54 protein-coding genes (2 of these 54 cut by a window edge) are annotated in these 56,177 nt (G+C 64.6%); 30 read left to right on the top strand and 24 right to left on the bottom strand.

The genetic code is table 11. The features are described 5' to 3' along the window. On the top strand, window positions 1–149 hold the final stretch of the coding sequence (locus tag JVX91_RS21830) for an alpha/beta hydrolase (protein ID WP_205336216.1). 673 nt of this gene lie to the left of the window's left edge; only the last 149 of its 822 coding nucleotides appear in the window; the start codon falls outside the window, past its left edge; its stop codon occupies window positions 147–149. A 90-nt stretch (window positions 150–239) separates the two neighbouring features. Here the strand turns inward: JVX91_RS21830 and JVX91_RS21825 are convergent, their stop codons facing one another. From JVX91_RS21825 to JVX91_RS21760, 14 genes are all read right to left on the bottom strand, one after another. Beyond that, the gene (locus JVX91_RS21825; protein WP_205336215.1) at window positions 240–593 is read right to left on the bottom strand and encodes a VOC family protein; all 354 of its coding nucleotides are present in this window, start codon (window positions 591–593) and stop codon (window positions 240–242) included. A gap of 38 nt (window positions 594–631) precedes the next feature. Further along, a complete protein-coding gene (locus JVX91_RS21820) occupies window positions 632–1,141 on the bottom strand; it encodes a hypothetical protein (RefSeq protein WP_240201642.1) in 510 nt (169 codons plus the stop codon). Window positions 1,142–1,276: 135 nt separating this feature from the next. Next, the gene (locus JVX91_RS21815; RefSeq protein WP_205336213.1) at window positions 1,277–1,951 is read right to left on the bottom strand and encodes a methionine ABC transporter permease; all 675 of its coding nucleotides are present in this window, start codon (window positions 1,949–1,951) and stop codon (window positions 1,277–1,279) included. After that, a complete protein-coding gene (locus JVX91_RS21810) occupies window positions 1,914–2,975 on the bottom strand; it encodes a methionine ABC transporter ATP-binding protein (protein ID WP_205336212.1) in 1,062 nt (353 codons plus the stop codon). The genes JVX91_RS21815 and JVX91_RS21810 overlap by 38 nt, the downstream gene beginning before the upstream one ends. A gap of 250 nt (window positions 2,976–3,225) precedes the next feature. After that, window positions 3,226–4,023 carry a MetQ/NlpA family ABC transporter substrate-binding protein gene (locus tag JVX91_RS21805; protein ID WP_205336211.1) on the bottom strand — a complete coding sequence of 266 codons (798 nt, stop codon included), beginning with the start codon at window positions 4,021–4,023 and terminating at the stop codon, window positions 3,226–3,228. Window positions 4,024–4,062: 39 nt separating this feature from the next. Continuing rightward, window positions 4,063–5,460: an LLM class flavin-dependent oxidoreductase gene (locus JVX91_RS21800; protein ID WP_205336210.1), complete on the bottom strand. Its 1,398-nt coding sequence runs from the start codon at window positions 5,458–5,460 to the stop codon at window positions 4,063–4,065. Window positions 5,461–5,845: 385 nt separating this feature from the next. Further along, entirely contained in the window at window positions 5,846–7,063 is a 1,218-nt protein-coding gene (locus tag JVX91_RS21795) for an SfnB family sulfur acquisition oxidoreductase (RefSeq protein WP_205336209.1), read from the bottom strand. 9 nt (window positions 7,064–7,072) lie between these two features. Continuing rightward, window positions 7,073–8,308 carry an SfnB family sulfur acquisition oxidoreductase gene (locus JVX91_RS21790; RefSeq protein WP_205336208.1) on the bottom strand — a complete coding sequence of 412 codons (1,236 nt, stop codon included), beginning with the start codon at window positions 8,306–8,308 and terminating at the stop codon, window positions 7,073–7,075. Between the two features lie 247 nt (window positions 8,309–8,555). Continuing rightward, entirely contained in the window at window positions 8,556–9,326 is a 771-nt protein-coding gene (locus JVX91_RS21785; RefSeq protein ID WP_017518042.1) for a MetQ/NlpA family ABC transporter substrate-binding protein, read from the bottom strand. 126 nt (window positions 9,327–9,452) lie between these two features. After that, window positions 9,453–10,118, bottom strand: a complete 666-nt coding sequence (locus JVX91_RS21780) for a methionine ABC transporter permease (RefSeq protein ID WP_045208070.1) — start codon at window positions 10,116–10,118, stop codon at window positions 9,453–9,455. Continuing rightward, window positions 10,118–11,491, bottom strand: a complete 1,374-nt coding sequence (locus tag JVX91_RS21775; protein WP_205336207.1) for an LLM class flavin-dependent oxidoreductase — start codon at window positions 11,489–11,491, stop codon at window positions 10,118–10,120. The genes JVX91_RS21780 and JVX91_RS21775 overlap by 1 nt, the downstream gene beginning before the upstream one ends. A gap of 10 nt (window positions 11,492–11,501) precedes the next feature. Further along, on the bottom strand, window positions 11,502–12,725 hold the full coding sequence (locus JVX91_RS21770) for an SfnB family sulfur acquisition oxidoreductase (RefSeq protein WP_205336206.1): 1,224 nt from the start codon (window positions 12,723–12,725) through the stop codon (window positions 11,502–11,504). Window positions 12,726–13,212: 487 nt separating this feature from the next. Next, the gene (locus JVX91_RS21765) at window positions 13,213–13,680 is read right to left on the bottom strand and encodes a YbaK/EbsC family protein (protein WP_205336205.1); all 468 of its coding nucleotides are present in this window, start codon (window positions 13,678–13,680) and stop codon (window positions 13,213–13,215) included. Between the two features lie 67 nt (window positions 13,681–13,747). Then, complete coding sequence (locus JVX91_RS21760; RefSeq protein ID WP_205336204.1) at window positions 13,748–14,410, bottom strand: hypothetical protein; 663 nt, start codon at window positions 14,408–14,410, stop codon at window positions 13,748–13,750. A gap of 236 nt (window positions 14,411–14,646) precedes the next feature. On the opposite strand from JVX91_RS21760, the gene JVX91_RS21755 reads away from it, so the two are divergent. Then, window positions 14,647–15,072, top strand: coding sequence for a YciI family protein (locus tag JVX91_RS21755; protein WP_205336203.1), 426 nt, complete (start codon window positions 14,647–14,649; stop codon window positions 15,070–15,072). A gap of 10 nt (window positions 15,073–15,082) precedes the next feature. Continuing rightward, the gene (locus JVX91_RS21750; RefSeq protein ID WP_205336202.1) at window positions 15,083–15,499 is read left to right on the top strand and encodes a VOC family protein; all 417 of its coding nucleotides are present in this window, start codon (window positions 15,083–15,085) and stop codon (window positions 15,497–15,499) included. 270 nt (window positions 15,500–15,769) lie between these two features. Here JVX91_RS21750 and JVX91_RS21745 read toward each other — a convergent pair whose 3' ends face one another. Beyond that, on the bottom strand, window positions 15,770–16,816 hold the full coding sequence (locus JVX91_RS21745; protein ID WP_205336201.1) for an AraC family transcriptional regulator: 1,047 nt from the start codon (window positions 16,814–16,816) through the stop codon (window positions 15,770–15,772). A 122-nt stretch (window positions 16,817–16,938) separates the two neighbouring features. Between JVX91_RS21745 and JVX91_RS21740 the strand changes: the two genes are divergently transcribed. Continuing rightward, entirely contained in the window at window positions 16,939–18,687 is a 1,749-nt protein-coding gene (locus JVX91_RS21740; RefSeq protein ID WP_205336200.1) for an amidohydrolase, read from the top strand. Further along, window positions 18,684–19,601 (top strand): GTP-binding protein, encoded by a 918-nt coding sequence (locus tag JVX91_RS21735; RefSeq protein WP_205336199.1) that lies wholly within the window; start codon window positions 18,684–18,686, stop codon window positions 19,599–19,601. The genes JVX91_RS21740 and JVX91_RS21735 overlap by 4 nt, the downstream gene beginning before the upstream one ends. A 142-nt stretch (window positions 19,602–19,743) precedes the next feature. On the opposite strand, the gene JVX91_RS21730 is transcribed toward JVX91_RS21735, so the two are convergent. Then, window positions 19,744–20,025: a pyrimidine/purine nucleoside phosphorylase gene (locus JVX91_RS21730; protein ID WP_024765480.1), complete on the bottom strand. Its 282-nt coding sequence runs from the start codon at window positions 20,023–20,025 to the stop codon at window positions 19,744–19,746. A 110-nt stretch (window positions 20,026–20,135) separates the two neighbouring features. Beyond that, window positions 20,136–20,687: an exonuclease domain-containing protein gene (locus JVX91_RS21725; protein WP_205336198.1), complete on the bottom strand. Its 552-nt coding sequence runs from the start codon at window positions 20,685–20,687 to the stop codon at window positions 20,136–20,138. Between the two features lie 97 nt (window positions 20,688–20,784). Between JVX91_RS21725 and JVX91_RS21720 the strand changes: the two genes are divergently transcribed. Further along, window positions 20,785–21,669, top strand: a complete 885-nt coding sequence (locus JVX91_RS21720) for an NAD(P)-dependent oxidoreductase (RefSeq protein ID WP_345890297.1) — start codon at window positions 20,785–20,787, stop codon at window positions 21,667–21,669. Window positions 21,670–21,742: 73 nt separating this feature from the next. Here JVX91_RS21720 and JVX91_RS21715 read toward each other — a convergent pair whose 3' ends face one another. Next, window positions 21,743–22,084: a DMT family protein gene (locus JVX91_RS21715; protein WP_017518056.1), complete on the bottom strand. Its 342-nt coding sequence runs from the start codon at window positions 22,082–22,084 to the stop codon at window positions 21,743–21,745. A gap of 69 nt (window positions 22,085–22,153) precedes the next feature. Between JVX91_RS21715 and JVX91_RS21710 the strand changes: the two genes are divergently transcribed. The 3 genes from JVX91_RS21710 to JVX91_RS21700 all read left to right on the top strand — a co-directional run bounded on the left by JVX91_RS21710 (window position 22,154) and on the right by JVX91_RS21700 (window position 25,405). Continuing rightward, complete coding sequence (locus JVX91_RS21710) at window positions 22,154–24,394, top strand: alpha-glucosidase (protein ID WP_205336196.1); 2,241 nt, start codon at window positions 22,154–22,156, stop codon at window positions 24,392–24,394. Window positions 24,395–24,419: 25 nt separating this feature from the next. Next, entirely contained in the window at window positions 24,420–24,674 is a 255-nt protein-coding gene (locus JVX91_RS21705; protein WP_054907940.1) for a YkgJ family cysteine cluster protein, read from the top strand. 125 nt (window positions 24,675–24,799) lie between these two features. After that, window positions 24,800–25,405 (top strand): START domain-containing protein, encoded by a 606-nt coding sequence (locus JVX91_RS21700; protein ID WP_205336195.1) that lies wholly within the window; start codon window positions 24,800–24,802, stop codon window positions 25,403–25,405. Between the two features lie 208 nt (window positions 25,406–25,613). Here the strand turns inward: JVX91_RS21700 and gltA are convergent, their stop codons facing one another. After that, complete coding sequence (gene gltA, locus JVX91_RS21695; RefSeq protein ID WP_045208034.1) at window positions 25,614–26,897, bottom strand: citrate synthase; 1,284 nt, start codon at window positions 26,895–26,897, stop codon at window positions 25,614–25,616. A gap of 354 nt (window positions 26,898–27,251) precedes the next feature. Here gltA and sdhC point away from each other — a divergent pair, with 354 nt between their 5' ends. The 11 genes from sdhC to JVX91_RS21640 all read left to right on the top strand — a co-directional run bounded on the left by sdhC (window position 27,252) and on the right by JVX91_RS21640 (window position 41,278). Next, complete coding sequence (gene sdhC / locus JVX91_RS21690) at window positions 27,252–27,638, top strand: succinate dehydrogenase, cytochrome b556 subunit (RefSeq protein WP_167523168.1); 387 nt, start codon at window positions 27,252–27,254, stop codon at window positions 27,636–27,638. Then, on the top strand, window positions 27,632–28,000 hold the full coding sequence (gene sdhD, locus JVX91_RS21685) for a succinate dehydrogenase, hydrophobic membrane anchor protein (protein ID WP_024765472.1): 369 nt from the start codon (window positions 27,632–27,634) through the stop codon (window positions 27,998–28,000). Before sdhC ends, sdhD begins: the two co-directional genes overlap by 7 nt. A 3-nt stretch (window positions 28,001–28,003) precedes the next feature. Further along, entirely contained in the window at window positions 28,004–29,776 is a 1,773-nt protein-coding gene (gene sdhA / locus JVX91_RS21680; RefSeq protein ID WP_054907941.1) for a succinate dehydrogenase flavoprotein subunit, read from the top strand. 11 nt (window positions 29,777–29,787) lie between these two features. Then, window positions 29,788–30,495, top strand: a complete 708-nt coding sequence (locus JVX91_RS21675; protein ID WP_024765470.1) for a succinate dehydrogenase iron-sulfur subunit — start codon at window positions 29,788–29,790, stop codon at window positions 30,493–30,495. A gap of 249 nt (window positions 30,496–30,744) precedes the next feature. Next, the gene (locus JVX91_RS21670; protein WP_205336194.1) at window positions 30,745–33,576 is read left to right on the top strand and encodes a 2-oxoglutarate dehydrogenase E1 component; all 2,832 of its coding nucleotides are present in this window, start codon (window positions 30,745–30,747) and stop codon (window positions 33,574–33,576) included. A gap of 42 nt (window positions 33,577–33,618) precedes the next feature. Beyond that, a complete protein-coding gene (odhB, locus tag JVX91_RS21665; protein WP_205336193.1) occupies window positions 33,619–34,845 on the top strand; it encodes a 2-oxoglutarate dehydrogenase complex dihydrolipoyllysine-residue succinyltransferase in 1,227 nt (408 codons plus the stop codon). Between the two features lie 81 nt (window positions 34,846–34,926). Then, window positions 34,927–36,363 carry a dihydrolipoyl dehydrogenase gene (gene lpdA / locus JVX91_RS21660; protein ID WP_205336192.1) on the top strand — a complete coding sequence of 479 codons (1,437 nt, stop codon included), beginning with the start codon at window positions 34,927–34,929 and terminating at the stop codon, window positions 36,361–36,363. 160 nt (window positions 36,364–36,523) lie between these two features. Continuing rightward, on the top strand, window positions 36,524–37,690 hold the full coding sequence (gene sucC, locus JVX91_RS21655; RefSeq protein ID WP_205336191.1) for an ADP-forming succinate--CoA ligase subunit beta: 1,167 nt from the start codon (window positions 36,524–36,526) through the stop codon (window positions 37,688–37,690). Further along, window positions 37,690–38,571, top strand: a complete 882-nt coding sequence (gene sucD, locus JVX91_RS21650; protein WP_038803160.1) for a succinate--CoA ligase subunit alpha — start codon at window positions 37,690–37,692, stop codon at window positions 38,569–38,571. Before sucC ends, sucD begins: the two co-directional genes overlap by 1 nt. A gap of 483 nt (window positions 38,572–39,054) precedes the next feature. After that, window positions 39,055–40,368 carry a branched-chain amino acid transport system II carrier protein gene (gene brnQ / locus JVX91_RS21645; RefSeq protein ID WP_205336190.1) on the top strand — a complete coding sequence of 438 codons (1,314 nt, stop codon included), beginning with the start codon at window positions 39,055–39,057 and terminating at the stop codon, window positions 40,366–40,368. Window positions 40,369–40,516: 148 nt separating this feature from the next. Then, window positions 40,517–41,278 (top strand): DUF599 family protein, encoded by a 762-nt coding sequence (locus tag JVX91_RS21640; protein WP_024762429.1) that lies wholly within the window; start codon window positions 40,517–40,519, stop codon window positions 41,276–41,278. Window positions 41,279–41,342: 64 nt separating this feature from the next. Here the strand turns inward: JVX91_RS21640 and JVX91_RS21635 are convergent, their stop codons facing one another. Beyond that, window positions 41,343–41,564: a hypothetical protein gene (locus tag JVX91_RS21635; RefSeq protein WP_205336189.1), complete on the bottom strand. Its 222-nt coding sequence runs from the start codon at window positions 41,562–41,564 to the stop codon at window positions 41,343–41,345. A gap of 160 nt (window positions 41,565–41,724) precedes the next feature. On the opposite strand from JVX91_RS21635, the gene JVX91_RS21630 reads away from it, so the two are divergent. From JVX91_RS21630 to JVX91_RS21610, 5 genes are all read left to right on the top strand, one after another. Continuing rightward, entirely contained in the window at window positions 41,725–42,198 is a 474-nt protein-coding gene (locus JVX91_RS21630; protein WP_205336188.1) for a PaaI family thioesterase, read from the top strand. Then, window positions 42,195–42,641, top strand: coding sequence for a PaaI family thioesterase (locus JVX91_RS21625; protein WP_205336187.1), 447 nt, complete (start codon window positions 42,195–42,197; stop codon window positions 42,639–42,641). Before JVX91_RS21630 ends, JVX91_RS21625 begins: the two co-directional genes overlap by 4 nt. Continuing rightward, window positions 42,642–43,880, top strand: a complete 1,239-nt coding sequence (locus tag JVX91_RS21620; RefSeq protein ID WP_205336186.1) for an MFS transporter — start codon at window positions 42,642–42,644, stop codon at window positions 43,878–43,880. It begins immediately after the preceding gene. A 118-nt stretch (window positions 43,881–43,998) separates the two neighbouring features. Continuing rightward, window positions 43,999–45,903 carry a molecular chaperone HtpG gene (gene htpG / locus JVX91_RS21615; protein ID WP_205336185.1) on the top strand — a complete coding sequence of 635 codons (1,905 nt, stop codon included), beginning with the start codon at window positions 43,999–44,001 and terminating at the stop codon, window positions 45,901–45,903. Window positions 45,904–45,993: 90 nt separating this feature from the next. Further along, window positions 45,994–46,725 (top strand): dienelactone hydrolase family protein, encoded by a 732-nt coding sequence (locus JVX91_RS21610; RefSeq protein ID WP_205336184.1) that lies wholly within the window; start codon window positions 45,994–45,996, stop codon window positions 46,723–46,725. Window positions 46,726–46,790: 65 nt separating this feature from the next. Here the strand turns inward: JVX91_RS21610 and JVX91_RS21605 are convergent, their stop codons facing one another. After that, the gene (locus JVX91_RS21605) at window positions 46,791–48,047 is read right to left on the bottom strand and encodes a sugar MFS transporter (RefSeq protein WP_205336183.1); all 1,257 of its coding nucleotides are present in this window, start codon (window positions 48,045–48,047) and stop codon (window positions 46,791–46,793) included. 138 nt (window positions 48,048–48,185) lie between these two features. Beyond that, window positions 48,186–49,064, bottom strand: a complete 879-nt coding sequence (locus tag JVX91_RS21600; protein WP_205336182.1) for a pirin family protein — start codon at window positions 49,062–49,064, stop codon at window positions 48,186–48,188. A 129-nt stretch (window positions 49,065–49,193) separates the two neighbouring features. On the opposite strand from JVX91_RS21600, the gene JVX91_RS21595 reads away from it, so the two are divergent. From JVX91_RS21595 to JVX91_RS21585, 3 genes are all read left to right on the top strand, one after another. Then, window positions 49,194–49,667: a DUF3859 domain-containing protein gene (locus JVX91_RS21595; protein WP_205336181.1), complete on the top strand. Its 474-nt coding sequence runs from the start codon at window positions 49,194–49,196 to the stop codon at window positions 49,665–49,667. A gap of 306 nt (window positions 49,668–49,973) precedes the next feature. Next, entirely contained in the window at window positions 49,974–51,935 is a 1,962-nt protein-coding gene (locus tag JVX91_RS21590; RefSeq protein WP_240201641.1) for a DUF1302 domain-containing protein, read from the top strand. Between the two features lie 13 nt (window positions 51,936–51,948). Continuing rightward, complete coding sequence (locus tag JVX91_RS21585) at window positions 51,949–53,319, top strand: DUF1329 domain-containing protein (protein WP_205336180.1); 1,371 nt, start codon at window positions 51,949–51,951, stop codon at window positions 53,317–53,319. Between the two features lie 152 nt (window positions 53,320–53,471). On the opposite strand, the gene JVX91_RS21580 is transcribed toward JVX91_RS21585, so the two are convergent. Further along, complete coding sequence (locus JVX91_RS21580; RefSeq protein ID WP_205336179.1) at window positions 53,472–53,909, bottom strand: Lrp/AsnC family transcriptional regulator; 438 nt, start codon at window positions 53,907–53,909, stop codon at window positions 53,472–53,474. A gap of 130 nt (window positions 53,910–54,039) precedes the next feature. On the opposite strand from JVX91_RS21580, the gene JVX91_RS21575 reads away from it, so the two are divergent. Both JVX91_RS21575 and JVX91_RS21570 read left to right on the top strand, forming a co-directional pair. After that, the gene (locus tag JVX91_RS21575) at window positions 54,040–54,933 is read left to right on the top strand and encodes a DMT family transporter (RefSeq protein WP_205336178.1); all 894 of its coding nucleotides are present in this window, start codon (window positions 54,040–54,042) and stop codon (window positions 54,931–54,933) included. Window positions 54,934–55,084: 151 nt separating this feature from the next. Further along, complete coding sequence (locus tag JVX91_RS21570) at window positions 55,085–56,158, top strand: DUF1615 domain-containing protein (RefSeq protein ID WP_205340070.1); 1,074 nt, start codon at window positions 55,085–55,087, stop codon at window positions 56,156–56,158. A 3-nt stretch (window positions 56,159–56,161) separates the two neighbouring features. Here JVX91_RS21570 and JVX91_RS21565 read toward each other — a convergent pair whose 3' ends face one another. Continuing rightward, window positions 56,162–56,177, bottom strand: the 3' portion of a protein-coding gene (locus JVX91_RS21565; RefSeq protein WP_205336177.1) for a hypothetical protein. 281 nt of this gene lie beyond the right edge of the window; the window shows 16 of its 297 coding nt (coding positions 282–297); the start codon falls outside the window, past its right edge — the gene reads right to left on this strand; the stop codon is at window positions 56,162–56,164.

Below are 56,177 nucleotides of genomic sequence, written 5' to 3'. Positions count from 1 at the left end.
AGATCGTGCCCATCGGCGCCGCCGGTCAGCGCTCGGTGGAGCTGGTGCAGAAGGGTGAGCTGAAGGTCTACAAAGGCGGCCCGCACGGCATGTGCACGACCCTGGCGGATCAGGTGAACGAAGACCTGCTGGCGTTCCTGAATCGCTGAGAGCTCGTCCCGGACATCGCGAGCAAGCTCGCTCCTACAGCAAGAGCCCCTTGGCACCTGTAGGAGCGAGCTTGCTCGCGAACCCACTCTTCAATGGACGTGCTGCAGCACGTTCACCAGCGTACCCAGCGGATCTCGCACGTAGAAGCGCCGCACGCCCCAGGGCTCGAGGGTCAGCGCGTAGGGAATCTCATGGCCGGCGGCCAGGGCGCGCTCATGCACCTCGTCGAGATTGTCCACTTCGATGGACAGGTCCGGCACCGGCGCGCCAGAGCCACCTTCGCTGGCCAGGCTTATCTGCGCCAACGCGCTGTTGTCGCTGGCGAGGGTGATCAGCCAGCCGTGGTCCATCACGATCTCCAGATCGAACAGTTCCCGATAGAAACGCGCGACTTCGGCGGGCTTGCCGGTGGCGAGGTTGGCGACGATACGGCGGACGGTCATGGCGGCGCTCCGTGAAGGGACGCCGCCAGCATAGACCTTCAGTGCGCCGGGCGCGCTGGCGGGACGCGGCGACGGTGGATGCGGTAGAACTGGTAGAGCACGCCGACGATCAGCCCCAGCAGGGCGATCATCACCGCCATCTGCACCGGCGGTGAATCCGGGCCCTGGCCGATGGGGTTGGACGGTGGCAGGCGCGACAGGGATTCATTGAGCGTCGGGATCATCATCAGGAAGAAGCTGAAGCTCATCGCCGCCGTTTCGACGTATTCACCCAGACCGCCCAGGGCGCCGACCCGCTGGGCGTAGCTGCCCACCGCGATGGCGACCAGGCAGAGGATGCCGATGGCGTGGCCGGCATTGAAGCCGCCGGTGCTGGACAGGCCGAAGGCGGTGAGCACGCCGAGAATCATCCCGTAGACGTACCACCTGCCGACAGGGCTGCGCGGGTCGATGCGCCCCGCTCGGTAGAAGGCCCAGATGCCGGCGATCAGCGGCACCAGACTGATGGCGGTATGCACGATACCCAGGGTGGAAAGGGGGTTGGCCATGACGAACGCCTCCGCAGTGAGCACAGGGACGCCACGCATCCACGAACTGTGCCTGAGCACGGAGGGGCGGGTGTGTTGTCAGGTTAGACGCAACCCGCGTGGGAGCAGGGCCGAGGAAGGATCAGCCGACGAACGTCACAGGCGCTTGTTGAGCCAGCGCGCCAGGCGATCGCCGCCGAACTGGATCAGCGTCACCAGGGCCACCAGCAGGATGATCACGGTGAGCATCACCTGGGTGTCGAAGCGCTGGTAGCCATAGCGATACGCGAGATCGCCCAGGCCGCCGGCACCGATGGCGCCGGCCATGGCCGAGGAGTTGATCATGGTCACCAGGGTGATGGTGAAGCCGGCAACGATGCCCGGCCGCGCCTCCGGCAGCAGCACGTTCCAGATGATGTGCCGTGGCTGGCAGCCCATCGCCTGCGCCGCCTCGATCAGGCCGTGGTCGACCTCGCGCAGGCTGACCTCGGCGATGCGCGCGAAGAACGGCGTGGCGGCGATGGTCAGCGGCACCACGGCCGCCCATACGCCGTAGCTGGTGCCGACGATCAGGCGGGTGAAGGGGATCAGCGCCACCATCAGGATCAGGAAGGGGATCGAGCGCAGCACGTTGACCACGCTGCCCAGACCCTGGTTGACCAGGCGCGCCTGGAAGATCCCGCCGGACCCAGTGGTGACCAGCACCAGGGCCAGCGGAATGCCCACCAGCAAGACGATGGCCGAGGACGCGCCGATCATCAGCAGGGTGTCGAGCAGACCTTGCAGCAAGCGATCAGGCATGGGTGAGCACCTCCAGGCGATCGGCGACATCGCGGGCACGTTCGAGCAGTTCGGGAGCCGTGGAGGCAGGCGCGGCGACACTCAGCAGCAGCCGGCCGAGGGCGCGGCCCTGGATGCGCTCGATACCGCCATGCAGCAGGCTGACGCGGTTGCCCAGGGCCTGGGCGATGGCCAGCAGGTCGGGTTCCTGTTCGCGCACGCCGGTGTAGTGCAGGTCGAGAATGACTTCGTTGTCCGACGGATGTTCCAGGCGCGCCAGCAGGTCTGGTGGCAGGTGCTGCTGTAGCGAGCCGAGCAGGGTGCGGCTGACTTCGTGCTGCGGGTTGCCGAAGACTTCCCAGACATCGCCCTGTTCGACGATGCGCCCACGTTCGAGCACCACCACGCGGTCGCAGATTTCGCGGATCACCGCCATCTCGTGGGTGATCAGCACGATGGTCAGGCCCAGGCGACGATTGATGTCGCGCAGCAGGGCGAGGATGGCCTGGGTGCTCTCCGGGTCCAGCGCCGAGGTGGCCTCGTCGCAGAGCAGGATTTCCGGCTGGTGCACCAGCGCGCGGGCGATGCCGACGCGCTGTTTCTGGCCGCCGGAGAGTTGTGCCGGGTAGGCATGGCGCTTGTCTTCCAGTCCCACGAGCTGCAGCAGTTCGTCTACCCGCTCGGCGATGCGCGCCTTGGGCACGCCGGCCACGCGCAGCGGCAGGGCGATGTTCTGCGCTACTGTCTTGGCCGACATCAGGTTGAAGTGCTGGAAGATCATGCCGACCCGGCGGCGCAGGCCGACCAGTTGCTGGGCGTCGAAGGCGCCGATGTCCTCGCCGTCGATCAGCACTTGGCCGACGCTGGGTTTTTCCAGGCGGTTGAGGGTGCGGATCAGCGAGCTCTTGCCGGCGCCGCTGCGGCCGATGATGCCGAACACTTCGCCACGGCGGACGGAGAGTTCGATATCGCTGAGCGCCTCCACCGGGCCGTGGTGGCCGGCGTAGGTCTTGCCCAGCCCGCGCAGGGCGATGTGCTGGGTGGCGAGTTCGAGGTTGCGGTTGAAGCTGACCATGGTGGGGGCCTGTTCTTGAGATCGGAGAAGGCTGGCTGCCCTCTCCCTAGCCCTCTCCCTGAAGGGAGAGGGGACTGGTTCGGTGTGGCCGGATAGCACGGAGCAAGCTGGCTGTTCAGGGGGAGCTGCAGTATCCGCTAGCATCGGACGGCCCCCTCTCCCTTCAGGGAGAGGGCTGGGGAGAGGGAAAAAGCTCCGCCTCGGCTTCGCAGAAGAAGACATTTACCCTTACCGATGAACGTCGGCGCGCTTACTGCCAGCCCGGCTGGTAGAGCGAGCCGTGGGCCTTGTCCAGCGCGGCGCGGACCTGCGGCGAATGCTGGTAGAGATCGACGAACTTCTTCAGCCGGCCGTCCGGGTCCTTGTAGTCATCGCGGGTGACGAACTGGATGACGTACTCCTTGTTCTCGATGCCATCGAACAACAGCGCGCTGTTCGGATCGATGGTCCCGGCCAGGCGGATGTAGTGCGGATAGCCCTGGGCCAGGTCGACGTCGTCCAGCGCGCGCACCAGTTGCACGGCCTCTAGCTCGATGATCTGGATGTTTTTCGGGTTGGCCACGATGTCGTCCAGGGTCGCCTTGTAGCCCACGCCATCCTTGAGCTTGAGCAGCCCGGCCTTCTGCAGCAGCTGCAGCCCACGACCGCCATTGATCGGGTCGTTGGCGATGGCGACCTTGGCGCCGTCGGGCAGGTCGGCGATGGCCTTGTACTTGGTCGAGTAGAGACCGACGTTGTTGATGATCCCCGGCGCGAACGCCTTCAGGTGCAGGCCGCCCTCGCGGTTGGCGTTCTCCAGGAAGGGCGTGTGCTGGAAGTAGTTGGCGTCGATGTCGCCGTGGTCGAGGGTGATGTTCGGCGCGTTCCAGTCGGTGAACTCCACCAGTTCGACTTTCAGGCCTTGTGCGGCGGCTTCCTTCACTGCCACTTCCAGCGGTGGAGCGAAGGCGGCAGTGGTGCCCAGGCGCAGGGTGTCGGCGGCCTGGGCGAGGCCGGCGGCGAGGAGGCTCAGCGAGAGGCCGAGGGTGAGCTTGAAGCGTGCATGCATGGCAACGAGTCCTTATAGGTTTTAGAGCCTGATGGCCTTTTAAAGAGAGAAGGCTGGAGTCGCTCCAGTGGCGGTTGCCTGGCGATAGCTCGCCCCGACATGCCGCGCAGGCAGTCGGGCGCGGCCGGCGCCGAAGAGTTTTTCCCGCAGCGGACCCTCGGCGTAGGCCGTCTTGTAGGCGCCACGGTTCTGCAGTTCGGGCACGACCAGCTCGATGAAGTCGGCGTAGCTTTCCGGCTCCACGGTGCGGGTCAGGTTGAAGCCGTCCAGCCCGGCATCGTTGATCCATCCCAGCAGCTCATCGGCGACCTGCAGCGGGTTGCCCACCAGCGTGGTGTAGCGCCCGCCGAGAGCGAGCTGTTCCAGCAACTGGCGCACGGTGGCGTCGGTGCGGGCGACGGTCAGGGCCTTGGTGGCGGACTCGATGGCGTTGGTCTTCTCGTAACGGATCGGCTCGTCCAGCGCATAGCGCGAGAAGTCGATGCCGGTGGTGCTGGCGAAGTGCGCAAGACCGGCTTCGGCGCTGGCGAAGCGGCGGTACTCGGCGAGCTTGTCGCGCGCCTCGGCCTCTGTTGGCGCGACGATCACATTGATACCCATGAACACCTTGATGTCGTCCGCCCGGCGGCCCGCGTCCACCGCAGCGTGGCGGATGCGGTCCACCAGTACGCGCGTGGCTTCGCGGGTCTGTGCCGAGACGAACACGCACTCGGCATGGCGCGCGGCGAAGGTGAGCCCGCGATTCGATGCGCCGGCCTGGAACAGCAGCGGCGTGCGCTGCGGTGACGGCTGGCTGAGGTGGTAGCCCTCGACATCGAAGAACTCGCCGTGGTGCCGCACCTTGTGCACCTTGCCCGGCTGCGCATAGACGCGGCGCTGGCGGTCGGCGATTACCGCGTCGTCTTCCCAACTGCCTTCCCAGAGCTTGTAGAGCACTTCCAGGTACTCGTCGGCGCGGTCGTAGCGGCGGTCGTGGTCGATCTGCCGGTCCTGGCCCATGGCGCGTGCGGTGCTTTCCAGGTAGCCGGTGACGATGTTCCAGCCGATCCGGCCGTCACTTAGGTGATCCAGTGTCGAGAGCCGGCGGGCGAACGGGTAGGGTGCCTCGTAGGTGAGGTTGGCGGTGACGCCGAAGCCCAGGTGTTGCGTAACGCCGGCCATGGCCGAGACCAGCATCAGCGGGTCGTTCACCGGCAGCTGGATGGCTTCTTTCGCGGTGAGCTCGATGCCGTTCTGGTAGACGTCGTAGACGCCGAGGATATCGGCCAGGAACAGGCCGTCGAACAGGCCTTTTTCCAGCAGGCGTGCGAGGTCGGTCCAGTGGCTGAGCTTGTTGAAGTCCGTCGAGCGATCGCGCGGGTGGGTCCACAGGCCGTGGTTGATGTGGCCGACGCAATTCATGCTGAAGGCGTTGAGGAGGAGCTGTTTCTGGCTCATGGAGTTTCCTTGCGCTGGCGGCTCGGCAACTGCGCTGCGGCATGTGTAGGGCGAATGACCCGGAACGGGTTATCCGCCGCGTGGGCGGATAACGTCGTAGGCGTTATGTGCCCTACATGGGGGTGTTCGCTTGATGGGGATGTCGGCGCTGACGCTTCCCCCTCACCCCAGCCCTCTCCCTCAGGGAGAGGGGGCAGTCCGTGCCGGCTGAGACAACGGTTTGTCACTGCGCCGAACGGCATCTCTCCATTAGGGCGAGAGGGCAGTACCTGCCGGCTGACGCCTTGCTTTCTCCCTGCACCGAACGGTCCCTCTCCCGTTTGAGGAGCGGGGCGCGCAGCCAGGGTTAGGGTGAGGGGCTCTTGTCTGTGTTCGGCAAGAAACATCACAACGTCCCCCGACGCGGCGGCAGCTTGCCGTTGAGGTAGTAGTTGCCCACCGCGAAGTACTTCCAGCGTGCCGGGTCGTGCAGGGTGTGCACGCGGGCGTTGCGCCAATGGCGGTCCAGGCCCAGTTCGACGAGGCTGGCGCGGCTGCCGCCCAGTTCGATCAGCTTGCTGCCCGCCAGCAGCGATACCTCCGTGGTGATCGCCCGCGCCTCGGCCACGGCAATGGAAGCGGCGGCAACACTTTCGGCAGTCGGCTCGGCGGTGGCTGCGTCGAGCACTCGGCCCGAGCGATCCAGCAGCGCTTCGGCGGCATGCAGGCGGATCGCCAGGCGGCCTACCTCGTTGATCGCCAGCGGATCATCGCTGGCCTTGTCCACGCCCGAATCGATCCACGGACGTGCCTTCTCGCGCAGGAAGGTCAGCGTGTCTTCATAAGCGCCCCGAGCGATGCCGACATCGATGGCCGCGTGCAGAATCTGCGCGTACGGGCCAACGGTGGTCGGGCGCTCGAAGGCTGCCTGGAACGAGACGATGTCGTCCTCACTGACCTGCGCGCCATCGAACACCACGCTGCCGCTGCCGGTGGTGCGCTGGCCGAAGCCGGACCAGTCGTCGATGATCTCGACGCCCGGAGTGTCGCGCTGAATGAAGGCGAATTGCTGCAGGCCATCGTCATCGATCACCAGCGTCGGAATGCGCTGCGCATAGAGCGCGCCGGTGCAGTAGAACTTGCGGCCGTGAATGCGCAGGCGGCCGTCCTCGCGCTTGAGGCGCGTGGTGCGGTCATGGGCGGTACGGGTGCCGATTTCTGCCAGTGCGTTGCCGAAGCGAACGCCAGCCAGCACCTCGGCGAACAGACGGGCTTTCTGCTCGTCGTTGCCATTCACCCGCAGCAGTTCGACGGCATAGAAATGGTTCTGCGGAATCTGCCCCAGCGAGCCGTCGGCGGCGGAAATGATGGCGATCACCCGCGCCACGGTGACGCGGGAGACGCCCGCGCCACCGTACTCGCGCGGTACGGTGATGCCCCACAGGCCGGAGCGGCTGAAGCGTTCGAGTTCGTCCCACGGCAGGCGCCGCTCGCGGTCGCGGGTGATGGCGCCTTCGCGGAAGTCGGCGGCCAGGGCGCGGGCCACGTCCAGGGCTTCGTCATCGCTGCGGATGATGTGGACGGGATTGGCTAGCTCTGGGTTAGACAAAACGATGCTGTTCATCGGCGCTCCTCAGATCCAGGAATGACGCGCGGGGCGGGCGCCGTTGAGGTGGTAGGCGCCAACCGCCTGGACCTTCCAGCGCACCGGGTCGTGCAGGGTGTGCACGCGGGCGTTGCGCCAGTGGCGGTCGAGGTTGAATTCGGCGAGGGTGGCGCGGCTGCCGGCCAGTTCGAAGAGCTTCTCGCTGGCGGCCAGGCTGATCTCGGTGGTCAGCACCTTGGCTTCGGCCACGGCGATGGAGGCGCGGGCGGCGGACTCGTCGTCGATAGGGCGCGCGCTGACTTCGTCGAGCACATGGCCGGCGCGTTCCAGCAGCGCTTCAGCCGCGTGCAGTTCGACTTGCAGGCGGCCGATCTCGGCGATGGTGAAGGGCTCGTCGCTGGCGTTCTCGACTTCGGCATCGATGAAGGGACGGGTACGCGTGCGGATGAAGTCGATGGCGTCTTCCAGGGCATTCGCCGCGATGCCGGCATCGATGGCGGCCTGGATCAGTTGCGAGACGGCGCCCTGGATATTGGGGATGTCGGCCAGGCGGCCGTTGTGGATTACCAGTGAGCCGGCGATGGGTGCGTTATCCAGCAGTACGGTACCGCTGGCGGTGGTGCGCTGGCCGAAGCCGGACCAGTCGTCGACGATGCGCAGGCCATCCACGCCGCGTTCGACGAAGCCCATGACCGCGCGGCCGTCTTCGTCGATGGCTTTCACCGCGACCCAATGGGCGAACAGCGCGCCGGTCGAGTAGAACTTCTCGCCGCTGACGCGGAAGTGTGCGCCGTCGCGAACCAGCCGCGCCTTGAGTTCGAGAGTGTTCCTGGTATTGCGCTCGGGCCCCGCGTTGCCGATGCGCCGACCGTTGAGCACGCCGCCGAACAGCACGCGCTTCTGTGCATCGCTGGCGACGCTGTCGATCACGTTGAGCAGGCCGAACTGGTTCTGTGGAATCTGTCCCAGTGCCGGGTCGGCGGCGCAGATCACGCGGAAGACTTCGGCGACGGTGGCGTAGGAAACCTGCGCGCCGCCGTACTCGCGGGGAATGCTGATACCGCCCAGGCCGAGGGCGGTGAAGTGTTCCAGTTCACTCCAGGGCAGCGCGCGCTCGCGGTCGCGGGTGGCGGCTCCGGGTTTCGCCAGGCGGGCCACTTCGTGGGCGGCTTCGATGGCCTGGGCGTCGTTGACGATGCGGCGCGCCGGGAGTAGCCGGGGTGCCTGGTCACGAAGGTCCTTGGGTGCGGATTCGTTGGTCATGCGGTTTCCTGTGGTTGTGGAGCAGGGAATTCCCTCTCCCTAACCCTCTCCCTGAAGGGAGAGGGGACTGGATCGGTGCAGGATCGAGTTGCGGTTTCAGCCGGCACAAACGGCTCCCTCTCCCTGAAGGGAGAGGGGACTGGATCGGTGCAGGATTGAGTTGCGGTTTCAGCCGGCACAAACGGCTCCCTCTCCCTTCAGGGAGAGGGCGGGGGAGAGGGGTTCGCCAGCCGAGCCCGAACGTCAATCAGAACGCCGGTGCAATCTCGCCCTTGTAGCGGGTCAGGATGAACTGGCGGACTTCCGGCGAATTCAGCGCCTTGGCCAGCTTCTGGATGCCCGGGTCCTGGATGTTGTCCGGGCGCGCCACCAGGAACTCGGCATAGAGGTCCTTGCCCTTCTCCACGATCAGCGCGCTCTTGGTATCGATACCGGCTTCCAGCGCGTAGTTGGCGAAGATGAACGCCAGGTCGACCTGCTTCACCGCGCGGGCCAGCAGCGCGCCTTCCAGTTCACGGATCTTCAGGTGCTTGGGGTTGTCGGTGATGTCGCGCTCGGTGGACTGCGGGTTGGTCGGGTCCTTGAGCTTGATCAGGCCGCTCTCGGCCAGCAGCACCAGGGCGCGGCCGGTGTTCACCGGGTCGTTGGGGATGGCCACGCTGGCGCCGTCGGGCAGCTCGGCAAGGGACTTGTACTTGGTGGAGTAGGCGCCGAACGGCTCGATGTGGATGCCCACCACCGGCACCAGGTCGGTGTGGCGGGTCTTGTTGAAGTCATCGAGGAACGGGCGGTACTGGTAGTAGTTGGCGTCGAGGTTCTTCTGCGCGAGTTGCAGGTTGGGCTGGATGAAGTCAGTGAAGACCTTGATGTCCAGGTCGACGCCTTCCTTGGCCAGTTCCGGTTTGACGAACTCGAGAATTTCCGCGTGCGGCACCGGGGTGGCGCCGACAACGAGTTTCTCCCCCGCGTGGGCGGAGAAGGCGACGACGGCCGCCAGAATGGCGATGGCCTTTTTCATGGATGTTGCTCCTTGGCAGTAGTGGGTGGGCCGTCGTGGTGTGGACGTGTGGCCTTGATGGCAGCGGGGCCCGGCTGCCGGCGGGGGTTCTGGGTGCCGCTCCCGGAGAGGGAGTGGGCGGGGAATTCAGCGCCGGGTGTAGCGCGCCACCAGGCGGTCGCCGCTCATCTGCAGCGCCTGCACCAGCAGGATCAGCAGGGCGACGGTGATGATCATCACGTCGGTCTGGAAGCGCTGGTAACCGAAGCGGATCGCCAGGTCGCCGAGGCCGCCGCCACCGATCACGCCGGACATAGCCGTGTAGTCCACCAGCACGATGGCGGTCACGGTGACGGCGGCGATCAGCCCGGTGCGCGCTTCCGGCAGCAGGGTGTGCCAGATGATCTGCCAGGTGCTGGCGCCCATCGCCTGGGTGGCTTCCACCAGGCCGCGGTCGACTTCGCGCAGGGCGGTTTCCACCAGCCGCGCAAAGAACGGCGTGCAGCCCACCACCAGCGGCGGGATCGCGCCGGGCACGCCCAGCGAGGTGCCGGTGACCAGCGTGGTGACCGGGATCAGCACGATCAGCAGGATGATGAACGGCAGCGAACGCAGCATGTTCACCACCACCGACAGGGCACGGTACAGGCCGGGCTTCTCGTGCAGCTGGCGTTTGCCGGTGAGGTAGAGCAACACGCCCAGCGGCAGGCCCAGCAGCACGGTGAAGGCCAGCGCGCCGCCGAGCATGGCGAGGGTGTCCAGGCAGGCCTGGCCGAGGTCGTGCCAGTCGAGGTTGCGGAACCAGCCGTCCATCATTCGCGGCCCCTGCGCAGCTTCGCGGCGCGGTGCGAAGCGCCGAGGCGGTCGCCCTGGCCGAACAGCTTGTTGCGCAGCGTGCCCTGTTCGTACTCGCGCTTGAACAGGCCGCGCGCCTGTAGTTCCGGCACCAGCAGGTCGACGATGTCGACGAAGGTTTCCGGCGCCACCAGGCTGGAGAGGTTAAAGCCGTCCACGTCGGTTTCCTCGACCCAGGCCTGAAGCTGGTCTGCCACGGTCTGCGGCGAACCCACCAGCAGCGGGCCGTCGCCGCCCAGGGCGCAGTAGTCGGCGATCTCTGCGGCGGTCCACTGGCGCTCCGGGTCGGCGGCGCTGAATGCGTCGACGGCGGACTGGATGGCGTCGCTCTGTACGTGGCGCAACACCTGGTCCGGCGCGTACTGGCCGAAGTCGATGCCGGTCCAACCGGAGACCAGGGCCAGGGCGCCTTCGCGGTCGCTGTACTGGCGGTAGTCTTGCAGCTTGGCCAGCGCCTCGGCGTCGGTCGGCGCGACGATCACCGTGAGCTGGTTCAACACCAGCACGTCGCCGGGCTGGCGGCCGGCTTCCACGGCAAGGCGGCGCAGGTCGGCCACCTGGTCGCGGAGGATGTTTTTGGTCGGCGCGGCGACGAACACGCATTCGGCATTGCCGGCGGCGAAGGCTTTGCCACGGCTGGACGCACCGGCCTGGTACAGCACCGGCGTGCGCTGCGGCGACGGCTGGCTGAGGTGGAAGCCGGGTACCTCGAAGTGCTCGCCCTTGTGCTCGATGGGGTGGACCTTGCGCGGGTCGGCGTAGACGCCACTCTTGCGGTCAGCGACCACGGCGTCATCGTCCCAGCTGGCTTCCCAGAGCTTGTAGCAGACCTCCAGGTACTCGGCGGCCAGGGCATAGCGCTGCTGGTGGTTGAGCTGCTGCTTCAGCCCCAGGTTGCGCGCGCCGCTGTTGAGGTAGGAGGTGACGATATTCCAGCCGGCGCGGCCACGGGTCAGGTGATCCAGCGTGGACATGCGCCGGGCGAAGGGAAACGGGTGCTCGAACGACACCGAGGCGGTGATGCCGAAACCCAGGTGCTCGGTGGCCGCGGCCATGGCCGGGACGATCTGCAGCGGGTCGTTGGCCGGCACCTGGGCACCGGCGCTCAGCGCTGCGTCGGCGTTGCCGTGGTAGACGTCGTAGACGCCCAGCACGTCGGCCAGGAACAGGCCGTCGATCTTGCCGCGTTCCAGGGTTTTCGCCAGTTCGATCCAGTAGTGGATGTCGGTGTAGCGCGCGGCTTGCTGGTCGCGCGGGTGGCGCCAGAGGCCGGGCGACAGGTGGCCGACGCAGTTCATGGCGAAGGCGTTGAGGCGGATCTGCTTGCTCATGGCGATGGCCTCAGTTCCAGTCGTGGCGCGGTGGGCGCTTGTCGTTGAGCAGCCAGTTGCCGACCAGGTGGTACTTCCAGCGCACCGGGTCGTGCAGGGTGTGCACGCGGGCGTTGCGCCAGTGGCGGTCGAGGGCGTGGCGGGCGAGGGTGGAGCGGGTGCCGCCCAGCTCGAACAGCTTGTTGGAGGCGTCTATGGCGACTTCGGTGGTCAACACCTTGGCCTTGGCCACGGCGACCGAGGCGCGGGCCACGCTGTCTTCGTCCGGCGCCGGGCGAGCGGCGTCCATCACCTTGCCGGCGCGTTCCAGCAGGGCATCGGCGGCTTCGATGCGGATGCCCAGTTCACCGACCTGGATGATGGTGAGCGGATCTTCGCTGGCCTTCTCCACGCCGGCGTCGATCCACGGGCGCGCCTGTTCGCGAACGAAGGCGATGGTGTCGCGCAGCGCGGCGCGGGCGATGCCGGCATCGATGGCGGCGGTGGTGATCTGCGCGAACGGGCCGGCCAGGGTCGGCACGTCGTAGGAGCGGTGGGTCGGGAAGACGTTGAACGCCGGTACGCGCAGGCCTTCCACCAGCACGGTGCCGCTGGAAGTGGTGCGCTGGCCGATGCTCGCCCAGTCGTCGACGATCACCAGCCCCGGCGTGCCGCGCGGCACGAAGGCGAGCTGGGCGTTGCCCTGTTCGTCCAGGCCCAGCACGCCGAGCCAATGGGCGTAGAGCGAGCCGGTGCAGTAGCCCTTGCGGCCATCGAGCACGACATGGTCGCCGTCGCGGCGCAGGCGGGTCTGGATGTCCTGGACGGTCTTGCCGCCGGTTTCCGACAGCGCGTTGGCGAAGCGGTTGCCCTTGAGCGCGAGGTCGAAGAAGAAGCGCTTCTGCTCGTCGCTGCCTTGCAGGCGGATGTCCTCCAGCAGGCAGTAGTGGTTCTGCGGAATCTGCCCCAGCGACGGGTCGGCGGCGGAGATGATGGCGATGACTTCCGCTAGCGTGGCGTAGGACACCTCGGCGCCACCAAAGGCGCGCGGCACGCTGATGCCCCACAGGCCGCTGTTGGAGTAGACCTCGACGACTTCCGGCGGGACTTCGCGGTTGCGGTCGCGCTCGGCGGCGCCTTCGAGCAGGAAGGCGGCGACCTTGTGGGCGACGTCGATGGCCTCGGCGTCGGAGGTAATTACCTGGGCGTTCGGCTCGCGGATGTCGTAGTGGACGGATTCGGGGAGTTGGGACATGGCAGTACAGCGACCTCGGGGCAGATGAATCGGCCCGGTGTTCGGGCCTGTCTGTCCAGGTCATTGCACAAGCTGTGCCGGAATTGAAATATCTTATAAATCAACGGTTTGATGTTTTTGTCCAACAGTTTAGGCGCTGGGCAAACAGCAAAGTGTTGGGCGTGTGTTGCTGGAGCAACAGTGCCGGAGCAGGGATTGCCCATGCTAGGGAGGGTCATGTTTGGGATGGGCAGGGCAAGGAATCAGGCGCCGAAGGCTTCGGCGAATCTGCAGGCGCGATGCACTGGTGTTTCCCGGTTGGAATGGATTCCTTCGCGATGGATTTCGCGGACAAGGTCCGCTCCTACGAAGACCCGCCCCGGGAAGACCCCGAGCCCCCGGGGAAGACCCCCGAGCACCCCAGGTGGCGCACGACCATTGGCCGTGCCGGACTCACCCTGTAGGAGCGGATCTTATCCGCGACCCGCCGGCAAGGCCGGCGCCGGTGTCAGGCCTGTTCCTGGCAGACATCGATCCAATCCGCCGCCACCAGCTCCGCCATACGCTGCGGCCCGATCCGGACTGCGCTGTGCACCGCCCCAGCCGCCGGCAGCACTTCGTCGAACGCTTGCAACGACACATCGCAATACACCGGCAACGGCGTCGCCAGGCCAAACGGGCAGACCCCGCCCACCGGATGTCCGGTCAGCTCCACGACTTCCTCAGCGCCGAGCATCTTCGCCTTGCCGCCAAAGGCTTCCTTGAGCTTGCGGTTGTCCAGCCGCGCATCGCCGCGCGCCACCACCAGCACGGTGCGCTCGCCGACCCGCAGGGACAGCGTCTTGGCGATCCGCCCCGGCTCCACGCCGTGGGCCTCGGCGGCCAGGGCAACGGTGGCGGTGCTGGTTTCCAGCTCGATGATGGCGATGTCGGGGGCCTTTTCGGCGAAGAAGGCGCGAACCGATTCCAGGCTCATGGGGGCGATGCTCCGTCTAGTGCGAAAAGGCCGAATCTAGGGACTGTGGCCGGGGCTGTCCAGAATGTCAGTGCTGGCGGCCGTGAATGAGTGCGGCGCTGATATCGGGAATCTTCAGCATCCTGTCGACATTCAGCCATTCCAGCCGGGCGGCAAAGGAGTTCAGTTCCAGCTCGGCGCCCTGCACGGCGTCCGCCAGCGCGGCGAGTGGGACGGATACCGAGGAGCAGGGCGGAGGAGGGCAGAAGACTTCGCCCTGCTTTTCCACACTGAAGTCGAAGGTAGCGGTCTGCCCGTCGATGGCGATGATCGGCGACGGATGACCGCTGTACAGGTAGGAGCCCGTTCCCTCGGCAATGCGTCTCCAGCTCTCGATGTCGCACAGGTCGCTGCAGCACTGCGGGTAAAGGACATTCGTGCCATCGATGCGCAGGACATAGCCGCCGAACAGTGGACCGACTTCGTCCCAGCTCGCGGAGCCTTCCAGCGCTGCGGCGCAGTGCAGGCCGATGAGTTTCTCCAGGTCCGCGTAGGTCAGGTCCGGCAGTCGATAGAACGCACTGCCGGGCGCATAGGGCGAGAGCTGGGCGCTGAAGCCGTTGGCCGACAGATTGCGCGCATGGTAGTCCCTCCAGTGCTCCACATGCTCCCAGTGCGGCCCCTTTGCCGGCACCGGAACGGAGTCGATCAGGTAGAACATTTCGATCACAGGGATCAGTTGCACCCACATGGCGTGTTTCCACTTGTCGCTGGACGGCACGTTCTAATGGCGCTGATGCCGGGCGTCCATAGAGAAATTTCCTATACCGCCGCCTGGTAGCCTTCGCCGACCTATGCTCAGAGCCCCCGTTTCCATTTGCAAAAATTTTTCCGCGGCTTGTCGATCTGCCGTCACGCCCTTCGACTATTCGTCAGGAACCGGAAGCAACCGGCCGCCACGCTGATAATGATAAGAGGAGAAATACCATGCGTTTCATGGTGATCGTCAAAGCCACCGCCGACTCCGAAGCCGGTGTAATGCCCAAGGAAGAGCTGCTCGCCGCCATGGGAGCGTACAACGAGGAGCTGGTGAAGGCCGGCGTGATGCTGGCCGGCGAAGGGCTGCATCCCAGCTCGAAGGGTGCGCGGGTGCGCTTCGATGGCGCGTCGCGGCAGGTGCTCGACGGCCCCTTCGCCGAGACCAAGGAGCTGATCGCCGGCTTCTGGATCATGCAGACAGCGTCGTTGCAGGAGTGCATCGATTGGGTCAAGCGCTCGCCCAATCCGTTCGACGGGCAGTCGGAAATCGAAATCCGGCAGATCTTCGAGGCCGAGGACTTTGGCTGCGAATTCACTCCCGAGTTGCGCGAGCAGGAAGAACGCCTGCGCGCCGAAATCGCCAGTAAATCCTGAGGATACCGCCATGTTGATGAATGCCTACCTGGTCTTCGACGGCAACTGCGAAGAAGCCTTCCGTTACTACGCCGAGGTGCTGCACGGCGAGCTGCCGGCGCTGATGCGCTTCTCCGATGCGCCGGGCTGCGAGGGCATGCCCGAGGCGCTGAAGAACAACATCATCCATGCCCGCCTGGAGGTGAGCGGCCATGTCCTGATGGGCTCGGATGCCTCGCCCGAGTGCGGTCAGTACGACGGCGTGAAGGGCGTGTCCATTACCCTCAACGTCGACACCAAGGCCGAGGCCCGGCGCATCTTCGAGGCGCTGGGCAAGGGCGGCAAGGTCACCATGCCGCTGGGGCAGACCTTCTGGGCCGAACTGTTCGGTGCGCTGGAGGATCGCTTCGGGGTGCCGTGGATGATCAATTGCGAGAAGGAAGCCTAAGCGCTCCGTTGAGACCATCCCGGTCGGAGTCCGCTCCTACGAGAGCCAACCTTCGCGTAGGAGCAACTGGCTTCTTCAGGGAAGTCCGTACCTATGTCCGTACCTATGCATCCCCTCACCCTGGCCCTCTCCCATAGGGAGAGGGGGCAGTTCGAGCCAATGGTTTCATCCTGCACCGGACGATCCCCTCTCCCCATGGGAGAGGGTTAGGGTGAGGGCTGACCCAATCATGGAGGCGTCTCGTAGGAGCGGACTCTGTCCGCGATCGCTTCACCCAATCGAAATCCCACCCGCGGCACGAAACCGCTCCGGCGTCGTCCCGGTGAACCGCTGGAAAGCCCGGTGGAAGCTGGTCACGTGCTCGTACCCCAGCAGGAAGGCAATCTCCTGCAACGCCATCCGGCTGGCCAGCAGGTAACGCTGGGCCAGCGCCATCCTGACCTCCAGCACGATTCCCTTGAACGTCTGCCCATGCTCGCGCAGCCGACGTTGCAGCGTGTGCGGCGGCAGGCGCAGCCAGGCGGCGGTCTGCTCCAGGTCCGGCAGCGGGATGCGTGCGTTCTGCAGCAGGTAGAAGCGTACGTCGTCCGGCAACGCTGGTCCTCGCTCGAAGCTGGCAAGCGTGGCGGCGCCCTGGGCCTGGCAGAGTCGGGTCACCGACGGGTTCGCGGTGGAGAAGGGCTGGTCGTGGAAGGCGCGGGGAATCCACAGCTCGGCGTGCTCGGCAGCGAAATGGCACGGGCCGGGGAAAAGCTCATCGTAGAGCGCCGCGTGGGCAGGCGGCGAGTAGGGCAGGTGCAACTGCATGTCGGCACAGTGCTCCAGATCCGGCAGGCGCTGGCACAACCAGCGCCAGGTGCTGCTCAGCCATTCCTCGCAGAGGGCGATGCGCTCCACTTCGCTGAAGGGCGGTAGCTGCAGGGTCAGGCGGATGTGATCGCCGACTTCCTCGCGGTGGGTATGGATCGGATGGGGCATCAGGCTCGACGGCTGGCCGAGGGAGATGTCCCAGGAGCGCCGCAGGTTGGCCGCGCTGATCAGCGCGTAGCCGATCACCCCGAGGTCGTAGAGGTTGTAGCGCTGGCCCAGGCGCAGGAAGAAGTCGCTGGGCCCGAGCAGCCCGGCGGCCTGTTGCAGCAGGCGGTAGTAGCGGGCGAAGTTCATCTCGGCGGCGGCTGCTTCTGCCGTCGGTGGCAGGCCCAGGCCGCCCAGCAGTGGCGTCACGGCCGGCAGCGCAGGGCGTGCGCGCCATTCATCGAGGAAGTGGCGGAACAACTGGCGGGCGGCGTAATCGATGTCGAAGGATGCAGTGGGCATGGCGGTGCCTTTATCCCTGGAATCTTGTCGTTTTGTGCTAGTGAGTTGTCATCTTATGCTAGTCGGTGGCGAAAAGCCGAGCCCTATACTGCCCTCACGGACAAGAACAAGAAGGGCTCCCCATGACCGCTCCGGATCAATTCCGCTCCTCCAACTCCCCGATGACCCGCTTCGCCGAGCTGCTCCTGCACAACGGCCGCTTCTACACGCTCGACCCGGCACAGCCCTGGGCCGAAGCCGTGGCCATCCGCGATGGTCGCTTGCTGGCCGTGGGGCGTCGCGAAAACATGGAGCACCTGGTTGGCCCGGATACCCTGGTGCGCGACCTCGAAGGCGCGTTCTGCATGCCCGGCCTGCACGACATGCACACCCACCCGGACCTGGCCCTGGCGCCGCGCTATGCCGATGACCTCGATGTCGGCATCGAGGACCCGACGCCCGAGCAACTGGCCAAGGCCATCCACGACTACGCCGCCAGTCACCCCGGCGACGGCTGGATCTACGGCCAATACTGGGTCCGCTACACCTTCCGCGAAGCCGGGCTGAAGCCGGGCCGCGACTGGCTCGACACGGTGATTCCCGACCGCCCGGTGGCGTTGCTGGACCGCATGTGGGGCACCATGATGGTGAACTCCCGTGCGCTGGAGTTGGCGGGCATCGATGCCAATACGCCGGACCCGCGCAACGGCTACCTGGAGCGCGACGAGCTGACTGGCGAGCCCGACGGCCTGATGATCGACGGCGCCTACGCGCTGATTCACGCGGCCATGCCGCCAACCCCGGCCAAGGTGCTGCGCCAGTCCTACCGCGATGGCGTGCACTTCCAGAGCTCACGCGGGGTCACCGCCGCCAAGTACCTGCATGTCTGCGAGAACCGCCTGGACGCCCTCAAGCACCTGGACGACGCCGGACAGCTGACCCTGCGGGTAGAGGCGGCGATCAGTTGGCAGGACGACATCTTCCCGGTGCGCCGCCGCTGGGAGCTGCTCAGCGGCGAACGCCACTACTACCGTAGCGCACGGCTGTCGGCCAACGCGGTGAAGTTCCACTTCGACGGCACCGTCGAGCCGCGCTCGTCCTTCCTTATTACTCCCTGGCCGGGCGAGGACGCCTGGCGCGGCAAGCTGAACCTGACGCCGGAGCACATCACCGACATGGTGGTGGACATGGATCGCCGCGGCATCCGTGTGATTGCCCATTGCACCGGCGATGCGGCGTCCGACGTGTTCCTCGATGCCGTGGCCGAGGCGCGCCGGCGCAACGGCTTCAGCGGCGTGCGCCACCAGTGCGCGCACAGCACCATCCTGCATCCGGGCAACCTCAAGCGCTTCCGCGAACTGGACGTGATCGCCGAATTCTCCCCGGCGGCGTGGTACCCGACGCCCTTCGCCAGCGGCGCACGTTCCGGCTATGGTCCCGACCGCCTCAAGCGCATCTACGACTTCAAGGGCGTGCTGGCCGCCGGCGGCACCGCGGTGTTCGGCACCGACTGGCCAGTGGCATCCATCGACCCTTGGCTGGCGCTGGAAACCCTGGTCACCCGGCAGAACCCGTGGAACGACGACCCGGCCTGCTTCGGCGAGCCGATCACTCTGGAGCAGGCGCTCAAGGTGGCGACCCTCAATGGCGCCTACGCCATGGGGTTGGAGCACCTGACCGGCAGTCTGGAGGCGGGCAAGTCGGCGGACTTCATCGTGCTCGACCGCAACCTCTTCGAGCAGCCGGCACGCAACTTCATCCACCGCACCGAAGTGCAGCTGACCTTCGTCGAGGGCCGGCCGGTTTACGACCGTCTCGGCGAGTTCAGCGATACCGCCCTGGCGGCGGTGTGGCAGGGCGAGCCGCCGCGCATCGAAGGTGTCAACGCATGAACGCCGCTAGCATTCCGGTAACGGTGGTCGCCGGCTTTCTCGGCGCCGGCAAGACCACGCTGCTGCGTGACCTGCTGGAGCGCTGCGAAGGTCGGCGCCTGGCGGTGATCGTCAACGACTTCGGCGAGCTCAACATCGATGCCGGGATGATCGCCGAGCAGACCGAGGCGGTGTACAGCCTGGAGAACGGCTGCATCTGCTGCACCGTGCAGGACGACCTGCTGGCGCAGTTGGAGCGCCTGGCCAATATGCATCCGCCGCTGGAACAGGTGGTGATCGAGTGCAGTGGCGTGTCCGATCCGCAGCGCATCGTGCAGACCCTGGGCTACCCGAAACTGCGTCGTCGCCTGCACCTGGACGCGGTACTGACCGTGGTCGATGGCGCTCGCCGCGAACCCCTGGAAGGCGAATATGCACGGCTGGAGCGCATGCAGGCAGCCGCTGCGGACCTGTTGCTGCTGAACAAGTGCGACCTGCTGGATACCGAGGAACGGAGTGCCCAGCGCGCCCGCTTTGGCCGTGGCGCGCGGGTGCTGGAGACGATCCAGGCGCGGATTCCGGATGAACTGTTGCTGGGCGAGCCGTCGCGCAAGCTGCGGCCCGGCGCGCAGGAGCGTGTCGACCATGGCGATCTGTTCGAGAGCTGGAGCTGGCAGGGCGAGGCGATTTTCGACGGCGCGCGGTTGAAAAACTGGCTGGAGACCTTGCCGCGTGGGCTGTTGCGGCTCAAGGGGTTGATTCGCCTGACGGGTCAGTTTGATGCGTTGTGGCTGCAGTACGTGGGTGGGCGCTATCAACTGCGGCCGGCCACGGTGGCCGAGGCGGCGCAGGGATCGCGGCTGGTGTTCATTGCGGAGAGGAACGGCGGCTTGCGCGCTGATCTGGAGTCCGGCTTGCACACCTGCTTTTCGTAGGAGCGGACCTTGTCCGCGAAATCCCCCACAGGAGCTTCGCGGACAAGGTCCGCTCCTACGGGATCAAGGAAACTCTCCCGGCGTTAGGCGCGGGCAACAAAAAACCGGCCACCAGGGCCGGTTTTTCATGGAACAGCCGAACTCAGCGGTATTCGCAGAGGTAAGCGGTGTCCTGGGCGACTTTCAGCTGGAACTTGCTGTTGGCCGGCACGGTGAAGTTGCTGCCGCCTTCGAAGGTTTCCCAGCTGTCGCTGCCCGGCAGCTTGACGGTCAGCGCGCCGGCGACAACGTGCATCACCTCCAGCTGGCTGGTGCCGAATTCGTATTCGCCGGGGGCCATTACGCCAATGGTGGCGGGGCCTGCGGTCATGTCGAAGGCGATGGATTTGACGGTGCCGTCGAAGTACTCGTTGACCTTGAACATGGGCTTCTCCTGCTAGAGGGGTGAAAAAGGGCCCGCCAGTATGCCCAAGGGCGCAGGGCTCGTCACTAGAGCGGTTCAGGCGACCGGGCGGTCAGTGATTGGCGGGCCGATCAGCCCGCCATGGGCAGGGCGAGGGGAAGCAGCCGCGCCGTGTTGCGGGCGTCTTCCAGGGCGCGGTGCGGCTGGCCCTGGAAGTGCAGGCCGGCCAGGTGCAGCGCGGCGTTCAGCCCGACCGGACGCTTGAGCTGGCGGGCTTCGGCGAAGCGCTGCTTGAGGTTGATGTGGGGTACGCGGGAGAGGTGGCTGTCCAGTCGCTGGCGGCGCCATTCCAGTTCCAGCTGGCGGCGGTCGTAGTCGCCCCAACTGGTCCAGCCGACCAGGCGCGGGCTGTGCTGGGCAAGCCAGCGTTCAAACTGCGGCCAGACCTCGTGCAGGGGCGCGGCGGCATCGACGTTGGCCTGGGTGATGTGGGTGAGCTCGCGACAGAAGGTGGTCAGCAGCGGCCGCCGTTGCGGACGGACGAAGCGCTGGAAGTGATCCAGCTCGCGGCCGTCGGCCTCGGCCACCAGGCTGGCGCCGATTTCGATGATTTCCATTTCCTCGACCGGCCAGCCGCCTTCCTCGGTGGTGGCTTCCAGGTCGATCACCAGCCAGTGGGGCATAGTCGGTGCTCGTGGTTGGGTTCGAATCGAGTATGGAAGGCGTTTGCGGGACCGGCAAACTGCTGTGCTAGGCTGACCGGCTACACGGACAAGGGGTATCGCGATGGCGAAAGTGGCATTCATCGGGCTGGGCGTGATGGGGTATCCCATGGCCGGGCATCTGGCCCGCGAAGGGCATGAAGTGTGCGTCTACAACCGCACCGCGAGCCGGGCGGCGCAGTGGGTCAGGCAATTTGGCGGCCAGTCGGCGCAGACCCCTCGCGAGGCCGCCCAGTGGGCCGATTTCGTGATGTGCTGCGTGGGCAACGATGACGATCTGCGCAGCGTTGTGCTGGGCGAGGATGGTGCGCTGGCCGGCATGCAGCCCGGCGCGGTGCTGGTGGACCACACCACGGCTTCGGCGGAGGTCGCCCGCGAGCTGGCGGTGGCGGCGGCCGAGCGCGAGCTGGGCTTTCTCGATGCGCCGGTTTCCGGCGGCCAGGCCGGTGCCGAGAATGGTGCCCTGACGGTGATGGTCGGCGGCGATGCGGACCTCTATGCCCGCGCCGAACCGGTGATCGCCACCTACGCGCGCATGGTGCGGCGCATGGGGCCGGTGGGCAGCGGCCAGCTGACCAAGATGGTCAACCAGATTTGCGTAGGCGGTTTGCTGCAGGGACTGTCCGAGGCGCTGCACTTCGCCCAGAGCGCCGGCCTCGACGGCATGGCCGCGATGGAAGTGATCAGCAAGGGCGCCGCGCAGTCCTGGCAATTGGAGAATCGTCACCAGAGCATGCTGGAAGGGCGCTTCGACTTCGGCTTCGCGGTGGACTGGATGCGCAAGGACCTGGGGATCGTCCTTGACGAGGCTCGCCGCAATGGCGCGCAGTTGCCGGTCACCGCGCTGGTCGACCAGTTCTACGCCGAGGTGCAGGCCGCCGGTGGCGGACGCTGGGACACCTCCAGCCTGATCACCCGCCTGCAGGATCAGTCCGAGTCCTGACGCCTCTGTTCAAGAGAGTCCTTCCCATGGCGCCATCGGTCGCAGAGATCGTCGTGCGCCGCTCCTGTCCGCCTCAGGCGCGGAAGATAAAGTACACCGCGCCCAGCAGGCACAGCCCGGCCCATAGATAGTCGAGCTTCAGTGGCTGCTGCATGAAGTACACGCTGAACGGCACGAAGACCGCCAGCGTGATGACCTCCTGCATGATCTTCAGCTGCCCCACCGACATCACCGTGTAGCCGATGCGGTTGGCCGGCACCTGCAGCAAATACTCGAACAGTGCGATCCCCCAGCTGACCAGCGCCGCGATGATCCACGGCTTGCTGTTCAGGGTTTTCAGGTGGCCGTACCAGGCGAAGGTCATGAACAGGTTAGAGAGCGACAGCAGAAACGCGGTTTGCAGCCAGACCGGCATGGCAGAGGCTCCAGAGGGGGACTGCGCCTGAGCCTACTGGATGCGCCATGAGACAGCCAAGGGGCGGGGATGATCAGGTTCGTATTGCGCGGCACCATACTGCTGTTGGTGCTGGGGGGCGGCGGCTGGAAGGGCTGGAACTGGTGGCAGCAGCGGCCCGTGTGGGCGCAGTTGACGGTAGCGCCGGCCATGGCCTCCGAGCGGAGCTGGGGCCTGGGCGACTATCGCCTGGACTGGGACGGCGAGTCCTTCGCCCTGCGCGCGGGCGAACATCCGGCGCAGACGCTGTGGCAGACCCGTGGCGGGTTTCTCGCGGCCGGCATCGGCCGGGTCGACGCCGAGGAGCATCGCGGCGCGATGTTCGTCCACGAACACCGCGATCTGCTGTGCCGCCAGCAACAGTTGGATGCCGTGCGAGTTGATGGCGAGAAGTTGCTGATCGAGGGGACGCTGACCTGCGCCGATGGTCGGCGATCCGCTTATACCGTGACACTGCGGGCCGATGGCGAGCGCGGCGCGGTGCTGGATGCAAGCCTGGGCGACCCTGCTCTGAACCGCCTGTACCTGGCCTGGGCGAGAGAGGCCGACGAGCAGTTCCACGGCTTTGGCGAACAGTTCACCCGCTTCGACCTGAGCGGGCGACGCCTGCCGATCCTGGTACAGGAGCAGGGCGTAGGCCGTGGCCTGCAGCCCATCACCATGGCCGCCGACCTGACCGCACGTGCCGGCGGCGACTGGTGGACCACCTATGCGCCGGTGCCGTTCTACCTGACGTCGCGGCTGCATGCTTTCTTCAGCGAGGCTCCGGAGTACCAGGTTTTCGACCTGCGCGACGACCAGCGCGTAGCGCTCGAGGTACACGCCGGCAAGCTCCAGGCCCACCTTTATAAAGGTAACAGTCCCAAGGCGCTGATCGAGGCGCATACCTCGGTGGTCGGGCGGATGCCGCCGCTGCCGGGCTGGACGCAGCAGGGCGTGATTCTCGGCTTGCAGGGCGGGACCGAGCGGGTACGCAACATCGTCGATCAGCTGGAGCAGGCAAAGGTGCCGATGGCGGGCGTCTGGGTGCAGGACTGGGTTGGCCAGCGCACCACCAGCTTCGGCAAGCAGTTGTGGTGGAACTGGGTGCTGGATGGCGAGCGCTATCCGGGTTGGGCGGCCTTCAATGCCGGCTTGCGGGCCAAGGGAATTCGCAGCCTGGCTTATGTAAACCCCTTCCTGGTGGACACGGCGGAGAGAGGCGGGGCGACGCGCAATCTCTACCGCGAGGCCTTGGCGCACGGCTATCTGACGCAGGATGCCAAGGGCCAGCCGCTGCAACTGCAGAACACCAGCTTCAGCGCTGGCATGGTTGACCTGACCAATCCCCAGGCGGCTGATTGGCTGCGCGGTGTGATGCGCGAGGAAATGCTTGGGGCCGGCTTCTCCGGCTGGATGGCGGATTTTGGCGAGGCCTTGCCTTATGAGGCGAAGCTGGCTTCCGGGGAGCCGGCCGCAGCGGTGCACAATCGATACCCGGAGTTCTGGGCCCAGTTGAATCGACAGCTGGTGGACGAGGAGGGCGCGGGCGACCTGCTGTTCTTCATGCGTTCCGCCTACAGCCACAGCCCTGGCTTGACCACCAGCCTGTGGCTGGGCGATCAGTTGGTGACCTGGGATGCCGACGACGGTCTGCACAGTGCGCTGTTGGGGCTGCTGTCCGGCGGCGTGTCCGGCTTCAGCCTGAATCACAGCGACACTGGCGGCTACACCACTATCACCAGCCCGATCAGGAACTACCATCGCAGCGAGGAATTGTTGCTGCGCTGGATGGAGTTTTCCGCCTTCACCAGCCTGTTGCGTACGCACGAGGGCAATCGCCCGGATGACAACGTGCAGACCTACAGCACGCCGGCTACAGTGGCGCAGTTGCAGCGCTTCGCCACGGTATTCCGCGAGCTGGCGCCCTATCGCCAGCGGCTGATGCAGGAAGCGACGAGGCATGGCTGGCCACTGGTTCGCCCGCTATGGCTGGAATTCCCCGCTGATCCGGCGAGCTTGGCGGAAATGCCGACGAGCTATATGCTCGGCGACCAATTTCTGGTGGCCCCGGTGCTGGAGCCCGGCGTGCAGCGTCTGAACGTGGCGTTGCCCGAGGGCCGCTGGGTGCACCTGTGGAGCGGCAGCACCTTCGAGGTGGCTTCCGGCGGGGCGGTCGAAATCCCTGCACCGATTGGCGAGCCGGCGGTGTTCTATCGCGCCGGTTCTGCCGACGGCGAACGCCTGGCAGCGGCGCTGCGCAAGCAGGGGCTGCTGCGCTCCAACCCATGATCAGCGAGTCGAGAGTTCATCATCCATGCAATGCCGTATCGGCTGTGGCGCCTGTTGCATAGCGCCGTCGATTTCCTCGCCCATCCCCGGCATGCCAGACGGCAAGCCGGCGGGCGTGCGCTGTGTGCAGTTGGATGAGCGCAATCTGTGCAAACTATTCGGCGACTCTCGGCGTCCAAAGGTCTGTGCGGCCTTCGATGCGGACGCCGATGCCTGCGGCAGCAGCAACGAACAGGCGTTGCAGATACTCACCGAGTGGGAACGTATCACCGCCGCCTGATGTGACTTGGAAGTCACGATTTCGCGGTCCATACTGACGCCCCGATCCGCTCAAGACCGCGGATTGCGACAGGGCGCCGGCAATTGCCGACCCCCACGAGACCAAGAATAAAGAGAGGTAAGACGATGCGTGGTGTATTGCGTATGACCCTGCTGGCCACTGCCGTGATGGGCTTTGCCGGAACCGCCCTGGCGGAAGACTGGAAGCTGGAGAAGGACGAGGACGGCGTGAAGGTCTACCTCAGCCCCGTTGCTGGCTCCAAGTACAAGGCCTACCGTGGCGTCGTCGACATCAAGGCCGATGTGGCCAAGATCAACGCCCTGCAGGAAGACGTGGCCGGCTCCTGCAAGTGGATCCACGCCTGCGCCGAGATGCGCCTGCTCAAGCACGAAGGCGATGATTCCTGGACTTACTCGAAGATCGACATGCCCTGGCCGGTGACCGGCCGCGACGTGGTGATCCACGTGACCACCGAGAAGACCGCCGACGGCGGCCTGATCCGTCACCTGAAGGCCGAGCCGACCTATATCCCGGAAGAGAAGGGCGAAATCCGCGTGCCGAAGCTGATCGGCGAGTGGAAGCTGGTACCCAAGGGCGCCGGTGTGACCGAAGTGACCTACCAGGTACAGACCGAGCCGGGTGGCAGCATTCCGTCCTGGCTGGCCAACAGCTTCGTGGTCGACGCGCCGATGAACACCCTCAAGGGCCTGCGCAGCGCTGCCGAGAAGTAATCGGCGCTGTCGTTCCCTTTCGTGAAGAAGCCGCCCTCGGGCGGCTTTTTCGTTTTTGTAGGACCGAGGGGGACGCCCAGTTCTTGCTCGCGAACCGAGTCGTGGGAAACTCGCAGCGGGGCTGTTCGCGAGCAAGCTCGCTCCTACAGAAAAGCCATGGCAATAAAAAGGCCGCCCGAAGGCGGCCTTTTCACATGCACCGTAGCGCTTAGCGGGCTTTGAGGTCCACGAAGTCGCGCTGGGTGGCGCCGGTGTACAGCTGGCGCGGACGGCCAATCTTGTACGGGCCGGAGAGCATTTCCTGCCAGTGCGAGATCCAGCCCACGGTACGTGCCAGGGCGAAGATCACAGTGAACATGCTGGTCGGAATGCCGATGGCCTTCAGGATGATGCCGGAGTAGAAGTCCACGTTCGGATAGAGGTTGCGCTCCACGAAGTAGGGGTCGTGGCGGGCGATTTCTTCCAGCTTCATGGCCAGTTCCAGCTGCGGGTCGTTGATACCCAGCTCCTGGAGAACCTCGTCGCAGGTCTGCTTCATGACCTTGGCGCGCGGGTCGAAGTTCTTGTACACGCGGTGACCGAAGCCCATCAGCTTGAACGGATCGTTCTTGTCCTTGGCCTTGGCCACGAACTTCTCGATGTTCGATACGTCGCCGATTTCGTCCAGCATGCGCAGAACGGCTTCGTTCGCACCGCCGTGAGCCGGACCCCACAGGGCAGCGATGCCCGAGGCGATACAGGCGAACGGGTTGGCACCCGAGGAGCCCGCCAGGCGCACGGTGGAGGTGGAGGCGTTCTGCTCGTGGTCGGCGTGCAGGATGAAGATGCGGTCCATGGCCTTGGCCAGCACAGGGCTGATCGGCTTGGTCTCGCAGGGGGTGTTGAACATCATATGCAGGAAGTTTTCTGCATAGTTCAGGTCGTTGCGCGGGTACATCATCGGCTCGCCCTTGGAGTACTTGTACACCATGGCAGCGATGGTCGGCATCTTGGCGATCAGACGATGCGCCGAGACTTCCCGGTGCTTCGGATTATTGATGTCCAGGGAGTCGTGATAGAAGGCGGAGAGGGCACCGATCACGCCGCACATCACGGCCATCGGGTGCGCATCACGGCGGAATCCGTTGAAGAAGGTCTTCAGCTGTTCATGAACCATGGTGTGGTTCTTGATGGTGCCGACGAACTTTTCCTTCTGCTCGGCAGTGGGCAGTTCGCCGTTGAGCAGCAGGTAGCAGGTTTCCAGGTAGTCGGACTTCTCGGCGAGTTGTTCGATCGGGTAGCCGCGATGCAGCAGTACACCTTTATCACCATCGATGTAGGTGATCTTCGACTCGCAGGAGGCGGTGGACATGAAGCCGGGGTCGAAAGTGAAGTGACCCGTGGAGGTCAGGCCCCGCACGTCGACAACATCGGGACCCAGCGTGCCGGAGAGGACAGGCAGTTCGACGGGGGCAGCGCCCTCGATGATCAACTGCGCTTTTTTGTCAGCCATGATGGCCTCCTATTTATGCTTGAAATCATCTGTACGACCCCCCACGCAGGGCCCGCACCACTATAGAGAGATAAATCCGAATGTCAATTTGCACAATCGGAGAAGTTTGGCTCCTCCAAGCCCCTGTTTTGCCGGAAAAATTTGCCTGTTTACGCCTTTTATGGGGGTGCGGCAATTAGTCCTTAGGTGGAGGTCTTTCCGTTGTCATTAGGGGCCTAACTGTCTATACTCGGCGACCAGCCGCCAAGGGCCGTCCGGCCTAGCTTGATTGGTGGTTGTCACTCCCGAAGGTGATGGGTACCTGACAAGTGCACCTCCCGACAACTAGCCCTGATCCATAGAAGGGCTCTCAGTGTGAAAAAAGCCGTGAATAGCAAACGACCCGTAAACCTAGACCTAAGGACCATCCAACTCCCTATCACTGCTTACACGTCGATTCTCCACCGTATCTCTGGCGTCATTCTGTTCGTGGGCATCGCAGTGCTGCTGTTCGCACTGGATCGTTCCCTCGCTTCGGAAGAAAGCTTCGAGCAGGTGAAGGCGTGTCTGACCCATCCGTTGGTCAAGCTTGTGATTTGGGGCCTGCTGTCTGCGCTGCTGTACCACCTGGTAGCCGGTATTCGTCACCTCGTCATGGACGCAGGTATTGGCGAAACACTGGAAGGCGGTAAGCGTGGTTCGAAAATCGTCATCGCTGTCGCAGTGGTGCTGATCGTTCTGGCGGGGGTATGGGTATGGTAACTAACGTCACTAACTTGTCGCGTTCGGGTCTCTATGACTGGATGGTCCAGCGCGTCTCCGCGGTCGTTCTCGCGGCTTATGTTCTCTTCCTGCTGGGCTTCCTGATCGCGCATCCGGGAATCACCTATGCGGAGTGGCATGGTCTGTTCTCCCACAGCCTGATGAAGATCTTCAGCCTGTTGACGCTGGTTTCCCTGAGCGTGCACGCCTGGGTCGGTATGTGGACCATCACCACCGACTACCTGACTCCGATGGCGCTGGGCAAGTCCGCGACCGTCGTGCGTTTCCTCGTCCAGGCAGTATGCGGCATGGCCATGTTCGCATTCTTCGTCTGGGGTGTGCAGATTCTCTGGGGTAACTGATCCATGGCTAGCATTCGTACTCTTTCCTTCGACGCCATCATCGTTGGTGGCGGCGGCGCCGGCATGCGTGCCGCACTGCAACTGGCCCAGGGTGGTCACAAGACTGCCGTGGTGACCAAGGTCTTCCCGACCCGTTCGCACACCGTATCCGCCCAGGGCGGCATCACCTGCGCCATCGCTTCGGCCGACCCGAACGACGATTGGCGCTGGCACATGTACGACACCGTCAAGGGCTCCGACTACATCGGTGACCAGGACGCTATCGAATACATGTGCTCCGTCGGCCCGGAAGCCGTGTTCGAGCTGGAACACATGGGCCTGCCGTTCTCCCGTACCGAGCAGGGCCGCATCTATCAGCGTCCGTTCGGTGGCCAGTCCAAGGACTTCGGCAAGGGTGGCCAGGCTGCGCGTACCTGCGCCGCGGCCGACCGTACCGGTCACGCCCTGCTGCACACCCTCTATCAGGCCAACCTGAAGAACGGTACTTCCTTCCTTAATGAGTGGTACGCGGTCGATCTGGTGAAGAACCAGGACGGTCATGTGGTTGGCGTGATCGCCATCGACATCGAAACCGGCGACACCGTTTATATCCGCTCCAAGGCCGTGGTCCTGGCCACTGGCGGTGCCGGCCGTATCTACGCCTCCACCACCAACGCCCTGATCAACACCGGTGACGGTATCGGCATGGCGCTGCGCGCCGGTGTGCCGGTGCAGGACATCGAGATGTGGCAGTTCCACCCGACCGGCATCGCCGGCGCTGGTGTACTGGTCACCGAAGGTTGCCGCGGTGAAGGTGGCTACCTGATCAACGCCCATGGCGAGCGTTTCATGGAGCGTTACGCTCCGAACGCGAAAGACCTGGCTGGTCGCGACGTGGTTGCCCGTTCCATGGTTAAAGAAGTGATCGCCGGTAACGGCGTGGGCCCGAACAAGGACCACGTACTGCTGAAGCTCGACCACCTCGGCGAAGAAGTTCTGCACAGCCGCCTGCCCGGCATCTGCGAACTGTCGAAGACCTTCGCCCACGTCGACCCGGTCGTCGCTCCGATCCCGGTTATCCCGACCTGCCACTACATGATGGGCGGCGTTGCCACCAACATTCATGGCCAGGCGTTGACCACCGATGCCAACGGCAACGAGCAGATCATCGAAGGCCTGTTCGCCGTAGGCGAAGTGGCTTGCGTATCGGTACACGGCGCCAACCGCCTGGGCGGCAACTCGCTGCTCGACCTGGTTGTGTTCGGTCGTGCCACCGGCCTGCACCTGGAGAAGGCGCTCAAGGATGGTATCGAGCACCGCCAGGCTTCCGAGTCCGACCTGGAATCCGCTTTCAAGCGCCTGAACGGCGTGAACGAGCGCACCAGCGGCGAAGAAGTCGCTCCGCTCAAGCGCGAGCTGCAATCCTGCATGCAGAACTACTTCGGTGTGTTCCGTACCGGCGAGTACATGCAGAAGGGTATCGCTCAGCTGGCTGATCTGCGTGAGCGTATCGCCACCGTCAAGATCAACGACAAGAGCCAGGCATTCAACACGGCGCGTATCGAAGCGCTGGAACTGCAGAACCTCCTCGAAGTGGCCGAAGCCACTGCGATTGCGGCAGAAGCCCGCAAAGAGTCCCGCGGCGCGCATGCCCGTGAAGACTTCGAGGAGCGCGATGACGAGAACTGGCTGTGCCACACCCTGTACTTCCCGGGTGAGAAACGTGTAGCCAAGCGTGCCGTCAACTTCGCGCCGAAAACTGTTCCGGCATTCGAACCCAAGGTTCGTACTTACTAAGGGTGCCCGCCATGTTGCAAGTGAGTGTTTACCGCTACAACCCTGAGAAGGACGCTGCACCCTACATGCAGGACTTCCAGGTCGATACCGACGGCAAGGACATCATGGTCCTGGACGTACTGGCGCTGATCAAGGAACAGGACGAGGGCTTCTCCTATCGTCGTTCCTGCCGTGAAGGCGTGTGCGGCTCCGACGGTATGAACATCAACGGCAAGAACGGCCTGGCCTGCATCACCCCCCTGTCGGCCGCTGGCCTGAAGGGCGGCAAGCTGGTCCTGCGTCCGCTGCCGGGTCTGCCGGTCATTCGTGACCTGGTCGTCGATATGCGCATCTTCTACAAACAGTACGAGAGCGTTAAGCCGTTCCTGCAGAACAAATATGCAGCGCCGGCCATCGAACGTCTGCAAAGCCCGGAAGAGCGCGAGAAGCTGGACGGTCTGTACGAGTGCATCCTGTGCGCCTGCTGCTCGACCTCCTGCCCGTCGTTCTGGTGGAACCCCGATAAGTTCCTGGGTCCCGCCGCGCTGCTGCAGGCCTATCGCTTCCTGGCCGACAGCCGTGACACCGAAACTCAGGCGCGCCTGGCGAGCCTGGATGACCCGTTCAGCGTATTCCGCTGCCGCGGGATCATGAACTGCGTGAACGTTTGCCCGAAGGGTCTGAACCCCACCAAGGCAATCGGTCACATCCGTAACATGCTGCTGCAGAGCGGCACTTGATCCGCGGGCCTCGCGCCCACAGATCATGAAAGAGCGACACCTGTGCCGCCGGAACATTGTCCGGCGGTACAGTCCTTAGGACCCAAGCCCACAAAGCGGGGGTCCTGTTTTGAAAACGTATATATGACCAGCAGGGGCATCCGGGCTGGTACCCGGACTATCTGCGGGGATCGGTGGCTTGAAGTCGCTGTGTTTGACTTCGCGCCATAGGTTCCACAGGTGGAGTCCCCTTACCGAGGGTGACCAAGCATGCACGAAAGCGTAATGCAGCGGATGTGGAACAGTGCCCATCTATCCGGTGGAAACGCTGCCTACGTCGAAGAGCTCTACGAGCTCTACCTGCACGACCCGAACGCTGTGCCAGAAGAGTGGCGCACGTACTTCCAGAAGCTTCCCGCCGACGGCAATCCCGCCCCCGACGTCTCGCATTCCTCTATCCGTGATCATTTCGTACTCCTGGCCAAGAACCAGCGCCGTGCTGCGCCTGTTTCCGCTGGCAGCGTAAGCACCGAGCACGAGAAAAAGCAGGTTGAAGTCCTGCGTCTGATCCTGGCATACCGACTGCGCGGCCATCAGGCGGCATCGCTCGATCCGCTGGGTCTCTGGGTGCGTACCGCTCCCTCCGACCTGTCGCTGGAACATTACGGGCTCACCGCTGCAGACCTCGACACCACCTTCCGCACCGGTGAGCTTTACATCGGCAAAGAAGAGGCGACCCTGCGTGAAATCGTCGATGCGCTGAAGCAGACCTACTGCAGCACCATCGGCGCCGAGTTCATGCACATCGTCGATTCCGAACAGCGCCACTGGTTCGCCCAGCGCCTGGAAAGCGTGCGTGGCCGCCCGGCGTACTCCGCTGATGCGCGTTCGCACCTGCTCGAGCGTCTGACCGCTGCCGAAGGCCTGGAAAAATACCTGGGCACCAAGTACCCGGGCACCAAGCGTTTCGGCCTGGAAGGCGGTGAGAGCCTGATTCCGATGGTCGACGAGATCATCCAGCGCTCCGGCTCCTACGGCGTGAAGGAAATCGTCATCGGCATGGCCCACCGCGGCCGTCTGAACGTCCTGGTCAACACCCTGGGCAAGAACCCGCGCGAGCTGTTCGACGAGTTCGAGGGCAAGAAGCTGGTCGAGATGGGCTCCGGTGACGTGAAGTACCACCAGGGCTTCTCCTCCAACGTCATGACCACCGGCGGCGAAGTCCACCTGGCCCTGGCGTTCAACCCCTCGCACCTGGAAATCGTTTCCCCGGTGGTCGAGGGTTCGGTACGCGCCCGTCAGGACCGTCGTAAAGACGGCACCGGCGACAAGGTCGTGCCGATCTCCATCCACGGTGATGCCGCCTTCGCGGGGCAGGGCGTGGTCATGGAGACCTTCCAGATGTCGCAGACACGTGCTTACAAGACGGGCGGCACCATCCACATCGTGATCAACAACCAGGTGGGCTTCACCACCAGCCGCCAGGACGATGCTCGTTCCACCGAGTACGCGACCGACGTGGCGAAGATGATCCAGGCGCCGATCTTCCATGTGAACGGCGACGATCCGGAAGCGGTCCTGTTCGTGACCCAACTGGCCGTCGACTACCGCATGCAGTTCAAGCGTGACGTGGTCATCGACCTGGTCTGCTACCGCCGTCGCGGCCACAACGAGGCCGACGAGCCGAGCGGCACCCAGCCGCTGATGTACCAGCAGATCGCCAAGCAGCGCACCACCCGTGACCTGTATGCCGACGCGCTGATCGCAGCCGGCGTGCAGACCACCGAGCAGGCCCAGGAGAAGGTCGACGAATACCGCGACGCTCTCGACAACGGCCAGCACGTGGTGAAGAGCCTGGTGAAGGAGCCCAACAAGGAGCTCTTCGTCGACTGGCGTCCGTACGTCGGCCATGCCTGGACCGCGCGACACGACACCCGCTTCGACCTGAAGACCTTGCAGGACCTGTCCGCCAAGCTGCTGGAGACCCCGGACGGCTTCGTCATGCAGCGTCAGGTGCAGAAGATCTACGAAGACCGCGCGAAGATGGCTGCCGGTGGCATGCCCATTAACTGGGGCTTCGCCGAGAACCTGGCTTACGCCACCCTGCTGTTCGAAGGTCACCCGGTGCGCATGACCGGTCAGGACGTCGGCCGCGGCACCTTCTCGCACCGCCACGCGGCGCTGCACAACCAGAAGGACGACTCGGTCTACATCCCGCTGGCCAACCTGTTCGAAGGTCAGCCGCGTGTCAGCCTGTACGACTCCTACCTCTCGGAAGAAGCGGTACTGGCATTCGAATACGGCTACGCCACCACCATGCCGAACGCGCTGGTGACCTGGGAAGCCCAGTTCGGTGACTTCGCCAACGGTGCGCAGGTCGTGATCGACCAGTTCATCACCAGCGGCGAAACCAAGTGGCAACGCCTGTGTGGTCTGACCATGCTGCTGCCGCACGGTTACGAAGGCCAGGGTCCGGAGCACTCCTCCGCACGTCTGGAGCGTTACCTGCAGCTGTGCGCCGAGCAGAACATCCAGGTCTGCGTACCGACCACCCCGGCTCAGGTCTACCACATGCTGCGCCGCCAGGTGATCCGTCCGCTGCGCAAGCCGCTGATCGTGATGACTCCGAAGTCGCTGCTGCGTCACAAGCTGGCCATCTCGACCCTGGAAGATCTGGCCGACGGCTCGTTCCAGACCGTGATCAACGAGATCGACAGCCTGGATCCGAAGAAAGTCGACCGCATCGTGCTGTGCAGCGGCAAGGTCTACTACGACCTGCTGGAGAAGCGTCGTGCCGAAGGTCTCGAGAACATCGCGATCGTTCGTATCGAGCAGCTGTATCCCTTCCCGGAGGACGATCTGGCCGAGGTACTGTCGCAGTACAAGAACCTCAAGCACATCGTCTGGTGCCAGGAAGAGCCGATGAACCAGGGTGCCTGGTTCTGCTCGCAGCACCATATGCGTCGTGTCATCGCCGCGCACAAGAAAGGTCTCAACCTGGAATACGCGGGCCGCGAAGGCTCGGCAGCTCCGGCTTGCGGCTACGCTTCGATGCACGCCGAGCAGCAGGAAAAACTGCTGCAGGACGCCTTCACTGTTTAACGCCAACGCGCAGTTGATACCGAATTTAAGGAAACACACATAATGGCTATCGAAATCAAAGCCCCAACCTTCCCGGAATCGGTTGCCGACGGCACCGTCGCAACCTGGCACAAGAAGGTCGGTGAAGCCGTCAAGCGTGACGAGCTGATCGTCGACATCGAAACCGACAAGGTCGTGATCGAAGTGCTCGCCGAAGCGGATGGCGTCCTGGCTGAGATCGTCAAGAACGAGGGCGACACCGTCCTCTCCAACGAACTGCTGGGCAAGCTGAGCGAAGGCGGTGCTGCCGCTGCCGCTCCGGCTGCTGCCTCGGCTCCGGCTGCCGCACCGGCCGCCGCTGCTCCGGCCGCTGCAGCCGACGACAACATCCTCTCGCCGGCTGCCCGCAAGCTCGCCGAAGAGAATGGCATCGACCCGAACAGCCTGGCCGGTACCGGCAAGGGCGGTCGTGTCACCAAGGAAGACGTCGTCGCTGCCGTTGAAGCCAAGAAGAATGCCCCGGCCGCCGCTCCGGTTGCCAAGGCTGCAGCTCCGGCTGCCGCTGCTCCGGTCTTCGCCGCTGGCGACCGCGTCGAGAAGCGCGTTCCGATGACCCGCCTGCGCGCCAAGGTTGCCGAGCGTCTGGTCGAAGCCCAGTCCTCCATGGCCATGCTGACTACCTTCAACGAAGTCAACATGAAGCCGATCATGGACCTGCGCAACAAGTACAAGGACCTGTTCGAGAAGAAGCACAACGGCGTTCGCCTGGGCTTCATGTCCTTCTTCGTCAAGGCCGCCACCGAAGCCCTGAAGCGCTTCCCGGGCGTCAACGCCTCGATCGACGGCAACGACATCGTCTACCACGGCTACCAGGACATCGGTGTGGCAGTTTCCAGCGACCGCGGTCTGGTCGTACCGGTTCTGCGTAACGCCGAGTTCATGAGCCTGGCCGAGATCGAGAACGGCATCGCCACCTTCGGCAAGAAAGCCAAAGACGGCAAGCTGTCCATCGAAGACATGACCGGTGGTACTTTCACCATTTCCAACGGTGGCGTATTCGGTTCCCTGCTGTCGACTCCTATCGTCAACCCGCCGCAGACCGCCATCCTCGGCATGCACAAGATCCAGGAGCGCCCGATGGCCGTTAACGGCCAAGTAGTCATCCTGCCGATGATGTACCTGGCGCTGTCCTACGATCACCGCATGATCGATGGCAAGGAAGCGGTAAGCTTCCTGGTCACCATGAAGGATCTGCTGGAAGACCCGGCTCGCCTGCTGCTGGACGTCTGATACGTCAATTCACACGACGGCCCCGTACTACATGACGGCCCCGCAAGGGGCCGTCCGCTTCACCGGAATAAGGATTGAGATATGAGCCAGAAATTCGACGTGGTTGTGATTGGTGCCGGCCCCGGCGGCTACGTGGCCGCCATCCGTGCCGCCCAGCTCGGCCTGAAGACCGCTTGCATCGAGAAGTACATCGGCAAGGAGGGCAAGGTTGCCCTCGGCGGTACCTGCCTGAACGTAGGCTGCATCCCGTCCAAGGCACTGCTGGACAGCTCCTGGAAGTACAAGGAAGCCAAAGAAGGCTTCGACGTCCACGGCATCTCCACTGGCGGCGTGAAGATGGACGTTCCGGCGATGATTGCCCGCAAGGCCAACATCGTGAAGAACCTGACTGGCGGCATCGCCACCCTGTTCAAGGCCAACGGCGTGACCTCCTTCGAAGGCCACGGCAAGGTCCTGGCCAACAAGCAGGTCGAAGTGACCGGCCTGGACGGCAAGACCCAGGTCCTGGAAGCCGACAACATCATCATCGCTTCGGGCTCCAAGCCGGTTGAAATCCCGCCGGCCCCGCTGACCGAAGACGTCATCGTCGACTCCACCGGCGCCCTGGAATTCCAGAGCGTACCGAAGAAGCTGGGCGTGATCGGCGCTGGCGTCATCGGCCTGGAACTGGGTTCGGTCTGGGCTCGCCTGGGCGCTGAAGTCACCGTCCTGGAAGCCCTGGACAAGTTCCTCCCGGCTGCCGACGAGCAGATCGCCAAGGAAGCCCTGAAGGTCCTGACCAAGCAAGGTCTGAACATCCGCCTGGGCGCTCGCGTCACCGGTTCGGACGTGAAGAAGAAGCAGGTCACCGTGACCTTCACCGACGCCAACGGCGAGCAGAAGGAAACCTTCGACAAGCTGATCGTGGCCGTGGGCCGTCGCCCGGTGACCACCGACCTGCTGGCTGCTGACAGCGGCGTGACCATGGACGAGCGCGGTTTCATCTTCGTCGACGACCACTGCAAGACCAGCGTTCCGGGCGTCTACGCCATCGGTGACGTGGTCCGTGGCGCCATGCTGGCGCACAAGGCCTCGGAAGAGGGCGTGATGGTTGCCGAGCGCATCGCCGGCCACAAGGCCCAGATGAACTACGACCTGATTCCGTCGGTGATCTACACCCACCCGGAAATCGCATGGGTCGGCAAGACCGAGCAGCAACTGAAAGGCGAAGGCGTTGAAGTCAACGTCGGCACCTTCCCGTTCGCCGCCAGCGGCCGCGCCATGGCTGCCAACGACACCACTGGTCTGGTCAAGGTCATCGCCGATGCCAAGACCGACCGCGTACTGGGCGTCCACGTGATCGGCCCGAGCGCCGCCGAGCTGGTACAGCAAGGCGCGATCGGCATGGAATTCGGCACCAGTGCCGAAGACCTGGGCATGATGGTCTTCTCCCACCCGACTCTGTCCGAAGCGCTGCACGAAGCGGCCCTGGCGGTGAATGGCCACGCCATCCACATCGCCAACCGCAAGAAGCGCTAAGGAACGGGACCACGGCGAGGAGGGCGGCAGTCTTTTGCGAGGGGCTGCCGTCCATCCCGCCGGATCGTTTCTCCCCCGAGGGGGACTCGGTCACAGGTGGCGTGGTGCCACGAGCGCCGCGCCGAATGCGCAATACCCAAGACGAAAACGGTAGACAAGCATGAATCTCCACGAATATCAGGGTAAGCAGCTGTTCGCTGAGTACGGCCTGCCCGTATCCAAGGGCTACGCCGTCGACACACCCGAAGAGGCCGCAGAAGCCTGTGAAAAGATCGGTGGTACCGAGTGGGTCGTCAAAGCCCAGGTACACGCCGGTGGCCGCGGTAAAGCGGGCGGTGTGAAGCTGGTCAAGAGCAAAGAGGACGCCAAGGCGTTCGCAGCCAACTGGCTGGGCAAGCGTCTGGTGACTTACCAGACTGACGCCAATGGCCAGCCGGTCAGCAAGATCCTGGTGGAATCCTGCACCGACATCGACAAGGAGCTGTACCTCGGCGCCGTTGTCGACCGTTCCAGCCGTCGCATCGTCTTCATGGCCTCCACCGAAGGTGGCGTGGACATCGAGAAAGTTGCGCACGAGACCCCTGAGAAGATCCTCAAGGCCACCATCGACCCGCTGGTTGGCGCTCAGCCGTACCAGGGTCGCGAGCTGGCCTTCCAGCTGGGCCTCAAGGGCGACCAGATCAAGCAGTTCACCCACATCTTCGTGGGCCTGGCCAAGCTGTTCCAGGACTACGACCTGGCGCTGCTGGAAGTGAACCCGCTGGTGATCAAGAAAGACGGCAACCTGCACTGCCTGGACGCCAAGATCAACATCGACTCCAACGCCATGTACCGTCAGCCCAAGCTGCGCGCCATGCACGACCCGTCCCAGGACGACGCTCGTGAAGCCCATGCGCAGAAGTGGGAACTGAACTACGTCGCGCTGGAAGGCAACATCGGCTGCATGGTCAACGGCGCTGGCCTGGCCATGGGCACCATGGACATCGTCAACCTGCACGGCGGCAAGCCGGCCAACTTCCTCGACGTTGGCGGCGGTGCCACCAAAGAGCGCGTGACCGAAGCGTTCAAGATCATCCTGTCCGACAGCAACGTCGCTGCCGTTCTGGTGAACATCTTCGGCGGCATCGTTCGCTGCGACATGATTGCCGAAGGCATCATCGGCGCCGTGAAAGAAGTCGCCGTGAAAATCCCGGTTGTCGTTCGTCTGGAAGGCAACAACGCCGACCTCGGCGCCAAGGTCCTGGCCGAAAGCGGTCTGAACATCATCGCGGCGACCAGCCTGACCGACGCTGCCCAGCAAGTCGTCAAGGCCGCGGAGGGTAAGTAATGAGCGTCCTGATCAATAAAGACACCAAAGTCATCTGCCAGGGCTTCACCGGCTCGCAGGGTACCTTCCACTCCGAACAAGCCATCGCCTACGGCACCAAGATGGTTGGCGGCGTGACCCCCGGCAAGGGCGGCACCACCCACCTGGGCCTGCCGGTGTTCAACACCGTCAAGGAAGCCGTGGAAGCTACCGGCGCTGACGCTTCGGTCATCTACGTTCCGGCTCCGTTCTGCAAGGACTCGATCCTGGAAGCGGCCTTCGGCGGCATCAAGCTGATCGTCTGCATCACCGAAGGCATCCCGACCATCGACATGCTGGAAGCCAAGGTCAAGTGCGACGAGCTGGGCGTACGCCTGATCGGCCCGAACTGCCCGGGCGTGATCACTCCCGGCGAGTGCAAGATCGGCATCATGCCGGGTCACATCCACCTGCCGGGCAAAGTAGGCATCGTGTCGCGTTCCGGCACCCTGACCTACGAAGCCGTTAAGCAGACCACCGACGCCGGCTTCGGCCAGTCCACCTGCGTGGGCATCGGTGGCGACCCGATCCCGGGCTCCAACTTCATCGACATCCTGAAGCTGTTCCAGGAAGACCCGAAAACCGAAGCCATCGTCATGATCGGCGAAATCGGTGGTTCGGCTGAAGAAGAAGCTGCTGCCTATATCAAGGCCAACGTGACCAAGCCGGTGGTGTCCTACATCGCTGGTGTAACCGCACCGCCCGGCAAGCGCATGGGCCACGCCGGCGCCATCATCTCCGGCGGCAAGGGCACTGCGGACGAGAAGTTCGCCGCCCTGCAGGACGCTGGTGTGAAAACCGTGCGTTCCCTGGCCGACATCGGCAAGGCCCTGGCCGAGCTGACCGGCTGGCCGGTCAAGTAAGCGCCTCGCTTACTAAACCGTCCGTCCACAGAGGCCACCTTCGGGTGGCCTCTGTCGTTATGGCTGCGTCTGACAAAGTGTCGTTCAGGCGACATCGCCGATCATTGCGCGGACGATCTGACGTATGTCAGTGCAGTTCATCGGAATAGATCGTTAGGCTAGCAACTATATGAAGCGTCGCGTTCCCCACAAGGGAAGGCTCGCTCACCGTCAATTCCTACCCGGAAGCGACGGCGATTCCTGACCGTCAAGGATGGCGGGATAACCAGAATGCAGGAGCAAACGGGCCACGAGCCCTTGGAAAACCTCTGCTATCGGACTTCCAAGAACAACTCTCCGTACCGATGACAGCAGCATCACAGGATGCGCAGGCTCGCCCCGAGTGAGTCAGCCAGTCCCGTTCGATGCGGCTTTGTCACGTCCGTACGGCGTGCGTGCCTTGGGAGACCACGAACCCGTTTCAGCACTGTGGTATTTCCCTTCATGAAAGTCTTGAAAGGCCAGGACGTCCTGGCACTTGGTTTTATGACCTTCGCGCTGTTCGTCGGCGCGGGCAACATCATCTTCCCGCCGATCGTGGGCCTGCAGTCGGGGCCGCACGTGTGGATGGCGGCGCTGGGCTTCCTGATCACCGCGGTAGGCCTGCCGGTGATCACCGTCGTGGCACTGGCCAAGGTCGGTGGCGCGATGGACACCCTGAGTCACCCCATCGGCCGCGTTGCCGGAGGGCTGCTGGCGGCTGTCTGCTACCTGTCGGTCGGACCGCTGTTCGCCACCCCGCGTACCGCCACCGTCTCCTTCGAAGTTGGCCTGGCGCCGCTGACCGGGGAGGGCGCGCTGCCGCTGTTCCTCTACAGCCTGGTGTATTTCCTGGTGGTGCTGGTGATCTCGCTGTACCCCGGCAAGCTGCTCGATACCGTTGGCCGCTTCCTCGCGCCGCTGAAGATCATCGCCCTGGCCGCCCTGGGCATCGCCGCCTTCATGCTGCCGGCCGGCCCCATCGGCGTCGCCGAGCCGGCCTACCAGGCCGCGGCGTTCTCCCAGGGCTTCGTCAATGGCTACCTGACCATGGACACCCTCGGCGCGCTGGTCTTCGGTATCGTCATCGTCAACGCGATCCGCTCCCGTGGCGTGGACTCGCCGCGGCTGATCACCCGCTACGCCATCATCGCCGGCCTGATCGCCGGGGTGGGCCTGGCGCTGGTGTATATCAGCCTGTTCCGCCTGGGCTCGGGCAGCCATGACATCGCCGCCGGTGCCGCCAACGGCGCTGCCGTCCTGCACGCTTACGTGCAGCACACCTTCGGCTCGCTGGGCAGCACCTTCCTCGCCGTGTTGATCGCGCTGGCCTGCCTGGTCACCGCCGTGGGCCTGACCTGCGCCTGCGCCGAGTACTTCTGCCGCATCCTGCCGCTGTCGTATCGCAGCCTGGTGATCATCCTGGCCGGCTTCTCGCTGCTGGTATCGAACCTGGGCCTGACCAAGCTCATCCAGTTCTCCATCCCGGTGCTGACTGCGATCTACCCACCGTGCATCGTGCTGGTGGCGCTGAGTTTCTGCGCCAGCCTGTGGCGTTCGCAGACCCGCATCGTCGCCCCGGTGATGGTGATTTCCTTCGTCTTCGGCATCATCGACGCGCTGAAAGGCGCCAAGCTTGACGCCTGGATGCCGGCCTGGATGGAACACCTGCCGTTGGCCGAGCAGGGCCTCGCCTGGCTGATCCCCTCGGTCGTCATGCTGGCCGCGATGGTGGTCATCGACCGCCTGCTGGGCAAACCCCAGGAAGCGATGGCCTGATATCCCGCCATCCATGAAAAAGGCCGCCCACAAGGCGGCCTTTTTCATGTCTGCGATTCTCCACCGTGGGCGTCGTGTCCTGAAACGATAAACTGGCGTCTATCGGCTGCGTACCGACTTCTTTCCGCCTCGAATCGCAAGGAAATCCATGACCGACGTCGTCGACCTGTTCGACATCCAGTACTTCTGGAACCTGCTCGCCATCCTCTGGTTCCTCTTCTGCTGGATCGGCTACACCCGCTACGCCAAGACCAAGGCCCGCGACACCGCGTGCCTGGCCAGCGTGCTGCACCTCTATCGCCAGGACTGGATGCGCCGCGTGCTGCTGCGCGACAACCGCGTGGCGGACGCCAGCGTGATCGGCAACCTGGAGCGCAACGCATCGTTCTTCGCTTCCAGCACCCTGATCATCCTCGCAGGCATTCTGACCCTGCTGGGCTCGGCGGAGCGCACGATCTCGGTTCTCGCGGACCTGCCTTTCGTGACGCCACCTACCCGTGGGCTTTCAGAGCTCAAGCTGCTGTGCCTGGCGGTGGTATTCGTCTATGCCTTCTTCACCTTCAGCTGGTGCATGCGCCAGTACAACTTCGCCGCCGTATTGATCGGCTCGGCGCCCATGGTGGGGGAGCGCAACGTCGGTGAGCTGGAGCGCAAGTCCTTCGCCGAGCGCGCGGCGCGGGTGGTGTCGCTGGCGGCGCACCAGTTCAACCAGGGATTGCGCACCTATTATTTCGGCCTGGCGATGCTGGCCTGGTTCATCAACCCGTGGATCTTCATGCTGGTGACGGCGGGCGTGGTGGGCGTGCTGTACCAGCGCGAATTCCACTCCAGCGTGCTCCACGTGATGGTCTACACGCCGACGCCCCAGGGCGACGCGCCGCGGGACAACGACATTCCTCCCAGCGGCTGATAGCGAACGGCAGAAACGAAAAGGCCCGCAACATGCGGGCCTTTTCTTGTGTTGCGAAGCGAAATTACTGCTTCTGCTCGCCGCCAGCGGGCTCCTGCGGTGCGGTGGCCGGGGCAGCCGGAGTAGCCGGGGAAGCTTCGGGCGCCGGCGGAGTGGTCGGTGCGGGAGTGCTCGGCTGCTCGGTCGCGGCGGGCTCCGCCGGTGCTTTCGGCTCTTCTTTCTTGTCGCAGGCGGCAAGGCTGAAACCGGCGACGAGGATCAGAGCGAAGGGAAGGGTTTTTTTCATTGGAGCCTCCATGTGCGGCTTTCCTGGTGTTAGCCCTTTGAACCGACGTTGTGTGAATTAGTTCAATGAATATTCCTACAGCCCGGTAATGCACCGCTGCAGCCGCGGCGGCGGCCGGGGTATGATGCGGGCCCGTGCAGTCAATCGGTCGGTCGTCCCCATGTCTGAAACTCCACTCCTGGAGCGCGTCGAGCGCTTCCTGTCGGCGCTGCGCCACTGCCAGTTACTGGGCATCGGCGCACATGCGGCGGATGCCTCCGGCCTGACCCTGCGGCTGCCCTACAGCGACGGCATCGTTGGCAATCCGGAGACCGGAGTGATCCATGGCGGCGCCATCACCACGCTGATGGACACTACCTGCGGCATCTCCACGCTCTGTGTCCTGCCCCAGTTCGAGATCTGTCCGACCCTGGACCTGCGCATCGACTACATGCACCCGGCGCAGCCGCACAAGGACGTCTACGGATTCGCCGAGTGCTACCGGGTCACCCCGAACATCATCTTCACCCGTGGCTATGCCTATCAGGATGACCCGTCGGAGCCCATCGCCCACGTGGTCGGCACCTTCATGCGCATGGGCAAGGCGGTGTCCGCCGGCACCGTCAAGCGCGATGTCGAAGGAGGTCGGCAATGAGCACGGTGAACATCGAGCAGATGGTCCGCGCGGCGCACGAGAGCAAGAACTACGATCCGCTGCTGGAGATGATTCCCTACGCTCGGCTACTCGGCATCCGTTGCCTGCGCCTGGGCGATGACGCGATCTTCCAGCTGCCGGCCAACCCGGACAATATCGGCAACCCGACGCTGCCGGCGTTGCACGGCGGTGTCATCGCCGGCTTCATGGAGCACTCGGCGCTGCTGCACCTGTTGATGTTCATGGGCATCCCGCACATGCCCAAGATCATCGACTTCTCCATCGATTACCTGCGTGCCGGGCACTTCCGCGATACCTATGCCCAGTGCCAGGTCTGGCGCCAGGGCAGGCGCGTGGCCAACGTGGCGATCACCGCCTGGCAGACCACCCGGACCGAGCCGATCGCCACCGCCCGCGCGCACTTCAAGGTCGACGGCGCCTGAATGGATACGCTGCTGATCCTGCTGGGGCTGCTGCTGATTCTCGCCGGATACGTCTGGGTCATCAGCAGCGCCTTCGCGCGCAGCCTGTTCTGGGGAATTGCCAGCCTGCTGCCGCCGATGGCGCTGCTGTTCATCGTGACCAACTGGCGCCGCGCCCGCAGTGCCGTGGCTCTGGGGGGGCTGGGCTGCATCCCGCTGGTGGTTGGCTTGACGATGCTCGCCTCGCAGGACTCTGCCCGCCTCGAAGCGATTCTCAGCCTGGCGTGGCTCAAGCCCGAGCCGGTGGTCAAGCCCGAGCTGGCCATCGATCTGCACGGCGAGCTCAACGGCAAGTCGTTCACCCCGGAACAAGCCGAGTACATCGACGGCGTGCTGAGTCTTCGCGAAGGCCAGGACTTCTACGCCCACCGGGAAATACAGGTGCGCCTGCCCGCGGCGGTGAGCGGACCGCTGCGCCTCGACGTCCTTCCCGATGACAAGGGGCGCCTGCCCGAGATCGAAGTCAGTTGGCTGGCGCCGGGCCAGGACCTGCCCGAGGCGGTGCGCCTGCAGCGCGGCTACAGCCTGCACCTGGACCTGACGCCGGAAGCGCCCAATCGCATGCGCGGCGCGTTCCACCTGGTGTTGCCGGCCGAGATGCAGACCACCTTGAGCGGCACTGTCGAGGTGTTCACCGACCGCCTGCGCTACCGCAATGGCCAGGTGGATACGCGCTTCGACTCGCCGGATACCCTGCGCCATGTACTGCAGGATTACCTGGAGCGCCGCTTCGCCAGCCGGGACGTGGTCATAACCCGCCTGCCGCCGCTGGACACCCAGCGCCTCGCGCAGACCCTCTCCGTGGGCGTGGCGGTCGCCAGCGTGCCGCAGGAGCTGCAGGTGGTGCTGGAGAAGACCGATGCCCGAGGCTGGGGCGTACGCAACGACCGTTACCCGCGCCTGAAGGCCGCGGCCGTGGTTGCTGCGCCGGTCGCCGCGCCGGCACCGGTGGCTGCTCCGGCGCCGCAGGGGGCGGAGAGCGGTCGCCTGTCCCTGGAGCGCCTGCAGGCAGCGCCGCAGCGCTACATGAATCGCGGCATGCGGGTCACCACCGAGCGTGGGCGGACTGCCGAGGGGGTTTTCGTTGGGCTGGACGCTGATGGTCGGCTGGTCATCCGTCGGGTGATCGACGGTCCCGGGCAGGCGAGCTACACGCTGCGCCCCAGTGAAGTCGCGGACATCGAACTCACCGCGCGCTGAGCCTTTGCCGGCAGCTGCCGGCGATTTTTCTCCAACCCCTTGAATTGGTTCGGGAAGCCCCCATCTCGCTGACATCGGCCGCATGACGCGGCATTTGTCATCCTCGGAGCGAGAAACGATGAGCGCGGAGACTCAAAAAGAAACACTGGGCTTCCAGACCGAAGTGAAGCAGCTGCTTCACCTGATGATTCACTCCCTGTATTCGAACAAGGAAATCTTCCTTCGCGAACTGATTTCCAACGCCTCCGACGCCGCCGACAAGCTGCGTTTCGAGGCCCTGGCCAAGCCTGAGCTGCTCGAAGGTGGCGCGGAACTGAAGATCCGCGTGAGCTTCGACAAGGACGCCAAGACCGTCACCCTCGAAGATAACGGCATCGGCATGAGCCGCGAGGACGTCATCGCGCACCTGGGTACCATCGCCAAGTCCGGTACCGCCGACTTCCTGAAGAATCTCTCGGGCGACCAGAAAAAGGATTCGCACCTGATCGGCCAGTTCGGCGTGGGCTTCTACAGCGCCTTCATCGTCGCCGACAAGGTGGACGTCTTCACCCGCCGCGCCGGCGCACCGGCCAGCGAAGGCGTGCACTGGTCCTCCAAGGGCGAGGGTGACTTCGACGTCGCCACCATCGACAAGGCCGAGCGCGGCACCCGCATTGTCCTGCACCTCAAGGACGGCGAAGACGAGTTCGCCGACGGCTGGCGCCTGCGCAACATCATCAAGAAGTACTCCGACCATATCGCGCTGCCCATCGAGCTGCCGAAGGAACACCACGGCGAAGAGGCCGACAAGCCGGCCGAAACCGAGTGGGAAGTGGTCAACCGTGCCAGCGCCCTGTGGACTCGTCCGCGCACCGAGGTGAAGGACGAGGAATACCAGGAGTTCTACAAGCACATCGCCCACGACTTCGAGAACCCGCTGACCTGGAGCCACAACAAGGTCGAAGGCAAGCTCGAATACACCTCGCTGCTGTACGTCCCGGCGCGCGCGCCGTTCGACCTCTACCACCGCGAGGCCCCGCGTGGCCTGAAGCTCTACGTGCAGCGCGTGTTCATCATGGACCAGGCTGACCAGTTCCTGCCGCTGTACCTGCGCTTCATCAAGGGTGTGGTGGACTCCAACGACCTGTCGCTGAACGTCTCCCGCGAAATCCTGCAGTCCGGCCCGGTGGTCGACTCGATGAAGTCGGCGCTGACCAAGCGTTCCCTGGACATGCTGGAGAAGCTGGCCAGCAACGACGCCGAGGCCTACAAAGGCTTCTGGAAGAACTTCGGCCAGGTGCTGAAGGAAGGTCCAGCCGAGGACTTCGCCAACAAGGACAAGATCGCCGGCCTGCTGCGCTTCTCTTCCACCAGCGACGAGAGCGGCGAGCAGAGCGTCTCCCTGGCCGACTACATCGGCCGCCTGCAGGAAGGCCAGGACAAGATCTACTACCTCACCGGCGAGAGTTTCGCCCAGGTGAAGAACAGCCCGCACCTGGAAGTCTTCCGCAAGAAAGGCATCGAAGTGCTGCTGCTCACCGACCGTATCGACGAGTGGCTGATGAGCTACCTGCCGGAGTTCGACGGCAAGCAACTGGTGGACGTCGCCCGTGGCGACCTGGACCTGGGCAGTCTGGACTCCGAAGAGGACAAGAAGGCCCAGGAAGAGATCGCCAAGGCCAAAGAAGGCCTGGCTGAGCGCCTGAAGGCTGCACTGGGCGACGAAGTCGCCGAGGTGCGCGTGTCCCACCGTCTGACCGACTCGCCGGCGATCCTTGCCATCGGCGAACAGGACCTGGGCCTGCAGATGCGCCAGATCCTCGAGGCCAGCGGGCAGAAGGTGCCGGAATCCAAGCCGATCTTCGAGTTCAACCCGGCCCACCCGCTGATCGAGAAGCTCGACGCGGAGGCCGACGAGGACCGCTTCGGCGAACTGACCCACATCCTCTTCGACCAGGCAGCCCTGGCTGCGGGGGATAGCCTGAAAGACCCGGCCGCCTACGTGCGCCGCCTGAACAAGCTGCTGGTGGAGCTTTCCGCCTAAGCTGAAGCAGAAGCAAAGCCCGCCTCGGCGGGCTTTGTGTTTTTCCAGTACTCGATGCATTACACCGACAAGCGAAAGGGGAATACCCGAATGACCCAGATCAGCGTGCAACCTGTCGCCTACAGCCTCGATGGCGTGTCCTTCGAAGGCCAACTGGTATTCGACGCGTCCAGCAATGCGCCCCGTCCGTGCCTGTTGATGGCGCCGAACTGGATGGGCGTCAGCCAGGGCGCAGTGGACATCGCCCGCAAGGTCGCCGAGCGCGGCTATGTGGTGCTGGTGGCCGATCTCTATGGCAAGGACGTGCGGCCCAACGGTACGGAGCAGGCCGCCGCCGCGATGATGCCGCTGAAGAACGACCGCGCACTGCTGCGCAAGCGCATGCAACTCTCGCTCAAGACTCTGCTGGACCAGGTGGGCAAGGCGCCCGTGGATACCGCTAAAATCGCCACCTTCGGCTTCTGCTTCGGTGGTTGCTGCGCCCTGGAGCTGGCTCGTGACGGCGCCGCGCTGGCGGCAGCGGTATCCTTCCATGGCACCCTGGATACGCCGAATCCGGCCGATGCGCAGAACATCAAGGGATCGGTGCTGGTTCTCGACGGCGCCGTCGATCCTTTCGTGCCGCGCGAGCAACTGACGGCGTTCGCCAAGGAAATGATCGACGCCAAGGTCGACTGGGCGCTGACCAGCTATGGCGGCGCGGCGCATTCCTTCACTGATCCGCATGCACAGATCCCCGGCAAGATGCAGTACGACGCCAAGGTGGCACGGCGCGCCTTCGCGGCGATGTTCGACCTGCTGGAAGAGCGTTTCGGCAACTGAATCGTCGCCCATGAAAAAGCCCGGCAATCGCCGGGCTTTTTCGTTTCGTGGGTGTGCGTCCTGGCTCAGGGCGAACTGGTGGATGGCCGCGCCAGTTGCTCGTCGGCGCGATAGCCGCGGGCGCCGAACCAGACGATGTACAGGTAGCACACCAGCGGGACGGCGAAGGAGGGCAGCAGACCGATGCGGTCAGCGAAGAACGCCTGCACCAGCGGCATCACGGCGCCGCCGACGATCGCCATGCAGAGTAGGCCGGAGCCCTTGCTGGTGAGATTGCCCAGGCCTTCCAGGGCGAGGGAGAAGATGGTCGGGAACATGATCGAGTTGAACAGGCCGATCAGGATCAGCGCCCACATCGCCGCATGACCGCCCAGGCTCAGCGCCACTGCGATCAGCACCGTGACGACCAGCGCATTGAACGCCAGCAGGCGGTTCGGCGCGATGGCGCGCATCAGGGCGCTGCCGATGAAGCGACCGACCATGGCGCCACCCCAGTAGAACGACAGGTACTTGCCGGCCTGCTCCGCTGGCAGCCCGGCGATGTCCGGCTGGCCCATCAGGCTCACCAGGTAGCTGCCGATGGAGACCTCGGCGCCGACGTAGCAGAAGATCGCGATGACCCCGAATACCAGGTGATGGTGAGCGAAGATCGATTTTTGTCCGGCGGCGCCGTCGGTGGGTTCGCCGTGGTGGATCTTTGGTAGACGGAACAGGGCGATCAGGACGGCGATGGCGAACAGCAGTCCCGCCAGCACCAGGTAGGGCGTCTTCACCGAGTCGGCTTCACCAGCGGCGGAGCCGCCGATCTGCGAGGCGGCGCCGGCGCCAATGGCGAGGATGGTCACTGAGCCCACCAGCGGGCCGACCGTGGTCCCCAGGGAGTTGAAGGCCTGGGTCAGGTTCAACCGGCTGGCGGCGGTGCTCGCCGGGCCGAGGACGTTGACGTACGGGTTGGCCGCTACCTGCAGCAGGGTGATGCCCGAGGCGAGGATGAACAGCGCGGCGAGGAAATACGGGTAGGACTGCGCGCTTGCCGCCGGGTAGAACAGCAGGCAGCCGATCCCGGCCGTGGCCAGGCCGACGATGATGCCGCTCTTGTAGCCGACCTTCTCCACCAGCCGCCCCGACGGGAAGGACATGATGAAGTAGGCGCCGAAGAAGCAGAACTGGACCAGTGAGGCTTCTACGTAGGACAGGGTGAATACCGCCTTGAGGTGCGGCACGAGGATGTCGTTGAGCGAGGTGATCAGGCCCCACATGAAGAACAGCAGGGTCAGCACGGTCAGGGCGCTGGTGTGGCGATTGGCGTTCGACTGGTCCATCTCGGACTCCTAGGGCCAGATAGTGGTGGCTGCCGGCTTAGGGCCGTCAGAGGGCGGCGATGCTGACGCAATTTGCCGTCAGGTTCTTCATTCGGCGCGACATTCCATTGCGCGCGCGATACTTCTAGACCGGCTTCTCTACTTCGGGCCCTGGTGCGGCAGTTCGATGCGTTGGATTTCACCTGGCACTGTGGGCCAGTCCCGCGCCGCCCAGCGCGCCCGGGCACTGTCGATCAGGCTCGGATCGCTGGCGACGAAATTCCAGTTCATCCGCCGCGGGCCGTCCAACGGATCGCCGCCGATCATCACCGCGTGGCAGTCGCCGCAGGCGGAGAGGGTGAAGCTCTCGCCTTCGGGCAGTACCACCAGCGCGTGCAGCGGCAGCGATTCATCGTCCAGTAGCGCTTCCCCTTCGATCAGGTACAGCGCTCGCTCGGGATGCTCGTCGGGGATCGCCAGGGTGGCGCCGGCACTGAGTTGCAGGTCAGCGTAGAGCGTGGCGGAGCGTACCGGCACCGGCGATTCGAGGCAGAACCCGGAGCCGGCGATCATGCGGATGCGCACGCCCAGGCTGTCGCTTTCCGGCAGGCTGGCGGCGGCGTGGTGACTGTAGCTGGGCTCGCAGTCTTCGAGCTCGCGCGGCAGGGCCAGCCAGACCTGCAGGCCGTGCAGGCGCGAGCCGCTGTGCAGCAGGTTGGCCGGGGTCCGCTCGACGTGGGCGACACCACGCCCGGCGGTCATCCAGCTGACGTCGCCGGGCAGCACGAGCTGGTCCGAGCCGAGGCTGTCCTTGTGCTGCACCTGGCCTTCGAACAGGTAGGTGAGGGTGGACAGGCCGATGTGCGGGTGCTGGCGGATGTCCATGCCATGCTCGGGCGCGAAGCTGCTTTCGAGCATGTGGTCGAAGAACACGAAAGGACCGACGCTGCGGCGCTGCGCGGAGGGCAGGGGGCGCAGGATCGGCACGCCCTCGACGTCTTCGGCGCGCGGGCGGATGGCTAGCAGGGTGTCGCTCATGATGATTCCCGAGAGGCTGGTTCACGCATGATAGACGCTCGGCGCGATGCCGCCCCGGCAGAGGCGACCTGTCATCAGGCTGTCACGGCGATGTCATAGCCTCGCGCGGTCCCCAACAAGGAGCGCGACATGCCCATATCCCGCCTGCCAGCAGTCCTGGCCCTCACCCTGGCTTCCGCCTTCGCCAGCTCGGCCTTCGCCGACGTGCGTGTCACCGGCCCGGTCGAGTACGGCGTCTTCGTCAGCAACTACAAGGATTACCAGCCGGGCGAGCGCGTGCTCACCCGCAGCGAGCAGCAGATCGAATCGACCACCCGCGTGCCGGCCAAGCTGGGCACCAAGTTCGGTATGCGCTACCAGCTCAGCGGCAAGCAGGAAGGCGATACTCCGCTGACGCTGCTGTATTTCACGCCCGGCGTCGTGACGCCGGATGGCCAGCGCCACGACCGCTTCGAGGTCGTGCAGAAGCTGGTGGTGGGTGCGCCCACCGACGTCATGGCCTACCAGTTCACCGAGAACCATGAGGTGGTGCCGGGGGAATGGCGGTTCATGGTGTTCCAGGGGGATCGCCTGCTGGCAGAGAAAACATTCACTGTCGAGTGAGTCACTCTGTATGAAAAAAGCCCGGCTCTATGTCGGGCTTTTCTTTGCATCCAATTAGGGGCGCGTGCAACCTTTGGATTGGCAGGGGGGAAACAGTTTGTTACTTTGCATGCACGATAGTGCCAACTTCGAGCGTGCAAGCAGGAAGAGGATGGTACGCAGGGCGCCCGCAAGCGCTCTTGCAGGAGTGTTACTGCACGGTGGCCCGCGATGAAACGAGGCGGCCGGCAGCCGAGAGACAAATAAGAACAGCGCTGGCCGCAATGGCCGGGGCGATAAATCTTGGCCAAGGAGGTAATGCTGTCTATGAACAGTCAGATGGGGGTGCGCTCGTCGATTTTCTGGGCGCCGCGGCGTGCGGGTGCAGTGATGGGGCTTCTGCCGCTACTGGTGGCGGGTTCGGCCCAGGCGCTGGAGTTCAAGCTGGCCGACAACGAGATCACCGGTTCGCTGGACAGCACGCTGTCCTATGGCGCCATGTGGCGCGTGCAAAGCCGCGACAAGGACAACATCAGCGACATCAACGCCGACGACGGTAACCGCAACTTCGATACCGGGCTGGTTTCCCAGGTCTTCAAGCTGACCTCCGACCTCTCGGCCAAGTACCAGAACTACGGCCTTTTCCTGCGTGGCACTGCCTACTACGACACGCAGATCATGGATAAGCGCAACGACTACTACGACACCACCGATGGTGTGGTGCGGCCCAGCCAGTCGTATCCGCAGGACGATCACTTCACCGATGACACCCGCCACATCGCCGGGCGGAAGGCCGAGCTGCTCGATGCCTATCTGTCCGGCAGCTGGGACATTGCCGAGCACCCGCTGACCGGCCGCGTCGGTCGCCAGGTGCTGAACTGGGGCGAGGGAGTGTTCTATCGGGGCGGCATCAACACCATCAACCCGGTGGACGCCGCGCGCTTCCACCTGCCGGGCTCGGAGCTCAAGGAAGTGCTGGTGCCGGTCGAAGCGCTGAGCTTCAACTTCGGCCTCACCGACGACCTGTCGATGGAAGCCTTCTACCAGTGGAAGTGGAAGGAAACCCGGCTGGATTCGGTGGGCACCTACTTCTCCGATACCGATCTGTTCAGCGATGGTGGCAATACGGCGTACACCACCGAGACCGACCCGCAGATCAAGCAACTGCTGGCCGGCTATCCCACCGTTGCGTCACTCGGGCTGCTCGGTAACGGTCCGCACGGACCGAATTCCTTCCTCGATCCGAACACCGGCACCTTCAAGGTGGCCAACATCGGCAAGGACGTCGAAGCGCGTGACAACGGCCAGTTCGGCGTGGCCTTCCGCTACATCGCCGAGGAGCTCAACTCCACCGAGTTCGGTTTCTACTTCGTCAACTATCACTCCAAGGAACCACAGGTCGCTGTCGATCTGCGCGACTACCAGGGCGTGGACGTCGACGCGTTGAACAGCTTGCTCGGGCCACTGGGCCTGGGTGAGGCGGTGCCCGGGCTGGCCACGCTGGACATGGCCAGCAACGCCGAGGCGCGCCGCGACTACGTCGAAGACATCCGCATGTACGGCCTCAGCTTCAACACCACGCTGGGCGATGCCTCGGTGTCCGGCGAGATCGCCTACCGGCCGAACATGCCGATCAGTATCTCCGCCACCGACGATCTCCTCGGTGACCTGCTCACCCAGGGCGTCCTGGGGCAGACCAACCTCTATGACGGCAGCGTGGCCGCCGGCCAGGCCTGCGCTGAAGTCGCCGGCAAGCAACTGTGCCGCGGCAGCCTGTTCGAGAACTACGAGCGCGCCGAGACCTACAACATCTCGCTGTCGACCATCTACAACTTCGGCCCGCACCTGAGCTTCGACTCGATGACCGGTGTGGCCGAACTGGCTTCCGAGCACATCCGTGGCAGCAGCCTGAAATACACCGCCTGGGACGGTAGCGAACGCAAGTTCGTCGGTGCCCAGGACAAGGCCTATGTCGGCGGCAACGACGACGACGTGCAGATCAGCCGCGACAGCTATGGCTACACCCTGTTGCTCACTGGCAGCTGGAACGACGTCTACGCTGGGGTGAAGCTGTCGCCCTACGTCGTCTACCAGGACGACTTCAGTGGCAACTCCGATCGCACCGGCAACTTCATCGAGGGGCGCAAGGCCTACACCCTCGGTATCGACGCCAGCTACCTGAACACCTTCGAAGTCGGCACCCAGTACACCAACTACTACGGCGCGGGCTCCAGCAACTCCATGCGTGACCGCGACAACGTTTCGATCACCGCGAAATACTCGTTCTGATTCGGAGAGGACCATGTACAAGAAGAGTTCCCTGATCGTCCTTGCCACGCTGACGGCCCTGGCCGTCACCGATGCGCGTGCAGCGGTCTCGGCCGACCAGGCCGCCCAGCTCAAGAGCAGCCTGACGCCCATGGGCGCGGAGAAAGCCGGCAACGCTGCCGGCACCATCCCGGCCTGGACGGGTGGGTTGACCTCGGCGCCCGCTGGCTACAAGGGGCCGGGCTCGCACCACGTCGATCCCTTCCCTGGCGAGAAGCCGCAATTCGTCATCACCAAGTCCAACCTGGACCAGTACAAGGCCCACCTGACGGCGGGGCAGATCGCGCTCTTCAACGCCTATCCGGACACCTACCAGATGCCGGTCTACGCGACCCATCGCACTGGCTCGGCGCCGCAGTGGATCTACGACAACATCTTCAAGAACGCGACCAGTGCCAAGCTCGTCGAAGGCGGCAATGGCTTCTCCGATGCCTACGGCGGCGTGCCGTTCCCGATCCCGCAGAGCGGCGTGGAGGCGGTGTGGAACCACATCGCGCGCTATCGCGGCACCTACATCGTGCGCCGTTCCTCCCAGGCCGGCGTGCAGCGCAATGGCGCCTACGCGCTGGTCACCTCGCAGGACGAGGCGCTGTTCCGCTTCTACGATCCCAAGGGCAGCTACGACAAGCTCGGCAACACGCTGTTCTACTACATGACCTTCACCACCGCGCCGGCGCGCCTGGCCGGTAACGGCGCGCTGGTGCAGGAGACCCTCGACCAGGTCAAGGAGCCGCGCCAGGCCTGGGGCTACAACCCCGGCCAGCGTCGCGTGCGCCGCGCCCCGACGCTGGCCTACGACACGCCGATCGAAGACTCCGATGGCCTGCGCACCGCCGACGACACCGACATGTACAACGGCGCGCCGGACCGCTACGACTGGACCCTGGTGGGCAAGAAGGAAATCTACATTCCCTACAACAACTACCAGGTCACCAGCCCGGAAGTTAAGTACAAGGACCTGCTCACCCCCGGCCACATCAATCCCAAGTACACCCGCTACGAGCTGCACCGCGTCTGGGTGGTGGATGGCAAGCTCAAGCCCGGCGCGCGGCACATCTACTCACGCCGTACCCTGTACCTCGACGAGGACAGCTGGGGTGCTGCCGTGGTCGACCAGTACGATGGTCGCGGCGAGCTGTGGCGCGTGTCCCAGGCCTACCTGAAGAGCTTCTACGAGCAGCCGATGGTGTGGACCGCCCTGGACACCTTCCACGACCTCCAGGCGCATCGCTACAGCATCCAGTGGCTGGACAACGAAGAACCGGGCACCGCCGACTTCAGCCAGGCGGCGCCGGACGAATCGAACTTCAGTCCCTCGGCCCTGCGCCGCAAGGCATCGCGCTAAGTCCGGAAACGATAAAGGCCCCGCAAGGGGCCTTTTTCATTTGACTGCCGATGGTTCGCGAGCAAGCTCGCTCCTACAGGCCAGGCCGGCGCGCTCTTTGTAGGAGCGAGAGGGACGCCTGGTTCTTGCTCGCGAACCTGTGCATCCGGGTATCACGCCATCGGCGGCAATCGCCGCTTCACCGGGCTCTTCTTGACGATCGCCGTGTTGGTTTCGGCGAAGCCGTTGAGGTGGTCCAGGATCTCGTCCAGCTGCTCCATGGAGCGCACGCACATGCGCGCGTAGAAACAGTCCTCGCCCGTGACCTTGTCGCACTCGGTGAACTCGGGGATCGCCAGGATCTGCTTCTCCACCTCCTGCAGCTTGCCCGGCAGCGGGCGCACGCGAACGATGGCCTGCAGTTGGTAGCCAAAGGCGCGCGGGTCGACGTTCACCGTGTAGCCGGTGATCACCTGGCGCTCCTCCAGCTTGCGCAGGCGTTCGGCAACGCTGGGGGAACTGAGGCCACTGGCCTGGGCCAGGGCCTTCAGGGAAAGGCGCGAATCTTTCATCAGCGCCGCGATCAGCAGCTGGTCGATTTCGTCGGTCATGGCAGCCTCGAAAGGTGATTCCTGAAATTCGCCTTGATAGTAAAGGTGAACCGGTAAATTTGCCTCTGCCGGGCGATAGAGTGCGCGAAATGACTTCTTCATACTGATCCCCAGTGAATGGAGGTGAGTCATGAACGAACAGATTCGACGCGGCACCCTGGAAATGATCAGCGCCATGCTGATTTGCGGCACCATCGGCTGGCTGGTGGTGGTCTCCGGTCAGCCGGTGCTGGACGTGGTGTTCTGGCGCTGCGCGTTCGGCGCCGCAACCCTGCTGGTGATCTGCGCGGCCATGGGCTTCTTGCGCCCCGGCATCCTCACCCGTGCGACCTTTGGCCTGGCGCTGCTCAGCGGCGCGGCCATCGTCGGTAACTGGGTGCTGCTGTTCGGTTCCTACTCGCGGGCGTCCATCGCCATCGGCACGGCGGTCTATAACGTGCAGCCGTTCCTGCTGGTGCTGCTGGGCGCGCTGTTCCTCGGTGAACGCGTGACGGGGCAGAAGCTTGCCTGGCTGGGCATTTCCTTCCTCGGCATGCTGGCCATCGTCAGCGCGCACGGTGAGGCGGGGCAGGTGGGCAGTGACTACCTCGGCGGGATCGCCCTGGCGCTCGGCGCGGCGGCGTTGTACGCCGTGGCGGCGCTGATCATCAAGCGCCTGACGGGAGTGCCGCCGCACCTGATCGCGCTGATCCAGGCGGTGAGCGGCGTACTGTTGCTGGCGCCCTGGGCGAACTTCTCGCCATTGCCCCAGGCCACCTCGGCCTGGGCCAGCCTGGCGACCCTGGGCATCGTGCATACCGGGATCATGTACGTACTGCTCTATGGAGCAATCCAGAAGTTGCCGACGGCGCTGACCGGCGCGCTGTCCTTCATCTATCCCATCGCCGCGATCTTCGTTGACTGGTTCGCCTTCGGCCATCGCCTGACCCCGCTGCAATGGCTGGGCGTGGTCGCCATCCTGTTGGCCGCCGCCGGCATGCAGCGCGGCTGGAGCCTGAACCTGCGGCGCCTGGCCTGGCGCTGAAATCCATGCTTGCCTGACAATGCCGGGAACCTGCGCCACCGGGCATAGGTCCTGTAGGCGGACTTCAAGCAAGGATCGGACTATGACTGCGGCTGCCCTGACGGCAGATTCATTCAGCCTGAAAAGGCCATCACCACGATTTCTTCATCTGCTGGGCGTGGCCGCGCTACTGGCGCTGGCCGGCTGCGGCAGCCGCGCGCCCAGCGTGCCGGAGCCGACCCCGGAGGAGGTGCGCGGCAAGCTGGTCAGGCTGATTCCCGCTGGTGCTTCTGACCGCGAGGGCTGGGCGAAGGACATCCAGGTCGCCTTCACCACCCAGCGCATTCCGGCGACCACCGAGAACCTCTGTTCAGTGGTGGCGATCACCGAGCAGGAGTCCAACTTCAAGGCCGACCCGCCAGTGCCGGGGCTGGGCAAGATCGCTCGCGCCGAGATCGACCGGCGCGCGAGCAAGGTCCATGTGCCGGGTTTCCTCATCGATACCGCGCTGGCGCTGAAGTCGCCGAATGGCCGCACCTACAGCCAGCGCCTGGCGAGCGCGAAAACCGAGAGGGAGCTGAGCGCGATCTTCGATGACTTCATCGGCGGCGTACCGCTCGGCCAGCAACTGTTCGGCCGCTTCAATCCGGTCCATACCGGCGGGCCGATGCAGGTCAGCATCGAGTTCGCCCAGGCCCACGCCGAGGGTTATCCGTACCCGGTGGACGGCAGCATCCGCCGCGAGGTGTTCAGCCGCCGCGGCGGCATGTACTTCGGCATCGCGCACCTGCTGGGTTACCCGGTGAACTATCCGCGCCAGCTGTACCGCTTCGCCGACTTCAACGCCGGCTGGTACGCCAGCCGCAACGCCGCCTTCCAGCGCGCGGTGATGGATCTCACCGGCATCACCCTGGCACTGGATGGCGACGTGATTCTCTATGGCAGCTACGACGCCGGTAGCACCGAGAAGGCGGTGCGCACCCTGGCGCCGAAGCTGGGCATGAGCGAACGGCAAATCCGCCGCGACCTGGAGCTGGGGGACAAGCCGGAGTTCACCCGGTCGACGCTCTACACCAAGGTCTTCGAACTGGCCGAGCGCTCCGCCGGCAAGCCGATGCCGCGAGCGATGCTGCCGGGCATCACGCTGCACAGCCCGAAGATCACCCGCCAGCTCACCACCGCCTGGTTCGCCCAGCGCGTGGACGAGCGCTACCAGCGCTGCCTGGGGCGGGCGCCGAAGCCGTGACTGTCAGTCGCCTTCGGCG

Source organism: Pseudomonas sp. PDNC002, from assembly GCF_016919445.1.
In the GTDB taxonomy this organism is placed as follows: domain Bacteria; phylum Pseudomonadota; class Gammaproteobacteria; order Pseudomonadales; family Pseudomonadaceae; genus Pseudomonas.
Note: the sequence above shows the minus strand (reverse complement) of the source record. Positions and strands in the feature narration are given on the sequence as shown.

Bases quoted from the DNA above. Each gene is read 5' to 3' on its own strand.
- JVX91_RS21590 (WP_240201641.1), top strand. From the start codon at position 49,974: ATGAACAGTCAGATGGGGGTGCGCTCGTCGATTTTCTGGGCGCCGCGG.
- JVX91_RS21825 (WP_205336215.1), bottom strand. From the start codon at position 593: ATGACCGTCCGCCGTATCGTCGCCAACCTCGCCACCGGCAAGCCCGCC.
- JVX91_RS21705 (WP_054907940.1), top strand. From the start codon at position 24,420: ATGCAATGCCGTATCGGCTGTGGCGCCTGTTGCATAGCGCCGTCGATT.
- JVX91_RS21635 (WP_205336189.1), bottom strand. From the start codon at position 41,564: ATGAAAAAAACCCTTCCCTTCGCTCTGATCCTCGTCGCCGGTTTCAGC.
- JVX91_RS21815 (WP_205336213.1), bottom strand. From the start codon at position 1,951: ATGTCGCCGATCGCCTGGAGGTGCTCACCCATGCCTGATCGCTTGCTG.
- JVX91_RS21740 (WP_205336200.1), top strand. From the start codon at position 16,939: ATGACCGCTCCGGATCAATTCCGCTCCTCCAACTCCCCGATGACCCGC.
- JVX91_RS21775 (WP_205336207.1), bottom strand. From the start codon at position 11,491: ATGAGCAAGCAGATCCGCCTCAACGCCTTCGCCATGAACTGCGTCGGC.
- JVX91_RS21805 (WP_205336211.1), bottom strand. From the start codon at position 4,023: ATGCATGCACGCTTCAAGCTCACCCTCGGCCTCTCGCTGAGCCTCCTC.
- sucC (WP_205336191.1), top strand. From the start codon at position 36,524: ATGAATCTCCACGAATATCAGGGTAAGCAGCTGTTCGCTGAGTACGGC.
- JVX91_RS21580 (WP_205336179.1), bottom strand. From the start codon at position 53,909: ATGACCGACGAAATCGACCAGCTGCTGATCGCGGCGCTGATGAAAGAT.
- JVX91_RS21595 (WP_205336181.1), top strand. From the start codon at position 49,194: ATGCCCATATCCCGCCTGCCAGCAGTCCTGGCCCTCACCCTGGCTTCC.
- JVX91_RS21750 (WP_205336202.1), top strand. From the start codon at position 15,083: ATGTTGATGAATGCCTACCTGGTCTTCGACGGCAACTGCGAAGAAGCC.
- lpdA (WP_205336192.1), top strand. From the start codon at position 34,927: ATGAGCCAGAAATTCGACGTGGTTGTGATTGGTGCCGGCCCCGGCGGC.
- JVX91_RS21820 (WP_240201642.1), bottom strand. From the start codon at position 1,141: ATGGCCAACCCCCTTTCCACCCTGGGTATCGTGCATACCGCCATCAGT.
- JVX91_RS21630 (WP_205336188.1), top strand. From the start codon at position 41,725: ATGTCTGAAACTCCACTCCTGGAGCGCGTCGAGCGCTTCCTGTCGGCG.
- JVX91_RS21605 (WP_205336183.1), bottom strand. From the start codon at position 48,047: ATGGACCAGTCGAACGCCAATCGCCACACCAGCGCCCTGACCGTGCTG.
- JVX91_RS21790 (WP_205336208.1), bottom strand. From the start codon at position 8,308: ATGACCAACGAATCCGCACCCAAGGACCTTCGTGACCAGGCACCCCGG.
- JVX91_RS21755 (WP_205336203.1), top strand. From the start codon at position 14,647: ATGCGTTTCATGGTGATCGTCAAAGCCACCGCCGACTCCGAAGCCGGT.
- htpG (WP_205336185.1), top strand. From the start codon at position 43,999: ATGAGCGCGGAGACTCAAAAAGAAACACTGGGCTTCCAGACCGAAGTG.
- JVX91_RS21600 (WP_205336182.1), bottom strand. From the start codon at position 49,064: ATGAGCGACACCCTGCTAGCCATCCGCCCGCGCGCCGAAGACGTCGAG.
- odhB (WP_205336193.1), top strand. From the start codon at position 33,619: ATGGCTATCGAAATCAAAGCCCCAACCTTCCCGGAATCGGTTGCCGAC.
- JVX91_RS21700 (WP_205336195.1), top strand. From the start codon at position 24,800: ATGCGTGGTGTATTGCGTATGACCCTGCTGGCCACTGCCGTGATGGGC.
- JVX91_RS21585 (WP_205336180.1), top strand. From the start codon at position 51,949: ATGTACAAGAAGAGTTCCCTGATCGTCCTTGCCACGCTGACGGCCCTG.
- JVX91_RS21715 (WP_017518056.1), bottom strand. From the start codon at position 22,084: ATGCCGGTCTGGCTGCAAACCGCGTTTCTGCTGTCGCTCTCTAACCTG.
- JVX91_RS21625 (WP_205336187.1), top strand. From the start codon at position 42,195: ATGAGCACGGTGAACATCGAGCAGATGGTCCGCGCGGCGCACGAGAGC.
- JVX91_RS21640 (WP_024762429.1), top strand. From the start codon at position 40,517: ATGACCGACGTCGTCGACCTGTTCGACATCCAGTACTTCTGGAACCTG.
- sucD (WP_038803160.1), top strand. From the start codon at position 37,690: ATGAGCGTCCTGATCAATAAAGACACCAAAGTCATCTGCCAGGGCTTC.
- JVX91_RS21670 (WP_205336194.1), top strand. From the start codon at position 30,745: ATGCACGAAAGCGTAATGCAGCGGATGTGGAACAGTGCCCATCTATCC.
- JVX91_RS21745 (WP_205336201.1), bottom strand. From the start codon at position 16,816: ATGCCCACTGCATCCTTCGACATCGATTACGCCGCCCGCCAGTTGTTC.
- JVX91_RS21610 (WP_205336184.1), top strand. From the start codon at position 45,994: ATGACCCAGATCAGCGTGCAACCTGTCGCCTACAGCCTCGATGGCGTG.
- gltA (WP_045208034.1), bottom strand. From the start codon at position 26,897: ATGGCTGACAAAAAAGCGCAGTTGATCATCGAGGGCGCTGCCCCCGTC.
- JVX91_RS21730 (WP_024765480.1), bottom strand. From the start codon at position 20,025: ATGTTCAAGGTCAACGAGTACTTCGACGGCACCGTCAAATCCATCGCC.
- JVX91_RS21810 (WP_205336212.1), bottom strand. From the start codon at position 2,975: ATGGTCAGCTTCAACCGCAACCTCGAACTCGCCACCCAGCACATCGCC.
- sdhA (WP_054907941.1), top strand. From the start codon at position 28,004: ATGGCTAGCATTCGTACTCTTTCCTTCGACGCCATCATCGTTGGTGGC.
- JVX91_RS21785 (WP_017518042.1), bottom strand. From the start codon at position 9,326: ATGAAAAAGGCCATCGCCATTCTGGCGGCCGTCGTCGCCTTCTCCGCC.
- JVX91_RS21735 (WP_205336199.1), top strand. From the start codon at position 18,684: ATGAACGCCGCTAGCATTCCGGTAACGGTGGTCGCCGGCTTTCTCGGC.
- JVX91_RS21795 (WP_205336209.1), bottom strand. From the start codon at position 7,063: ATGAACAGCATCGTTTTGTCTAACCCAGAGCTAGCCAATCCCGTCCAC.
- sdhD (WP_024765472.1), top strand. From the start codon at position 27,632: ATGGTAACTAACGTCACTAACTTGTCGCGTTCGGGTCTCTATGACTGG.
- JVX91_RS21760 (WP_205336204.1), bottom strand. From the start codon at position 14,410: ATGTGGGTGCAACTGATCCCTGTGATCGAAATGTTCTACCTGATCGAC.
- JVX91_RS21770 (WP_205336206.1), bottom strand. From the start codon at position 12,725: ATGTCCCAACTCCCCGAATCCGTCCACTACGACATCCGCGAGCCGAAC.
- JVX91_RS21620 (WP_205336186.1), top strand. From the start codon at position 42,642: ATGGATACGCTGCTGATCCTGCTGGGGCTGCTGCTGATTCTCGCCGGA.
- JVX91_RS21725 (WP_205336198.1), bottom strand. From the start codon at position 20,687: ATGCCCCACTGGCTGGTGATCGACCTGGAAGCCACCACCGAGGAAGGC.
- JVX91_RS21765 (WP_205336205.1), bottom strand. From the start codon at position 13,680: ATGAGCCTGGAATCGGTTCGCGCCTTCTTCGCCGAAAAGGCCCCCGAC.
- JVX91_RS21800 (WP_205336210.1), bottom strand. From the start codon at position 5,460: ATGAGCCAGAAACAGCTCCTCCTCAACGCCTTCAGCATGAATTGCGTC.
- JVX91_RS21780 (WP_045208070.1), bottom strand. From the start codon at position 10,118: ATGGACGGCTGGTTCCGCAACCTCGACTGGCACGACCTCGGCCAGGCC.
- JVX91_RS21675 (WP_024765470.1), top strand. From the start codon at position 29,788: ATGTTGCAAGTGAGTGTTTACCGCTACAACCCTGAGAAGGACGCTGCA.
- JVX91_RS21710 (WP_205336196.1), top strand. From the start codon at position 22,154: ATGATCAGGTTCGTATTGCGCGGCACCATACTGCTGTTGGTGCTGGGG.
- JVX91_RS21575 (WP_205336178.1), top strand. From the start codon at position 54,040: ATGAACGAACAGATTCGACGCGGCACCCTGGAAATGATCAGCGCCATG.
- brnQ (WP_205336190.1), top strand. From the start codon at position 39,055: ATGAAAGTCTTGAAAGGCCAGGACGTCCTGGCACTTGGTTTTATGACC.